A 57,671-nucleotide genomic window follows, 5' to 3' on the forward strand; every position below is an offset into this window, starting at 1 on the left:
TATAAGGCAACCCAGATTTCCATCCAAGAATTCCCTGTGGCCTGAATCTCATCATTAATACCAGAATCGCACCATAAAGCACAAACCTATATTCCATCAAAAATCTTGACACTTCAGGAAAAGCTATAAGGATAATTGATCCTATGAACATTCCTCTAAGAGTTCCCATTCCACCAAGAATAACAATACTTAGTATCATCGTTGAAACATCAAAGTTAAAAGTATTCGGATCTATATATCCAATTAAGGTTGAATACAATGCTCCACCCAAGGCACAGATTGAAGCCGAAATGACAAAAGCCAGTATCTTATATCTTGTTACAGGTATCCCCATCATTGTGCTTGCAAGTTCATCTGCCCTTATTGCCATAAAAGCTCTTCCTGTTTTGGATTTTACAAGTGATAGACAAAATAATGCAGTAATAAGCACGAAAACTATCATAAGATAATACAATCCATGATTAGTAACATTAAAATTAAATCCGAATAAAGATGGTTTAGGTATATTTTTTACTCCAAGTGTTCCTCCTGTGACATCAGCCCAGTTCATAAGAATCATCTTTACTATTTCCCCAAAACCAAGAGTTATTATTGAAAGATATGTTCCTGTAACTCTTAACGTCGGAAGTCCTAAAAGAACTCCTATAATTCCTGCGGCTATCATGCCAATTACTGTTGCTATAAAAAAATTTATATTAAATTTTATTGCAACAATTGATGCAGTATATGCTCCTATCGCCACAAATCCGGCATGTCCAAGCGAAACAAGACCTGTATATCCGGTAAGAATATTTAATCCCATTGCCAGTATCGCATAAGAGCCTATTTTTATTACTACAGTTAACAGATACTGATTATTAAAAATCATAGGAAATACAATCAAAAAGGCAAATAAAGCTATATACAGTTTGTTTCTGTGAAGATGTATTATACTTTCCATCCCATGCAGTTTGTTCTGCCCGGTAAGTTTTTCATTGCTCATTTTTTACACCTTTTTAATCCCTTTCCGTCCAAAAAGCCCATGTGGTCTAACTATAAGTACTATGATAAGGATAATAAAAGCTATAGAGTCTCTATATGTCGAACCTAAAAAAGTGGCTGCCATACTCTCAGAAACTCCTACAACCAGTCCGCCGAGAAGTGCTCCGGGCAGACTCCCTATACCTCCTAATACTGCAGCAGCAAAGGCTTTTAATCCGGCCATAAATCCCATGTTAGGATAAACTATTTGGTAATAACCGCTTACCAAAGCCCCTGCTATAGTTGCTGAAACTCCTGCTAGGAAAAATGTAAATGATATTACAAAATTTACATTCACTCCCATAAGATTTGCTGCCTTTGTATTCTGCTCAGTGGCTCTCATTGCAAGTCCTATTTTAGTTTTATAAACAACAAACATTAAAGTAGCCATAAGCAACAGAGAAACCACACACATCATAATCTGTGTCATTGATATACTTATTTGTCCTATCTGTATAGTTGTCTGCCCAAATAGAGACTTAAAATTCCTTTTTTCAGAACCTAAAAATATTATAAGCAAATTAGTTATTATATTTGAAATTCCTATAGTTGTGATCAAGGAAGCTATTGGCATTGACCTTTTCTTTCTAAGTGGCTCAAGTGCTGCCTTATCTATTAAGATTCCCAATATTCCTGTTAAAACCATTGCCGCCAAAATCCCCGGAAAAATTCCGAAATTCATTCCTATAAAAACCATTGCCATTTCTGCACCAAATGCGTAAATAGCACCGTGAGAAAAATTAACCAATCTGAGTATGCCAAATACCAAAGAATATCCAACCGCTATTAAAGCATACCCCATCCCAAGCGCCAGACCATTAAATACCTGCTGTATTAACATCTGTTTCCTTTCCCATTAATCCATTTTTGTGAATTTACCATCTTTAATGGTTACTTTTACAAACTGTTTATCCACATCTCCATTTGAATCGAACTTTGTATCTCCGGTCACACCTTTATAGTCAATCTGATAGAGTTTTTCCTTTACTTTTTCTGAATCTGTTGTTCCAGCTTCTTTTATAGCTGTAAGTAAAATACCCACAGAGTCATAAGCTTGAGATGTAAGTGCAGATGGAGCACTTCCATACTCTTTTTTAAATGATTCTACATAGTTTTTAACCTCTGGATCATCTGACTCCGAAAAGAAAATCACAGGGAAACAAACTCCCTCAACAGCCTCGCCCCCCAGCTCTATTAACTGTTGGCTGTAAGAATTTGAGAATCCAACTATCCTTATATCAGGATTAATTTGTTTATACTGCTTAGCTACAGGAGCAACTAAATTATACATACCACAACATATAACAACATCTGCCCCAGCCTCATTAAGTTTTGTTATAGCCGGAGTATAATCATCAGAACCTTCCATTACCTCTTCATGTGCTACAACCTTGGCATCAGTCTTCTCCACCATCTCTTTTATCATTTTGGATGTATTAGTTCCCCAGTCTGTCATAATGGAAATAATGCCTACTTTCTTTTTACCCAAATCATTCACTGCAATATCTATACTGGCAGCACCCTCCTTGGATATAACTGTATTGTTCCTGAAGATAAAGTCACCTATCCCTGAGTAATCAGGATGAGATGATGACGGAGATATTTCTATTATTTTATTCTCCTGATAAATAGGAGCTGCCGTCATACATACTCCTGAAGAAAAATGTCCAATTACCCCGACAACCTTTTTATCTGACACAATTTTTTGTGCAATTGTGGTTGCTTCCTCTGAAGTGTTTTTATCATCATACTGCACTATTTCAATCTGCTTACCTAAAACACCACCATTGGCATTCCATTCCTTAGCCTTAAGCAAAGCTGCATTATAAAAACCAATACCATACTCAGAGTTATCACCAGTCATCGGTGCTGCCACTGCTATTTGGATTTTATCCTCACCAGCAGAAATACCTGCATTTCCACTTTTTGCTGTTTCACCCCCCTGTTTTCCACATCCTGATAAACCGACAAAAACAAGTGACATCACAAGCAAACTACTTAGCAAACCTTTTTTCATATAGAAATCCCTCCTTATATTTTATAGTTATATATTATCAAAAGAATAATATTGTGTCTACATATCTTTGGTCATTTTGCTTAAATTCGTAGATATTATATAAGTTTTATTTATTTATTTTTTATATTGATATATAATATAACTATTGTATGTGTCATTCTGACACGTATTTTTTTGTACAAAGTTCACATTAATTCAAATCAAGTAATAAATACGTTAACACGATAAATCTATAATATGAATTTTTTCTTGAAGTAATAAAATACACAATAGCAAATAATGGGAATTTCAGTGAAATTTTCTATTACTCAAAAGAAAAAAGATGCATAAACTATGCATCTTTTCATTTTCAGAATCTTTAATCCGATAAACGCTACCACAAAAAGTGCGATAGCATTCCCCCTCAATGCCACCGCACTTTTCTATTTTTATCTTTCCCCTATCTTACTTCTCTTCCCTCACTACGTCATTGTAATGTTTACTCTCTATTTAGCAGGTTCCATTGTAAATTTGTAATAATTATCCCCACTATAAGTTATCATAAACTTACCATCCTTGTAATCACCGTATAGACTTGCACCTCCGGCCACATCACCCTCAAATGATACCATACCCGAAAAATAGCTCCACTTAGGTTTAGCAATTTCTTCACCTTTATAGGTGATAGTACAAGTATGGTCTGCGTTTAAGGTTGCCTTCATAGAATCAGGTGAAATCTCTCCCGATGCATCCTTGTCAAGCGCATCAACTACTGAAGCACCTACCCAGTCTCCTAAAAGAGCTCTTTCCTCCTCAGGCAAAAAGTTCTCAGGTTTAGCTGCATCTGTTCCTTCTTTGGCAAATTTCACATCCATGGAGGTACCAATCATTTCCTTTAAGATACTTTCAAATGTAATTGTATCTTTATCAAGCTTTCCGACCATGTCGGTTTTTTCAATGGTAAGTGTAATTGTTTTATCATCATTTACCCATTTACCGTCTGCAGAGGTACCATCTATAGTCATTGTTACCTTGCCTCCGCTCTTTAATTCAAGTGTAAAACCTGACATATCAGCACCCGAAAGAGTCATTCCCATAGATGTTCCGGTAACAGCTAAGTATTTTCCTACCAAAGCTTCATCTGCTCTCCCTGAACTTCCACAGGCTGAAAGTGATACCGTTAAGAACAATGCCAACACAAGACTAATTACTCTCTTCATTTTAAAACCATTCCTTTCTGTGAAAGATACCAATGATATTTTTCATCCCAGCATTTCCACTTCCATAGTATTTTTGCATGTCTTGTGACTGTTATATCAAAAAAGTATCTAAATTCATATGGTCTTTTGAAGTATTTTTGGCTTTTTATATAAAAATACTCCAAAAGACCAGACAAGGTGCACAATTTAATCCTATGATAATTGTGCACCTTGCATAAGGCTTAAGATATTAAATTTTAATAAGTTCTTTATTTATTCCTTCTTCTTTCCGGCAAATCTTTTTATCAATACAATCAAAATTATTACTACAACCACTCCAACTAAAACATAACCTATCAGCTGAATAGCACCAAGTACAAGCATACCTAATACAAACCATATTGATCCATAACTTTGCTTTTCAGGTTTTTCTCTCTCACTCAAGGAAAATTTAAGTTCACCCTCAGGTAATCCATCTGATTTAAAACTATATCCTGATTTGTTTTTTTCAAAACCTTTCTGGTTTGTTTCGGTCATATAAAATGGAGTATTTATATCTATATTCAGTTCTCCAAACTTTGCCCAGGTGCTTGCAGGGGAAAGCAGATAGGTATACCCGTATACCCCCGGCTCATAGTTCAGGTCTATTGACGGATACATTGGTGCCTCTACGGTATTCACTATTTTTTCTCCCGGTTTAAGGGTAATCTCATATTCATACCACCGCATAAGATACCATAATATATCACGCGTAGTATAGATATCTGTAATTACAGCAGAATTGTCTTTTCCTCCCATATTAAATAAATATACAATTACATTATACCAGTCAGCTTCCATAATACCGGTTTTTTCATCATATTCATACAAAGCAAGTTCTTTAAACGATAATTCTTCTGTATTTTGCAAAGTCATAGTTCCAATTATCTCTTCATTCTGATCCCCTATAACATTATAAATTTTCCATTCCGGAGGGGCTGCAACCGTTTCTCCTATAACATATAAATCTATAGTTTGCCCATTTGTAGCATCTATACTCAATTGCCCTCTTCCATCTTCTTTTGAATTATAACCATTTCCATCCGGTAGCCAGAATTTTCTTTTTCCATCAAATGCAGGGATTTCAAGCGTTGCTGAAGCATTCTTATACTTTTCCTCATCTACCCCACTTAATGTATAAGTATATTTTGTCACAGGCAAATCAGGCGAATAGAAACTATCCTTTACATACCCATCCTGAATCAGGCTTATATCATTATCAAGGTTAAATTCATCTCCTTGAATAGAAAAAGTATGCCTGAGTACCGCTTTAACTTCTTTACCGTCTATTTTGACACCATATTTGTATACATCATCTGCCCTGAAAATTATATTGTTGCTATCATAATAATTATGGTAGCCGTAAGAAGGATAGGTTCCGAAAGGGAACACAAGCTTTGCTGTCACTGTGTAATCTGCCGGATTGTAAAAGGTATATTCTGCCTTAACCCTTCCATTATAAGCCAGGAAATCAGACTCTTTCTCATAATATCCGTCCGGAAAATCTGTAATATCAAAGGTAAGCTGTTCTTTTTCTACTTCTATCGGACAATCTTTGTCCTTAGAAACCATCCCCATAGCATCTGTTCCATACCAGAATCTCTGTGCTGAATTGGCAAATACAGATAACTTAAAAATATCACACAGCAAAAACATAATTATTAAAAAAACTGTAATTCTTTGTTTTTTCATATTACCCCTCTCATTATAATATGCTTATTATTTTTCTTCTTCTAAAATCGATACTTCATATACTTCTCCCAATTCTATAGGATTTGACATTTCAGACTTATCGCCCTTTATCTCGCCATCAAACCATACCTTTATTTTTTTACCCTTTAATTCACTACTCTTTAAACCTTTAATTCCATTTAACATAACTGAATCTTTAATAATTATCTGTACCGGCTTTATTTCCTCTGTCTTTTTATCTCCGAAAATATAGCCAAATTCCTTAGGTAAGTCTGTAATTTTAACTAATGTTCTTTCACTATCTCCTTCTATTATTTCCGCATCAAAATGTGCCACACCTTCAGGTATTATCCAAGAACTTATTGCTATATCCTGAAAAACCTGCCATTTATTATCTATCTCCACATATAAATATTTAATATCGTCTTTCTGATATTTATATCCTGTACCAAAGTTTGATTCATCATTTTTTTCAGGAGCCTCATCATTGCTTGTAAGAATTTCCCCATCTTCTTTACCGGATTTTAAAGCACTCAGAACATATCCCATATCCATATACAACCTGTCATCTACCTTGACCATTCGAGTCTTTTTCACTTCACTTTTAGTATCTTCAGATGGGGTTGCGGCATTTGTACTGCCGGCATCTCCGACAGTTGCATCTACTGTAGAATTTAAGTTATTATCCTCATTTTCTGTTTTTTCACCGGATACACTGCTTCTAACTAAGTCTTTGCTCCCTGAATTTTGTGATTTTTCTTTATCCTTACTGTTTCCGCAAGCTGTAAATACTATAATTACTGCTACAAGTGACAATACCGTCAAACAAATTTTTCTGATACTCTTCATAGGTTTTACCTCCTTATTATAGCAAATTTTACATTGCTTAGATATAGTTATTTTCATATTTATCTATTCTAATGATAATTATATGTCATTTACTTTACTTTTTAGTTTATTTTTTCTTAACATTTCCGTAAAACTGCATATTTTATCCGCAATAATGCTTCAGACAACAAAAACGGCTGTAAATTTGATTAAACAGTTTTTCTGTTATCTCATTTACAGCCGTTTCTCTATTTTTTAATATATTCCTCCATAGCCACAGCCCGAAAACAGTTTATCCTACTGTACTATTCGGAAGTAGAGGTATGTGACCTACAGTGTGAATAATTGGGCTTAGCCTACTTTTCTTTTTCTTAGATGTATAACTCCAGCGGATAGGTAGGATACTGAATCTCATCAAGCTGATCCATGGTTACCAAGCCGGCAGGTGCTCTGAGTACAGCAGGTATTCTGTTTACAATAGTTGCACAGGTATGCTCTACTGTGGCAGGCTTTACAACATGGAATTCAGTGTCAGGCTCTCCTGTAATCTTCCAGTCACACATATCTCCGTCATCCGGCCCGTAAACCTTACCGATACACCTTGTCTCAATAACCGGTCCCTGGAAGGTTTCGGTAGTAACAACAGCAGCCATTCCTATACAATTACCCTTTACAATAGTTGAATTAAGAGTAGATGAGAACATATCACTATCATGGAAATAAGGTACACACTTTTGTGTCTGGCTCTTAATTGTCCAACCCATTTTCTGTGCAAGCGCTTCATTGGAATTCCAAACATAGGAAGGCTCAATCTCCACAGGATGAGCAATCTTCTCTTCAAACTCTTCCGGCGTCAGACCTACTCCGTGAGCATTTGCAAGTGCAAGACCGTAGTCCTCTACATTGTAGCTTACAGCTCCTTCAATCTTTGTAATCTTATGGCAGCCTCCAGCAATAAGTCCAACCATATTTACCCAGAAACAGTCTTCCATGCCGGAGCCTAAAAATGTACAACCATTCTTTTTTGCGGTTATATCCAGAATGTTGGCATGTACAGCATCGGTAGTCCAGCAATAGGTCGCCTCTTCACAGGTAGTTATTACGTTTATTCCTCTTTCAAGGCATTTCATAAAATGTGGAAAACAATCGCTCACAAGGCTGAAGAGGGTTACAACAGCAATATCCGCATCACAATTATCAAGAACCTCATCTGCCTTATCGCTTATTAAAATTCCTGTTTTAACTCCAAGCCCTACATAATCTCCCACATCAAGGCCTACAATGGCAGGATTTGTATCAATTGCGCCGACAATCTGACAGCCTGTTTCATACAAATATCTTAGGATATACTTGCTCATTTTACCGCATCCGTACTGAACAACTTTAATCTTCTCCATATTTACCCCTTTCTGATGTTTCTGCCCCAAAATTTCATCTTGCCACATAGTATCTGTCTTTTTCAGGGCAGATTTGTTAATTATTTAACAAGTATGCATATGCAAGCTCTTTGCTTGTATTTTAATTGTACACTCTTTAGTAATAATAGAGTCAATATGAAAATCTTAAAATTATTCACGGCATAGGTCACAGACCTCTACTTCCGAATAGTACAGTAGGATAAACTGTTTTTGGTCTGTGACTATGCGGAGATATTACCAAACATCTTGTGTAATATCGTAATTTCCAGCCTCCTGCTAGATTAAGATATTCCACAAGATGTTTCGTGAATAATTTTGGTTAAATACTGTCATTAAAATTTACCGGAACCTGTAAACGTAAAAACATAGAACGCTTTTCACAGTCAAAAACATTAAATTCAGTCAGCACTTCGCATAGATAATTTCCTGCAACCTCATAACCCATCTCTTTGCAATGGCGCAATAGCCTTCTCCCATATTCCTTTTCTTTATCAAAATCGTCAAGATATATACAGGCGTACATCCAGCTCGGTATCAGCTCAGTATCCCGAATAAGCGGAAAGTGAGAATCTACGAATACAAACATTTTATGAGAAACATAATTCTGATTTTTAAAATCTTCTTTTTCCAGTACTGTCCCCACGTTACAATAGTATATCTGAGGAATATTTTCAAAAAACATCTTATCCCTAAACTCTTTTAATATATTTTCGTAGGTATCAATATCATAATCATAGAAATTTATATCCGTTTCCATTGAATAAATCCTTCGTTCCGGTATATATTCAAGAGTCATCGTCCCCTTCCGCGGAGACCTTTGATAACGCTCTATACTTGCTATTGTTCTGTCTATTCCGTCACATTTGATTTTTAACTCCTCAACCTCATTTAATATCTGTTCCCTCTTTCTGATTAAGATTTCTTCAATCTTTAAAAGATCCTCAGAATCCATTACAAGCTTTATTTCTCTAAGCTCCATGCCCAATTCTTTCATATACCTTATCATATCAAGCCTTGCATTCTGCCTTATGTCATAGTAACGGTACCCTGTCTTCGGGTTCGTATAGCATGGTGTAAGAAGTCCCATTGAATCATAGAGTCTTAAAGCATTTATTGTTGTCCTGTTTATTCTTGCCATCTCTCCAATACTGATAAGATTGTTTTTCATAAGCCACCTCCGCTGACAAAAACACTGTTAAAACTCTACTGCAGGAATAGAGTTTTGCCTTGATACAATCTGTTTGATTTTAGTATATCATATTTATTTTTTCCTTAAAATATGATAATCTTTTTTATCAAGGGAAGATTTAAGTAAGAGAGGAAGTTGGGGTAAATGAATTATATCGGTTCAAAATATTCTTTGCTGGATTTTATTGATTATGGGTTAACCAAGGTGAGCGGTTATAAAGACGGGGCAGGCTGCATTTTCGCAGATTTATTTGCGGGAACGGGAGTTGTCGGAAGTGCTTATAAGGCTAAGGGCTGTGAGGTTATAGCAAATGATATCCAGTACTACAGCTATGTACTGAATAAGCATTATATAGAAAACATTCCGCCTCTTAACAATGATTTACTTGAGGAATTAAACTCGGTTGAACCACTCTCAGGCTTTATTTTTAACAACTACTGCGAAGGCTCAGGTTCGGGGCGTAATTATTTTACAGATGAAAACGGGAAAAAATGTGATGCCATCAGAACCTATCTGGAAGAAATACATAGTTTAGGAAAAATAACTGACAACGAATATTTTTATTACCTTGCAAGCCTTATTAATTCGATTGATAAATATGCAAATACCGCCTCTGTGTATGCCGCCTTCTTAAAACATATCAAAAAAACTGCCGCCAGGGATTTTCAGCTTACTTTATTACCTGTTATTTCAGGAAAACCCGGCAAAGTTTATAATGAAGATGTAAATGTTTTGATAAAGAAAATTCAAGGAGATATACTCTACCTTGACCCTCCGTATAACACAAGGCAGTATTCCGCTAATTATCATATACTTGAAACAATAGCAAGGTATGATAGTCCAAAACTCAGAGGTATAACAGGAATGCGTGATTATAAAGATCAAAAAAGTACATTTTGCTCTAAGCGTACAGCCTGTGAAGCTTTTAATGACTTAATTAAAAATGCTGACTTTAAGTATATTTTCTTGAGTTATAACAATGAGGGGATTATACCTGTGGATAGAATCAGTGAGATTATGTCAGGCTACGGAACATACAGTGTCTTCACCAAAGAATATAAGAGGTTTAAGGCTGACAAAGATGAGAATAGGAAAATTGCAGGAGACGGAGTTACCGAATATCTGCATTGTTTGGTGAAGAAGTAAAAGGACTGTCGCTATAAGAAAAATATCTCAACATATACTTGGTATAAATAAATTTTGCCACCATATCTTGAGTATTTAATGCTTAATGCGACAGTCCCATACAGGTTATAGGCATTACTAAGGTTATCACAGTTTTGAATGCATATCTCTATATACCGATGGTGACATTCCCTGCTGTTTCTTAAAACTCGTACTAAAATAATATTGGTTTGTGTAACCACACTTAATACTTATTTCTTTCAAAGAAAGGGCAGTCTTCTCCAGATATCCCTTTGCCGCCTCAATACGGCATCCCATAATAGTATCACTTATGCTTTGTCCGACATTTTTTTTATATAAAGCACTTAAATAGGTCGGACTCATATTTGCGAACTTAGCTATATCATTCAGACTAAGCGTATTATCCTCAAAATTGCTTTTTATATAGTTATCTACCAGTTCACAAGTCTGGTCATGATAAGATTTAAGCGAAACATTCAGTTTATCACATACCAATGTGCACAATTCATTCATCCATAAAAAAAACTGTTCATAAGTATGAAAGGTTTCAAAATGGCTGTATACCGAAATTATCTTCTCTTCTAAATCACTTGTATCTATGTTTATTTCATATAAAAATTTTAATATTTTACCTAATAACGAATAAATTCGTATAAACATGAGATTCTTATTTTCATATCTCATAGATAAATTTTTAAAGAAATTCTCCAACCATTCTTTAATTGCTTCACTGTCTTTTTTGCATAAAAGGCTTATAAGTTCTTCTTCACTTGAATCAGAAAAGGACAATAAACTGAATTCCTTGCCTGTTGCTTCCAATGCATCAAATATATTCTTATGAGGGTAGAAAAAACGATATTTAAGGGCGTGACAGGCATTTTCGTATGAAACATGCAATTTCCATATACTGTCAACCACAGTTCCTATTCCAATACTGATATTTAAAACGGAATTCCCGCAACTATCCATAAAAGATGAAACTACCTTATGGATTACATACTGAAAATGTGCAGGATTTTTGCTGTTTTGTGCTATTATAAAAATCAGACTGTTCAGATCCTGAATACAATGTACACTATCAAAAACCCTACATTTTTTCAGAAATATGTCTGATAAATTTAATATTTCCATCTGATAGGTCAAAACTCCGTCATTCTCCCCCAGCAATGAATCACTCTCTACTTCCAACTTTATTATATTAAAATGTGAATATTCCGTCTTTAGTTCCAGATATGCTATATATTTTTCAAAATTCTCGGAAAGTTTGTCAGGAGAATAGTACAGCAAATCCTGAAAAAACTTTGTAATCATAAGTTGTCTGCTTTCCTTTAAGATGGATAAATTGCGCTGCTCCCTGTCAATCGTTTCAAATGCATTTTTTATTTTTTCACACAAAAAAGTATAATCTATCGGTTTCTCAATATAATCACAGACGCCCAATCTTACTGCCTGCTTGGCATACTCGAACTTGTCATAGGCACTTATTAAAATTATCTTAATATGCGGATTAATTTTCATTGCTTCACGACTCAATGTAATTCCATCGATATTCGGCATCTCTATATCTGTAATAATCAAATCCGCTTCATCAGCTTTCATATACTCCAATACTTCCTGCCCATTCTGCGCAGTAAAAACCACTTCTGCTTCTAAATTATCCCATTCAATATTCATCCTTATTCCTTCTGAGACAATGTAGTTATCGTCTGCTAATATAACTTTTTTCAAACATTTTCCTCCATTTGTGCATATTTAATCGTTATGCAAGTTCCCTTTTTTTCTTCACTTTCAATAAGAACAACACCGTTCCCAAAATCAGCCCCTGAAATTCTCTTATTTACATTACATATACCAAAATGCTTATTATAGTCTACTACATGATTTACCAGTTTATATCTTATCTGTTCCAATTTTTCTTTTGGAATGCCGCATCCATTATCTTCTATAGTAATAATAACCTCATCATCTCCATAGGAAACTGTTATCACTATATGTATAATCTGATTCTCTGCTGAATATCCATGTAGAATAGAGTTTTCCAAAAATGGCTGTAAAGTAAACTTACAGATCAGATAATTTTCTATACCATCCTCAGTATTTATTTCCCAGCTAAGTTTATCTTTACGGCAAAGCTGCTCCATCTCAAGATAAAGTCTTGCAATCTCCAATTCATCCTTAATCTTTATTTTTTCTCCCGATTTTCTTAATGACATCCGATAAAACTGTGTTAAATTACTTATCATATGATTCGCTACATCTATTTTTCCGATTGATTGACAAGTTTTAATTGTCCCCAATATATTATACAAAAAATGAGGATTTATCTGAGATTGTAATAACCGGTATTTTAACTTTTCTTCCGACAAAGTAAGTTCTAATATTGAATGCATATTTTTATTAATAGATGACTGCATATTTAAAAATGTAACTCCCAATTTATCTATCTCGTCAAAATAATTAGGATTCTTAGCCGTTGTTAATGAAATCTGCAAATCAGCACCTTTATTTCCAAGCTTAAAATTTTCCATTGCAGACGATAATTTACTGATTCGCTTTGTTAAATTTCCGGAAATCAGGAAAATTATCATCAGTATAATAGGAATTGATATAAACATTATTAATATAAATGTCTTAAGTATAATATATATACGCTTATATATATAATCCTTAGGAATTTCGGTTACCTGATACCAGCCGTTACTAAGCTTAACCGTATTATAATAAACATTTCCGTTTTCTTGTATATTTTTACTTTGATTCAAAATAAAGCTTAAATCTTCATCTTTTAATTTTAATCCTGTGAGATTCTGATCTGTATGAGCTATAATTGTACCGTACTTGTCAGAAATATATCCCTTTAGCTTCAGACTTTCAAAGGTATCGGTAAGCATTTTTGAAAATTCACTTCCTCTTAACAATACCATATATGCATACTCCGTATCTCCTGTAGCCTGATTATTCAATATTCTGACACAGGCTGCCACATCCTGAGAGATTCTTTTGTTATTCAGCACGTAAGGCAAGGTATAATTTCTTTTATAAATCCATTCAGAATCTATTTTTGTAATATCATCTATACCTGATTTCCCTAACTCTTTTAATGAATGAAAATAAAGCCCCTCCGAAGCCGCTATATTTTTATCATCTATAAAAATATCTATATGATATAGATTAAAAGTCGATTTAAGCAGCGAAATATTATCTCTGACATTGGCCAATACAGAAAAATCCTTTGTATTATTGCGCATTTTCCGTATTAATGAGTACATATCATATCTCATTGAGTCTGCTACATTTTTTACCTGATTTATGCGGTTATTTATTCTTACATTCAACTGGTCATCTGCAAGAATAACAGAATTCAGTATACTGTCTCCTGCAATTTTATGAGCAATCCCATAGAATGCCGAACCCATTATTATAAGAGGTAATGCTATACATATTAAAAAAGAAAATAACAGTTTGTAGTGATATTTGGATAAAATAAGTGCTAACAATTTTTTATTAACAGGCATATCAACCTCCTTGTGAGTATATCATAATTATAATCTGTGGTTTTTTTCAAAGCAATACAAACTAAAATAATATAAACAAATCATAATATATTGTATTTTTGAATAACATTTCTTTTGGTATTTTATAAGTATCATAAAGCAACCGTCCGAACCTTTTTGGATGTAAGATTACTGTTCTGTAATCATAATTTCAGAAATTTTATTTCGGACAGAATGGAGGAAAAATGAAAAAGAAAATCGTAAATTTTATGTTAAGTACGGTGTTGGTATCAAGTCTTCTAATCGGATGTGGGAACAATGCTAATCAATCCGGAACTACTTCCACAAATAAATCATCCGCAAATTCAAAGGCCGGAAACTATGATTTGACATTGTACAGTGTTAATACCACTGATCCTGATTTTGAAAGCTGGCTTCAGAATGTAGAAACCGCTACCGGGTTAAAAATCAATGTTATTGCTGCGCCTACCGATTCTGATACCCGTCAGCAAAAAATAACCACAATACTTTCCACCGGTGATTCAAGTGTAGACATTTTGGAAATAAACGATGAGATGAGTGCATCTTTTAAGAATTCAGGTTGGTTGGAAGGGCTTAACGACACTGTTATGACTGATGATATCCGCGGTGAATTTGCCAAAGGATATCTGGAACAGATGATTACAAATAAAGACGGAAATATCATAGGGGTTCCGGGATATGCAGGGTATCTCGCATTCTGGGTAAATCAAAAAATAATGGATGAAGTCGGAATTAAATCCCTGGATACAAAGGAAGATTTCAAGAAATACATGGCAGCTGCCTCAGGAAACGGAAGATATGGTTATGGCGGTTCTTGGGAAAAAACATATGTATTTAATGAAATTGCACAATTTGTAAACATGTTCGGCGGAGATTATTTTGATTGGACAAAGCCTGAAAATAAAGAAGCAATTCAATTTTTACATGATATGGTTAAAAATAACCAGACCCCAATTGATCAGATTGCAGACAAATATGAACAAATGAATCCTAAGGCAAATGACGGAAAGTATGGCTGTTGGTTTATGTGGGGATTGGGTACTGATTATGCTAAGGCTGATATGTTAGGTGCGGATAAAATTCATATGGCAATGGTTCCTTCAATGACTGCAGACGGAAAAAGAGCTATATTTACGGATTCTTGGAGCTATGTACTTAATACTGCTTCCAAAAATAAAGATGCAGCAATAAAATTCTTAAAATATATGGCTGCTGAAGGTGGAATGGAGGCTTCATATAAGGCTTTCGATCGTTATCCCGCAAGAAAAGATGTTGCAGCAAAAGTCGTACCTGATTCTGATCCTGCCAAGGAAATGTACAGCAGATATGCATCTGAATGCAATGTAAACGGCCGCCCTATGCTTCCTCAGACTATGGAATTTATAACAGATATGGGAACTATATATCAGTCCTGTATGAAAGACGAAATATCTGTTGATGATTTCTGTAAAAAAGCACAGGAGCTTGTAAACAAATATAAATAATCCATAATTAGTGATTAGAAATTATAAAATCCTACGGCGGTGGTGTCACATCTTAATTTGCTCTTATACACACCACCCTGTAGGAGATTTCATATTTTAGTCCGATTATTTATGCCAACTGAAAGGAGAAACATTTTGACTGTCGGTAAGAAATCTATGAAATGGATTCCCGTAATTATGATTCTTCCTATAGTTCTGATAAGGGGATTTACAACAATTTATCCAATCCTGGTCACTATGTTAAACAGCCTGTATAATATCAAAGTATTATCCGGCATCCATGAATTTACCGGATTATCAAATTATGTAAATGTTTTCAAAGACGATAAGATTATTTCTTCAATTAAATTTACGGCAATTTTTGTTATTGTATCCATGGTATTTCATGTTGTATTGGGGGTTATCTTAGCACTAATCCTTAATATGAAACTCAAAGGACGCCGTTTTTTAAGAACAATAGTCCTCATTCCTTGGGCTATGCCTGCTGTTGTTATAGGAATGGCTGCAAAATGGGGATTTAACAATGATTATGGTTTAATAAACGATTTTATACGAAGGTTCTTTTCGGACTTTCAATATAACTGGTTGATCAACAAAGGCTCAGCACGTGCCGCCGTTATAGCAATGGACTTATGGAAAGATTTGCCGTTCTTTGCAATACTTGTTCTTTCCGGACTTCAGTTTATTTCCGGTGATATTTATGAAGCCGCCAAAGTAGACGGGGCTAACAGTTTTCAGAGTTTTAAAAGGATTACCCTTCCGCTTATTATCCGAAATGTACTTACCTTATGTATACCTTTTACATTGTGGCGTTTAACCTCTTTCGATTTAGTATATGCCATGACATCGGGCGGTCCCGGAGAAGATACATCCCTGATTGCATACCGTATAGCAATGGAATCATTTACAAACTTAAACATAGGATATGCCTCCACCTTGGCAATTATGCTTTTTATTGTAATGGTCTTCTTCAGCTGGTTTAATATCCGATTTATGCGCCGGTATACGGAATAACGGAGGATTTATATGACTAATACAACAAAATATGCTATCTACAGAAAATGTACTGTTATTGGCAAATGGCTGTTATTCCTAATAGTTTCATTTGCGATTCTTTTCCCCGTATACTGGATTTTTATATCTTCAATAACACCTGCGGGAGAATTATTTAAAAAACCGATTGATTATTTACCGGATAATCCCACTCTTGACAGTTATAAATTCCTTATTGAAAATGTAGGATTATTAAGTAAAATAGGAAATACAATACTAATTGTCGGAAGCACATTAGTGATTGGCACTGTATTGTGTGCAATGGCGGCTTATGGCTTCTCGAGATTTCGGTCAAAATGGATAAGTGTTGCCTTTGCATTTATTCTGGCTACATTACTCATACCGGAAGTAGTGACTGCAAGGCCTCTTTACGAGTTTATGAAAAAGGTGGGGTTATTTGATACTTACCCGGGATTGATATTACTGTATGTCAGTTCCGTAATTCCTTTTACAGTCTTAATACTGAATAATTTTGTAGGGAAAATACCTATTTCACTTGAAGAAGCGGCTGCTATTGATGGTGCGAATTTTATGCAACGGCTTTTTCATATTGTCCTGCCTTTAATGAAGCCTGCTATAGCAACTGTATGTATTATCAACTTCATAAATTGTTTAAATAATTTTTTTACACCCCTGTATTATTCCAATGGGATTCAGGTTTTATCGGTTGCAATAGTTCAGCTCCCTTTGAGAGATAATATGTATGGAGTTCCTTGGGATCTGGTAAGTGCTATGGGATGGATAATTCTATTACCGATAATTATCTTTGTAGCTGTATTTGAAAAACAGATTATGGACGGCATTATGGCCGGTGGTGTAAAATCATAATACAGATAAGGAGGAAATCTCATGTATGGATTATATGGAAGTTTAAGCACTCTGCCATTATTAAATAACAGAAAGAGCCGGGCAATCAATGCAGAAAATCCTACCGGAGAAAAGGGGAAAGGGGGAATGGCTGCGAGCCATTTAGGCCCTTCAAGAAAAGGCAGCCCTTGTCTTAAGGATATCCCAAGCGGTTCTACCGTGACTTTGGCCGATATAGACGGTCCGGGTATAATCAATCACATTTGGATTACCGTAACTAACAAAACTACGGAAGCAGACTGTTTTGTCCTTAGTGACTTAGTTATCAGAATGTACTGGGATGACGAAAAGGTTCCCTCTGTGGAAAGCCCCCTCGGAGACCTATTCTGCTGTGGTTTTGGAAGAGAATGTATAGTAAATTCCATACCTATCGCCGTAATTCCAAATCGTGGATTAAACAGCTATTTTCAGATGCCTTTTAGGAAAAGGGCAAGAATAACCTTGGAGAATCAGCATCCAAATCCTATTCCGGCATTTTTTTATCAGATTGATTACTGTCTGCTTGATGATATGCCTGAAAACATAGCCTACTTTCATGCCATATGGAAAAGGGAAAAAATCACGACTCTTGGAAAAGACTATACAATATTGGATAATGTTAAAGGTAAAGGGCACTATGTAGGAACATATATGGCATTAACAACTTTGGAGCGCTACTGGTGGGGTGAGGGTGAAATTAAATTTTATATTGACGGAGATATCGAATATCCTACAATCTGCGGAACCGGAACTGAGGATTATTTCGGTGGCTCCTGGAGTTTTGCTAAGCAGGTAAATGGCAAAACCGTTGAACAAAATTATAATACTGCTTTTTTAGGATATCCTTACTATTCCTCACATGACGAGCTCATTCATAATGACTACCACAACGATGACTGTCTGCCTATGAGGGGCTTTTACAGATGGCATATACAAGATCCGATATATTTTGAAGAGGATTTAAGAGTCACTATTCAACAAATTGGTGTAGGACACGGAGGGCTTTTTGAGAGACAGGATGACGTGGCAAGCGTAGCTTACTGGTATCAGACAGAACCTCATTTCCCTTTTGCTCCACTTGCAGATAAAGAGGCCCGTCGTCCCAGATAGGAGTAAATTTGAAAAAAATATTTCTCTGTCTGCTGCTTTTTATAACAATAGGTTTAACCTCTTGCGGCAATCCGGATATTCGTACCGGCAAAGTATCATCAGAGCCTCCCTATAAGGATGAGATAACTGTCATGCATATTGAAGCAGAAAATGATGATTTTAGGAATTATATTGACGAAGCTTCTCATAAATTAAACATTAAGATTAACCTGATTCCCTGCCCTTCAGATGCAAATAACAGACAAGCCGAAGTTGCTACAATTCTCGCATCAGGAAATACAGCTATAGATTTAATTTCCGTTAATGACGAAATGGTAAGTGAATTTAAGTATAAAGGTTATCTTGAACCTTTAAATGATGTCATGACAAAAGAAACTCTGCAAGCATACCCAACAGATTATATACAATCAATAGCCACATGCAAAGGAAATATTTTTTCCGTACCTTATCTGATGGATATTATGATGCTGTGGGTAAACGAAAAATACTTAAAGGTCTCGGGACTTAAAAGCATTAAAAACTTAGATGATTTTTCTGTATTTTTAAGCCAGAAATATGCCTCTAATACCTATGGATACGGTAGTGCGTGGGAAGAAACCTATATCTACAATGACTTATCACAATTTATAAATATGTTCGGCGGAAACTACTATGACTGGAACAATCCCGATACAAAGGCTGCGGTTCGTTTCCTTCATGATATGTTGAAATCAGGCAAAACACCCGGAAGTCAGATGATAGACCGCTATGAGCAGATGGAGCAAAAGTTTATAGACGGAAAGTACGGCTGTGTGTTTATGTACAGCGGAGCAATGAATATTTTTTACAATTCAGGAAAATATAGCAAAAATGAAATACATATAGCCAAACTTCCTATCTTTAAAAAGGCTTCCACTAATATCGCGACTTGGCAGTATGTATTAAATAAGTCTTCAAAAAATAAAGCTGCTGCAAAGCGTTTTCTGAAATACATTTCAGGAAAAGAAGGAAGCATAGCTTACAGCAAGGCAATGAAACAAATCCCGGCCAGAACCGATGTTATTTTAACCGAAGATATTTCTGTTCCCGATCTTGATATTATACGTAAATATGTAAGAGATATCCAGCTTAAAGCAAGACCCTTGTCTTCACAGCCAATGAGGGATATCTCAGAAATGGGAAATTTATTACAAAAATATTTGTCAGATGAAATAACCTTATCGGAATTTTGTAATTCAGCTCAAAGTTTAACAAATCTTAGCCAATCCAATCAGTAAAATTATGTCCGGCTACGGAAAATACAGTGTATTCACAAAAGAACATAAGAGGTTTAAGGCTGACAAAGATGAGAATAGGAAGATTGCAGGAAGCGGAGTTACTGAATACCTGCATTGTTTGGTGAAGAAGTAACGCAATCTAACTACTTATGTAAAAAACTTGCAGCAATGACTCTTCTCTCATTGCTGCAATAATTTCATACTTATTCCTTGATTATTATTCTTACATTCTTTTCTCCTGCAAGTTCCATTTGTTTAATCAATTTCTTTGATAATTCTTTCCTTATATCTAATGTAGTTTTATCGTCTATAAGATTGTTTAACTCATATGGATCTTGACGTAAATCATATAAGAATTCTTCCTCATATTTATAACTTGTTCCCTCATCCCATCCGTTACAATCTGGGGCATACACACTATATAAATAGTCCTTTGTTCTTATGCACCTTCCTACTCTACTCTCACTGATTTGAGCAAAAATCACCTTATTTTCATCAATTTCTTTATCCAGTAGATTACTTAAATTTTCTCCTATCATCTTATCACCTACATCCACTCCGGCCATAGCTATGATTGTCTTAGGTAAAGATGATGTAGATACTATTTCCTCTACAACTTTCCCACCTTTAAAGATGCCCCCTGATATGATTAATGGTACCTTTAATGCCGAATCATGACAAGTTCTCTTGTAATCATCAAAACCTTTCAAATAAGGCTCTCTATTTCTGGTTTTAAAATGTGAACCATGGTCTGATGAATAAATTATTACAGTATTATTATATAATCCTTTTTCTTTTAACTTTTCAATCAATCTACCCATATTATCGTCAAGGCTCTTACAGCATCCCAAATAATCAGGATACATTTGCTTTGCATCGCCACCTAAAATCTCTAAATCTTTCGGCAATTTACAATCCTTAAATCTCTCCTTTGAACCATCCGGACCTTCATAATCTTCCCTATCATTCTGATGATGTGGTTCAATATGCGATACAGTCAAGAAAAATGGTTTTTTGCCATCATATTTATCCAAAAATTCCAATGCAAAATCCGTTATTCTATCGACTCTATAACCACTAAAATCAATCTTATTCATATTTTCATCAAAAACATAACCATCATAACCATGTGATGTAGCTTCAAGAACATCCGATGCCCTCCAAAAACCATTATAGCCACCTCTTCTATCCAAAGGTATAGCACTTGTCTCATAATCAGGATTTGCAGGTATGCTATAACTTACACGATCACTGGCCAAATGCCACTTACCTACATAGGCATTCTCATATCCTGCTTCTTCCATATAGTTTGCAAGAGTTTTTATATTTTGAGGTAAAGATTGTCCATTTCTAAAACAGTTTATCTCTGTGGGATATTTACCAGTCTGAAATATAGCTCTGCAAGGACCGCATACCGGCTGTGCAGTAAATGCCTGTTTAAACAGCACTCCTTCCCTAGAAAGTCTATCTATATTAGGACTTATATTCAATTCCTGGCCATAAACTCCCAATGTATCAGCTCTTTGCTGATCTGAAAAAAAGAAAATTATATTAGGTTTTTCCATTATATTTCTCCCTTATTTTAATCCTGAAGTTACTATCCCATTTATAAAATATTTTTGTGTAACAAGGAAAATTACTAGCATAGGCAATGCCACCATAACCGAAGTAGCCAGCATTTGTCCCCACTCAATTCCTCCTTCAGTTTTAAACATGCTGAGCGCAAGCTGAACAGTTTTCATGTTCTCTGATTTTATCATAACTAATGGCCACATATAATCATTCCATACAGAAACTGCTTTTAAAAGTCCCAGTGTAGCCAGTATAGTTTTTGAATTTGGTACATATATTAAGAAAAAAGTTCTCCATTTACCTGCACCATCTATCGTGGCAGCTTCATCTAATGATTTTGGAAAACTTTCATAGAACTGTTTGCACAAAAATACACCATAAGAACCCGATACTAACGGTATTATAAGTCCTAAATATGTGTCTATCAGTCCCTGCCCACCCTGGCCAAATATGTTGTTTCCACCAACTAAAGGCAACTTAGCCATAATCAAAAATGTAGGAAGCATAGTCACCTGAGGAGGCATCATTAATCCTATCATCAAAAATAAAAACAAGATTTTCCTACCTCTAAATTTAAGCCTTGCAAAAGCATAACCCGCTATAGAATTAAAAAGCAAAGAAAAGATCACAGCCGCAATTGTTATTACTGCTGAATTAAAAAAGAATTTATACCACATTCCTGACGCTAATGCATCTTTATAGTTTTTTAGACTAAATTCTTTTGGAAACAAATGAAACACAGAAGATTTTATTTCATCTAAGGACTTAAACGAGCTTAAAAACATCATCACTATAGGTATTAGCATAATAAGTGACAATGCCGTCATGGCGATTATCCATACTATATTATTCCTTTTTTGCATCAGACTTCCTCCTTAAGAAACATCGGTATCATGACCCGAACCATACTTAAATACCATCAAAGTTATTAATATAGAAAATGCTAACAGTACCATTGCCATTGCACTTGCATATCCCATCTTAAACTCTAAGAATCCTCGTCTGTATATTTGGTGAACTATGGTGGTAGTTGTTTTTAATGGTCCACCACCTGTCATAATGTTTACCTGTTCAAACACAGAAAACGAGCTTACCAGTCCTGTTACTAAGAGGAAAAATAAGGTAGGTCGTAACATAGGCCAAGTTATATTTACAAATTTTCTAAATGATCCTGCACCATCTAGTGCGGCCGCCTCATATAGACTTGTAGGAATTCCTGTTAAACCTGAAAGAAATATTACCATTGAATAACCACAGTTTTTCCATATACTCATTATAACTATACAAAGCATAGACAACTTTGGATCCTGTAACCAGCTCTGTATAGAAAATCCAAATAATTTAAAAAGCATGTTTAGTAATCCAAAAGTCGGATCGTATATCCAAAGCCAAATCATCGATATACATACCATGGACATTATATTGGGTATATAAAATGATATTCTGAAAAATGGTAATAGCTTTGATTTTCTATAAAGTAATATTGCTATAAACAACCCTATTGCTAATTGCGGAAAAAGTGTTAATACTGAATATACTAACGTATTCTTGACTGCTATTAAAAAATCTTTATCCTTAAACAAGGCAATATAATTAGATAATCCTGTTAACTCCGGCTTTGTGTACATATTGAAATTAGTTATACTGTAATACGCAACTATGAATACAGGTAATAACACAAACACACTAAATATTAAATATGCCGGCAATATCATCAAGTATGCACTATTATCATATTTTTGTTTAATCTTCATAAAAACTCCTAAAGGGGTATCTTGCCAAATATTCTCCTTTTAACAATATACCCCTTATTCATATTATAATTTGCTTATGCTTAACTAAACTTATTGATTATTTATTTCCTGTTTTATTGTCTCGGCAGCCTCATCCAATGCTTCTTTAGGGCTTGCAACTCCATACATAACTTTTTCCATTGCATCATTTACTGTATTATAAACAGAGTTTGCATATGCAACTTTAGGTGAGCCGGTTCCGGTATTAATTGAGTCATATATTGCTTTATTGTTCTCAGGCTCTAAATCCACAAATTTTTTCTCTAAAGATTTTCTTAATGGTGGAACTCCAAGTTTTTCATATCTATTCCACATTTCTTCAGCACCGGCAACATAAGCAATAAAATTCCAAACTTCATCTTTATGTTTGGTCTCTCCACTCATAAACATAAATCCCATTCCACAGAATGTTGCCTGTTTTACTTTTGATGTTGGAGCTGCCATTGCCAGTTTTCCTTCCAAACCACCCTTGTTATAGTTATAAAACTCAGATGTATTTCCAAGAGTCATAGCCGCCATACCTGTTGCAAATGGATTCTGTTCCCTATTATTGCTATCCCATTTAATGATTCCTGCATCTGCAATCTTTTTCAAGAAAGCTGCTGCTTCAATAGCTTCCGGCCTATTAAACAGAATAGTATTATCATCTTCATCAATCAGATTCTTAAGTCCATTCTGTTCTGCAAAAACAGATAAATAATGTTGCATATTTGTGCCTGAGGTAGGTACGCCAAATCCTGTTTGGACTACAGTATCACCATCCTTTTTAACCAACTTTTTATGGTACTCAAGTAATTCATCCCAAGTTGTAGGCGGTTTATTAGGGTCTAAGCCTGCTTCCTTAAACATTTCTTTATTGTATATAAGTATTCTTGGGTCAGGAAAAGTTGCAATTCCATAAATTTTTCCATTGATAGTACCTAATTTCAAGGCGTTATCCATAAAATCATCTTTACCTTCCCACTTATTCACATACTCATCTAAAGCTGCATATTGTCCTAAAGGAACTCTTGTACCCATGCTTGCCATAGTAAAATTAATAATATCCGGTGCAGTACCTGATGCAAAACCCGTATTAAGTTTAGTCTCAAAGTCATCACCATATCCTGCTTCCTGATACTCAATTTCTATATTAGTATGCTTTGATATATATTCTTTAATAAGATTTTCCCAATACTCCTTCTTTTCAGGCTCTGTCCCAACTCTTAAAAAAGTCAGTTTTGTTTTTTCATTTTCAGATTTACTGGCTGTACCTACAGTACTTCCTGAATTTGTTGTACTCTTAGCACTGTTGCTTCCTTTATCTGTTCCTGTACCACAGGCAACTAGTGAACAAGCTAGAGAAAGCGAAAGTAATGTGCTCATAATTTTTTTAAATTTCATAAGATTCCCCTTTCTTATCTTAAGCATCTTTTTACTCAAATTATTCTGTTATTAATGAACAATTTTATTTATATTATAAAGTAAACTAAAGATAGATTCTTTTACATATCTACTCATCATTTTGTATATAACTTATTAGTATCTTTATATTTTCATATAATTTTGATTATTTGTATATTTCTATGAAGTTTTTGTATATTTCTTTCTATATTCCAATGGAGAATCACCATATTCCTCTTTAAAAACTCTACTAAAATGCGAAATATCAAAATATCCTGTGTCCAATGCTATTTCTGATATGCTTAAACTTGTTCCCAAAAGCAACTGTTTTGCTTTACATAACCGTACCTCCGTAATATATCTGCTTATTGTAGTACCTGTGTCTTTTTTAAATAACGCTGATATGTAGTTTCTGCTAAAAAATAGCTTGCTTGACAATTCACTTACAATTGCCTGACTCTTATAATTATCATTTATATAGCTTAATATCTTTGTTGTTGTCTCTGAATATCTCCTAATACCTATATTTGACTCAGTCTTTTTAGTGAACTCTGAAATTAACGTTAATATTTGCTCTTCTATGATATATATATTTTCTGAATTTCCGACAAAAATCTTTTCCATTAATTCACTATATTTTGCTTTATCTCCCTCTTCTAAAAGTTCTTCGCCTGCATGGTAATATGCCCTAAGAATCTCATTAAATAAATTCTTCACGTATCCTACCGAAAGATACGAACTGGATTTTACTTTATCAAATAGGAAACTGAGTTTAGAATATGCTACCCTATAATTATTTTCATTTATTAATATTAGTATATTAAGTTTTTCTTCATTAAAGCAGAGTTCTAAACTATCTTCTTCTTTAAAAACATACATATCCCTGTAGTTAATATACGAAGTATCTCTAAAAAATAATCTATTCTCTACGGCTAGCTCCGCTTTTCTGCGCAATTCTGCCAAAGGATTCTTATTTCTCTTTTCAATCAGAGATTCGTCATGGTCAAAAGAGCTTATTCCCATGTATATATTTTTACCTATAAAAGAGTCTAAACTAAACTTCAATTTAGCTGTCTGCTCCATTCTTAATGATACATCAAAAATAATAATATATTCATATGATCCTGATTTTTCATGCCAGGCATTAAACCCATTATGTACTAAGTACTGATTTATGAAATCCTCTATTTCGATTTTTGATATGTCTTTCTCAAAGTGTAATAATACACACATTTTTTTATTAATATCACGACTTAAACCATAAAACTCCAAAAAGTTGTATATATCAGACATTTTTACATTTGGAGAATATAAGATAGAATTTGAGTCTGCAACATCAGTATTCTTAGAATTTATACTCTTCTCAACAGAGCTTAATACCTCTTTAAGCTTTTCTTTGGTTATTTCTGTTTTGAGCAGAAATTCTTTAATCCCTATCTTCATTGCTTCTCTGGCATAATCAAATTCATCATATGCACTTAAAATAATCTTGTAGGCATCAATATTCCGTTCCTGAATCTCATTTAAGAATTCCAGTCCATTCATAATCGGAAGCCTTATATCCGTAAATATAACATCTACTGAATTTTCCCTTAAAAATTCTAGAGCAGATATCGCATCTTCAAAACATTCTGCCCTATAGTCTGAGTCTATTTCCTCAACTTTCTTTTTTATCCACTCTCTTGTTAACCCCTCATCTTCCACTATAAGTATTTTCATATTTATCTACCTTCTTCACTACAATTTGTTATTGGTAAAGTAATGACTGATGATAAACCTCCTTCATCATTCTTATATGCCTTAATCCCATAATTCTGTCCAAAAAATAATTTAATTCTCTTTTCTACATTATTTATACCTATTCCGCCACTTTTTTTCTTATCAAAAGCTTCTTCCGGGGCACTTATTTTTTTCTCTATCTCCTCTATGTTTGCTCCAATACCATCATCCTTTATAGTTATTGTATAACTGTCGCCAAGCTTATTCAAACTAATTATGATGTGTCCTCTATCTGTTTTTTTAGAAAAGCCATGTAAAATGGTGTTTTCAACTATTGGCTGTATAGATATCCTTGGAATTAGGTACTCATCCATTTCGGGTTTCATTTCTATATCCCAAGTAAATTTATCCTGATATCTGTTTTGCATCAATATCAAATAATTTTTTAATGCTTCTAATTCATCTCTCAAAGGTATTAATTTTCTATAATCTGAAAAAGTTATATTTAATAGTCTTGCCAATGCAACCAAGCATTCTTCTGCTCTTTCCGGAGTCCCCATATCTATTAAAAACCTTATACTGGCAAGAGTATTATATAAAAAGTGCGGACTAATCTGAGCCTGTAATGCCCTAAGTTCTAATACTCTTTTTTCTTCATCTTGCTTAGATACAGTGCACATCAGCTCTTCAATTTTATTTACCATTTTATTAAATTGAACACTTAACTCAACGAGCTCATCATCACTATTTTCATCTGCTCTAAAGCTAAAATTTCCAACCGAAACCGTATTCATACCTCTTTTGAGCTTTTGGATAGACTTGTTTATATATTTAGAATTATAATATGACATAAAAATTGATAATACCAAGAAACCCATAGATACTAAAATAATGATAATACCCGGACTTGGAATAACAAACTTGACATTTTTTTCATACATGATAAGCTTCCATGACGTCATATCATTAGTCACAAAAAATAACTTTGAACTATTATCTTTTATCTTGTAATAACCCTTATTTTTAGAATCTAAATTAGTTAAACCGATGTCATCCGGTTTTAAATCCACACTACCCTCTATAGTTTTATTATTCTCATCAAGAAGAACAATACTATATTTATTATTATCAATACTTTTATTAAATAAATTATCAAAATAGGTTCTATTTATTACAATATTCATTAGTGCTATTTCTCTTCCACTATTAAAGTTCCTAATTATTCTCATACAGTTTATTGAATATGCTCCCTTTTTATACAGCTCTTTGTTATAATATTCGGGAATATAATATATTCTACTATTTTCCCGTAGCCTCATATACCATAACTCACTTTTTAAGCTATTTAAATCACAAAAATCTACCTTGATATCATCACTTAAAGTGGAATATTTTTTCCCATTTTCTGCTAATACTTCTACATAATAATTATCATCTCCATAAAGAACAAAATTCTTTACAAGGTTGTTTTTTATAAGATTGTCAGTCTTGAGGCTTTCGTACTCATTATTAAAATTATTCATTGATAATAGTTTATTTAATTCTTTATTTCCATATAGAAAATCGGAATAAACTTGTATATTTCTAAGGTTTGTCGATATCGTTTCATTGATACGTTCCAATAATAAAAGCTTGGCCTCATCAAGTTTTCTTTCACTATCCTCCTGTATTAACATAACAATCCATAAAAATAAAAAGAAACATGGAAGTACCAGAAAAAATATATTAGAATACAATATTTTTTTAGATAATTTCACCTTGCCCTCCTACCTATATAGTTGCTCAAAATCTCTAATCCAATAAGTATTAGATTTTCTAATTCATTTTATTAAGTCACCAGCTTATTACCAAATCACTTCATAAACACATTAAAATACACCACCAACATATATTTGCTTTACTACAACTAATAGTCTAGTATTTAACACATTAATCTTTCATAAAAAGTAAATTTGAAATTTAGTATAATTTTTATTTTTTATACTTCTTCTGCAAGCTGTTGGTATTTCTCTCCCAGAACACCCCGTCTGCATAGCCTTGGATAGTCTTATCAGTTTCTGCCATATGAAGGCGTTTTTCAGCCCATACACAGTACTGCTCATTCTGTTCAATCCCTATATAATGCCTGCCAAGCTTCTTTGCCGTTACAGAGGTAGAACCTGAGCCCAAAAACGGATCAAGTACAACATCCCCTTCATTGGAACTTGCTAAAATTAGCTTTGCTAAGAGCTTCTCAGGTTTCTGCGTAGGGTGGGCTGTATTTTCAGGCATTGACCAGTATGGTATGGAAATATCGTCCCAAAAATTGGACGGATAGGTATTGCGAAATCTACCTTCCTTGGTTTCTTCCCAGTCTTTCGGTTTCCCATCTTCCTTATAAGGCGCTATTACGCTTCTCCTTACCTTGACAGCTTCCACATTGAAAGTATATTTATTAGAATTAGTTGCAAACCAGATGTCTTCCATTCCGTTTTTCCAGTTGGTAAGGGCTCCCCTTCCCTTTTCTCTCTGCCAGGTAATGCGGTTTTGCACATGGAAATACTCCTTAAGTACCATAAATATCTGAGAGCTTGAAAGCCAGTCACAGCAGACATAGATAGTTGCATTTTTTTTAAGTAGCGGTTTAACAAGCTTTATCCAGCTTTCTGTATATTCTTCATATATTTCACCACTGGTTCTCTTAAATTTATTACCATGAAAATCCTTGTCAAGGTTATAGGGCGGATCTACTATAAGCAAATCTACGCTGTTTTCAGGTAATAAGCTCAAGATTTCGAGGGTATTTCCAAGTATTGTCTTATCTAAAATCTCTGAAAGTTCTGCCTTTTTGTCTAAAACCATACATCTTTTCAAATATTCCTTCCCTTCCTCTACCGATATATCAATCGTCTTATTTCTATCCGCTTTCATCTTCTATCCCCTCTTTATAATTCTTCTTCATATACGATCAGCCTGTCAAAAAACAATAACCCACAATTAATTTGGAGTAAATCATCTTGCAGGTAAGCCTGCATCTGATTTTTATACCTGTACCCTACTATACATTATGAATATCCTATATTCAATAACAGCTATGTATTTTATTTTTTCTTAATAAAGAAGAAAGCTTATCTTCCTTGTATTTTCTTCAAAAATATGCCACTATAGTACTAATAACTTAATCCAAATTATTCACGAAATATCTTGTGAAATATCGTAATCAAGCCACAGACTGGAAGTTACGATATTTTGCCGATGTTTGGTAACATCACCCAATAGTCACAGACCGAAAACAGTTTATCCTGTTGTACTATGCGGAATAAGATGTCTGTGAACTATGGCGTGAATAATCATGGTTTAAAACTAAGGAGTTACTATGGGAAAAATATTTATAGCTGATGATGAAAAAAATATAAGGGATCTGCTTGGCAAATTCCTTGCGGATGCAGGACATGAGGTAAAACTTTTTGAAAACGGAAATGCCCTGCTTGATAAACTTGAAGAAGATACACCCGATATAGTCGTTTTAGATGTAATGATGCCCGGTATTGACGGCTTTACCGCCTGCAGCAAAATCAGGAAATCCCACCCTGATATCACTATTCTTTTGCTTACCGCAAGAGATACTGATGCAGACTTTATGACAGGCTTTACTGCCGGCTGTGATGACTATCTAACCAAACCGTTTTCACCTCTAAAACTTACTTTGAAGGTAAATGCCATTCTTAATAAACTTGGTAAAACTGAAGGCGAAAAGAGTACAGAATCAAAGACTTTCGGAGACATTTCACTCGATGATGCTTCATTTTCCTGCAAAGTCCATGAGGATGAAGTTAAGCTCACCAAGACTGAATTTCAGGTGCTTTCTCTCTTGCTTGCTACCCCTGAAAAAGCTGTTTCAAGAGATAAACTGCTTTTGGATATCTGGGGTTACAGCGAGGTTGAAACGAGGGTTACGGACGATACTATGAAGAGGCTGAGGAAAAAGTTAAAAGATGCAGGAAGCACAGTCCACATTGAAACCATCTGGGGCTTTGGCTTTAAGCTAACTTTGTCGGAGGCGGTATGAAAAAGAAAAAACTCCTGCACAGAATCTTTGTAATACCCTCACTGATTGTACTGCTTTCCCTGCTTGCAGTCTTTCTGCTGTTTCAGGTTATTTCAGACCAGTATATCAATTCACTTACCAGTGATGCTCTAAAAAATGAAATGGACAATATGGGAAATGTTACCTTTGAGACAGAGGATAATGTTGTAAATATAGATGATGAGCTTTCAGACACTTCCTTCATAGTACCGGTTATGCACCTTGTAGTTGATACTGAAGGCAAACTCGTCTTCCCTTCTTCACCCTGGTATTATGAATATGAAGTTAAAATTGCCAAGACAATATCTGAAATAATAGCAGAGAATCCCGATTCCTATAAGGATTCTCCTCATAAGCTGAATGTAAATGATAATTTCTATCTTGTTCAGGCAAAGAATTATATCGGGATTATGGAAGACGGCGCTTTCATCCCTGATGAGTCAGATAAAAACAGCAAAAATTACTATGTGCTCTTTTATATCAATATTACTCCTATACAGAATTTTATAGATAAGGTAAATCTTGTACTTATGGTAGCCCTTGTGCTATCAGGTATTGGCTCGGTTTTCTTCCTCTTTCTTACTACCAGGCGGGTAAATAAGGACTTTGAAAAGCTGAAAGCCTATCTGCTTTCCATAGGCAAGCATAAGAAGGAAAAGACCGCAAGCCCTGTTTCAGATTATTCTGAAATAGAAGCTGTTATAACTGCTGTGGATGAAATGTCTGATATGCTTTTAGAAAGCGAAAATGTTCAGAAAAGATTTTTTCAAAATGCCTCACACGAACTCAGGACCCCGCTTATGTCCATTCAGGGCTACGCAGAGGGGATCAAATACCATGTAATCCCTGAAAATGAGGCTACAGATGTTATCCTTAAAGAAAGTGAAAAAATGGCTTCACTTATAAATGAAATTCTGTTTCTTTCAAAGATGGAAACTACAGAGCCTGAATTTGTAAATGTAAATGTAGCCGAACTGATGGCGGAAGTCAGCGATAATTTCAGGCTTATGGCTAAGGAAAATAATATAAATATTATATGTGAAACCAAGGCAGAACCTGTAATTTCCGCCGATGTTAAATTACTTGACAGGCTGCTTGGAAACCTTGTGTCAAACGGGATAAGATATGCAAAGTCAGAAATCAAGCTTTCTTGTGAAATTTCCGGCAATGATGTGATTATTAAGGTTTCCGACAATGGAAGCGGCATAGCAAAAGAGGATTTACCACATATTTTCGAGAGATTTTACAAGGGAAAGGGCGGTAAATTCGGTATAGGACTTTCTATGGCAAGCGACATCGCAAAACTGCACAAAGGCAGACTGGAAGCGGCTTCCGATGAAAACGGAACTATATTTACATTTACTTTGCCACAAATTTCCCACACTTTTTCCTAAAACTCCTTACACTTTTAAGGAGATTTTACCTAGATTTAGGCGTTATACTATACACAGATAAAGAGAGAAGATATCAGTTATAAAAACTAATAACAAAACTTAATTATGGAAGGAAGGTATTTATTATGAAAAAATTAGCAATTTTATTAGTAGCGGGAAGTTTAGTAGTTTCAGGAGCCACAGCAGGTTTAAGTACAGTTAAAGCAGCAGATACCAAAAAACCTGCAGAAACTAAAATTATTGATAAGAGTATGGATTTAAAAGAAACTGACAAAGATTTCTTTGCTTATCCGGGGGATATTGATTTCAAGGAAACAGACAAGAAATTCTTCGCTTATCCGGGTAAAAGTGAAAGCCTCAAAGCTCTTTCTGAATTCCTAAAAAAAGACACCAAGCTTACAAAGGCAGAGAAAAAATCGCTTACAAAGGCTTATGAGAATATCTTAAAAGCACGTGAGGATATAGATGCCACATATAATAAAATGAACAGCATTGCTAAAAAAGTTACAAATAACTGGGCTATAGAAGGTAAGCTGGACAAACTTGTAAATAAGCATCAGTCACTTTGGGACAAGGTTTATGAGAAGGCAACCGATAAGGAGCTTGCAATAGATGACAATATAGAGTTTATCAAATCTTCAAAGGCTCTTACCGACGAGGAAAAAGAAACACTTATTAAGGCGGAGAAAGAGCTTGATGAACTGAATAAAGAGTATGAAAAGTTGTATGATAAGGTTGAAAAAGCAACCAAAAAACTTAATTCCAAGCTAGATTCCCTCTATAAAAAAATCGAAAAACTTACGGACGAAGCACAGCCTTTAGCTGATAAGCTCGGAAAAAAATTTAAGGAAAAATTTGGATTCACAGAGATGATTCCTTATTAAATTCAAACCTCAATTATTATTTACATAAAAATTCATAAATAACCTCAATCCATCCAAGCAGGAAAACCCTCCTGCTTGGGTGGATTGTTATCATTTGGTGTTTTAATACACTACAACATCAATCTATATGAATATTAATTGGAAGTCCTACTCTCATGAAATATCGTGCAAACGCTTGTGAAAGATGCTCTCTATACGGTGGACACAACCTTAATCTTTTTCCATTATTGTGGGCTGTTGCTCTTGCCACAGTAACCGGAACACTAAATATATCCTTAAAATTAACTATATAGTAATCTTGCGAGAATTCATTAGATTTATAGTTATTTATAATATGATAGGCATTTTGCTGTCCCTTTATTATACCATCAATATTTTTTCTTATTTCTTTTTCAGTTTTTCCCAGCCCTATATGTATTTCCTCGAATTCACTCTTAGACGTAATTGCACATAGAATAATATTTTCAACCTTTTTATTGGCAATATCACAAGCCTGTGTTAGTACAATTCCATCTATTTTTTTTATTTCAGCTTTTACATTTTGACCTTGACTAATATCAAACTCTTTAAGAAGCGGAACAGGACAGCCTTTAATTATATCACCCTGAGTAATATCATCGCTATTTTCTTTTAATTCAAACCACGGATAGTCCATCAAATCTCCTCATATTCTTCCTCAAATTCAAAGTGTGATACATGCTTAGTAACCTTTTCAATATTAAGTGTTACATTAAGTTTTTCATGTTTCACCTCATAGTCAGCTTTTTCTTCATTAGCTGAAACAATGTCTCCTATTGCTTGTTTGGACAATATTGATGAATTACATAGATTATTTTCATTACTAAGATAATTATACACACTATGATAATCTTTATTAATATTAAAATTTGCAAAAGAATTACTTACAACACTTGAAGACATGGTCAATAACCCAAATACCGCAACTATACTAATGCTTGATTTCTTATTTATTCCAATTTGTCTTTGTGACATAAAATCACTCCCATCTATTAATGTTATCACATAATAATTCAAAAATATTATCTATATCATTGGAACAGTCATTTATAGAGTTTTTCTTATTTTTATATATATATTGATATCTGTTATTAATGTCTAATACTAATGCAACACCTTCAGATATAACCTCAGCATTATCAGCTTCGAAAAGACTTGGTACAATTCCAAGTCTTCCCTGAAATTCCTTATATGTTCCAATTTGATGATTAATAAAAAATTTATCATTTTTTACATATGCCATACTTTGTGATGCCTCATATAAGTCATCCTGCAAAATATTTCCACCCAAAAATTTTCTTATATATTCAGTAGGCTTTTGTTCTAAAATATCAAGATGAGTATTATATGTTATTCCACAAAAAAGATATTCATTGATATTTATTTTTCTTAACAATTCAATTATTATATTAATTCTCTTCTTGATATATTCTCGTGTCATTTTAAAATCATTTAAAAATTCATTATCAAAATTCACCATAAGATCAACTGCAATCTGCGAAAAACTAACCTGACTATGTCCATTCTTTGAATATAAAATAATCCTTGGAGCTTCCGGGGCAAATTCATCTGGTAAAGGCATAGTTTGTGGAGTTCCATAATGCTCTTGCAGAAAATCTTCAATATCATTCACTGATCTTCTTATTTTAATCTGCGGTTCATATTTAAGTGAAAACTGAGCTTGAACAAATTTCATCCTATCACCTCCCAAATGTATATCTATCATTAATTATATGTCAAATTTATCTGTTTGGCAATATGCTTTATTCTATCCCACCTTGAGGTAAATTCCCCATTACGCCTATACTTCTTTTATCTTTATGAGAATTCCCGAGTTATTCTATATTTAACTTAAATATTCCCCAATCATACTCTCCTGATAAACTGCCCGCCTTTCTTTTCTAATAAGTTCCGCAATCCTTAAAAGAGTAATATCTGAAACTCCGTCTAACTTCTTAATTCTTTGTTCTGTCAGTTTTTTCTCCGAAATATATTTCAGGTAAATTTCAGGTTCATACTTCCAAAAAGTCAATCTTTCTCCATATCTTTTCTTAAGCTTTTCAGCTATAAGGAGTCCTTCCGGGTCAAAATCCCCTGCATATGAGAATGTTATATTTTTATCAAATAAATCTAAAAGCATAAAAACTGCCCTTCTTATCTGTCCATAACTGCATATAAAGGCTCTGTCCGGAAAATGACTTATAAGTATCGAAAATACAGCAGGATTTTCAATTATATAAACCCTTTTAATATCCTTAGTTGCAAATGTTTCTTCCAAATTGCCCAAGGTAAACAGGCTTAGTTTAAGCGGTTCTTTCTGAGTGAAAAAACCTTCCATTCCCTGGTGCAAGCTTCCATCCGGATATCTTCCTCTTATTCCGTAAGCTATCACATCATTGGACAGGCTGTCTTTTATAATTCCTGCCTTAAATAAAATATCGCTTTTATTCTCGGACTCAGATAATCCGTCTTCATATTCATACTTATAATAATCTTTTAAAAATGCTATGAGCAGGCTCTGTGCTATAGTATCATCATCAAAGAAATGCGGATTGGCTGTAGTTTTTGCTGCAAATACTGCCAGCAGTTCTTTCTTTTCACCTTTTGTAAAATCAGGCATTAACGGAATTGCCTTTACAAGTTTTATTATCGTATTTTTAAGTTCTTCTTTATCAGTATTATAATTTCTTATAATAAGCCCTGCTCCCTCTGCTTTTCCATAAAATACTCCCTGCAGCCAGTCCTTTATATAAGTTTTATCTGTGTATTTTTTGAGTTCTGCAAGGTATTCCGCCTTTCTAATCTCATCATCTTCGTTCTTTTCTTTTTTAGTACGAAGTTCTTCCCCAAAATAATAGGCAAGTATATTCTCTGTTGTGAGATTACTGAATTTACTTTTTAAAAGAGCCTTTTCAAATAATTTTACAGAAACCCTTACTTCTTTGTCCTCTGTAAAATCCTTCATCAAAAAATCTGACAAATCAAGTTTCTCTCCCCTGTCAAGTCCGGTAAGTACAGCTGTTCCGGAAATTTTCCCCAGACTTTCATACTTCTTCTTAAATACCTTAAAAAGTTTTTCATATACAGATTTCTTCTTAAAATACTCTAGCGCTTCATTTATCTCAGACAAAGATTAACCCCTTTCACGTGCATTATCTGCCAGTTCTCTTCTTATTCCATTCCACCTGTACCTGATTACCGTCACATATTTTGCATTTTCAGGGCGTACAAGTTGATAAATTGCAAGAGCCGGAACAGTGTCATAATCTCCCCAGAGGCTCTGAGAATTAATCACAAAGTTGAACTTAAACTCCGACATCAGTCTGAACATATCCCTAATATTGGTTTCGTCAACTCCTGCAAAAGCTTCATCCAGTGCTACCAACAATGGCGCATCCGCCCTAGCTCCCTTATACTTGGCAACAACTGCTGAGAATAAAGGTACATACATAGCCATGGCCTTTTCTCCTCCACTAAAGGTAAAAAATACTCTGTCTGTAAGCTCTTTCTTATTTTCACCTGCTCTTTGGTACATCAGGTTAAACTCATACCATTTTCTATAGTCAAGAATATCCCTTATTACTGCATAAAAGCTTTTCATTCCTCCTGACTCCTCTGCGGTTTTCTTTGCAGCATTTATCTTAGAGCGAAAATGTCCTGACAGATTTGCAGAGTCTTCAGGTCTAAGTATCTCCTCATCTCTCATAAGGATATCTACTAAAACTTTTGTACCAATCTCCTCTTCCTTTTCAGCCTTCTTAGGCTTCCAGGCAAGACTTAAAGTTAAACCACTGGAAGTTTCCATAGATTCCATAAGCCGTTTAATCTTTTCCACCCATTTTTCAGCACGACGGATTTTTGCCCTTATCTTTCTTCCTACAGTACCTATAAGGATATCTTCATAGATTTGTCTGTCACTTTCTTTAAGAATATTTTCAAGTTCTAAAACTTCACTATCAAGTGCGCTTACAAGTCCTCCAAACTTAACTGTGCTTCCCTTGTATTTTGCAGAAATCTCCTGTCTTTTCACATTTTTACTGCTGCCATAGTCCACTTCTTCCTCAGTAAAAATAGGATTCATATTTATATTATACCTTGCAAGCCCTCCTCTGTATTTTTGGAAATTCTCCTGCAATTTACCCAATATATCTTCCCGCTTTGTTTCACCTATTCCCTGTTTTAGACCGGTCCTAAGCCTTTCTGCCGTACTTAGTACATCCTCATCAAGTTTTATAACTTCTACCAAACCAAGCCTTAACTCGTCGGCAAAGGCTCTCTTCATATCTTCCCTATGTTTCAGGCTTAATTCAAGCAGTGGTTTAAATCCCTCAAGCTTTTCTCTAAGATCAGTTTCTTCCTGTTTTCTGCTGCCAAGTTCTATTGAGACTTTCTGTCTTTCCTTAGGTATTTCATTAAGCCTTCTTACTATATAATCAATCCTGTCTTTTATCTTGTCGTAGTCGGTAAGTTTTAACTGCTCCTTTATGGACTCAAGCTTTGCTTTTGCTTCTCTTAGTTTTGCTCTCTCCAGTGATAGCTCATAACGGATATTCTCAAGATATTCCTCTACTTCCTCAAGGTTGGTTTCCTTAGAACATATCAATTCCAGCCTACTAAGGTATTCCCTGTGCGAAGCCCTCAGTTCCATAAGTAAAGCTCTGTAATTATCAAGTGCTTCGTTAAGTTGTATAAATAAATCAAGCCTTGCCTTTACATAGCATTTTCCGCAGGCTTCATTTGCGGCAAGCCTTATCTCATCCAAGGCCTTTTTCTCCCTGTCAAGCTCTGTCTTTAACTTCGCTATATCCTCTAAAATCCCCTTTAGACTGCTTCTTACTTTATTTAATTCAATAAGGGCTGTATTCATACTGTCAGGCTTTGGAAAGCTCTCCCATTCATTAACAAGTTCTTCTTTCCTTGCCTGTACCGCCATCATCTTTTCTTTTCTAAGCCTTACTTCTTCTTGCAAGCCTTTTATATCATTTTCAAGTTCATTTATTTTTGCAAGCCTGTAGTTTTCCCTCGAAAGACTACCTATAAAACCTGCCTTATATTCTCCTGTGGTTTTTCCTTCTATTATGCCCAGTCCAAAGCTTCCGTTTTCACCTATCCAAGTTCCGCCCTTTTCAGATTTTTTTAGAGAAATGCCTGAAAGAGCAGCCGTTATTTTAAAATTCGAAAAAATATTGTTGTATTCTTCTTCGATTTCAAATTTATTTAATATATTATCATTTACTGCCTGTACATCATCAAATATATACCTGTCGCTAAGCCCTTTATCAAAGGCAAGTATCCTCTCCCTGTCCTTGCCCGAAACTATAATTGCATCAAGTATTCCCATTTCAAGCAGAGTTTCTTCAAGACTGTTTCTTTCATCTTCTGAAATATTGGCAGCAAAATCCACCGTCTTATAAAAATTCAGGTATTCAATACCTTCTGCCTTTAGTTTATCCCTGTTTTTTATAACACTTTCGCTTCTTTCAGGCTCAGGATCTTTTTTATTTTGCCATTCTGCAAGTTCTTCCTCTTTTTCTTTTATCTCTTTTCTAAGAGATTTAATCTCATTTTCAATTCTTATGTTATCTTCAAAAATTTCTCCGGAAACCTTTTCATAAGCAGGCTTTGCAATATTTTTTATGTCAAAATAGTTTTTATTCTCGTCATAGTTTTCTATTTCTCTTTCTATATTTTGCAAAATCTCTGTTTCAGGATGTAATTCAACATTTTTCTTTTCCCAAACATATATTTCTTCCGTCAATCTTTCTTTTTCATCAAAGAAAAGAGTATCACACTGCTTCTCAGTCTTTTCTAAATCATCCTGTTTACTTTTATATTCATCAAAAGTTTTAAGAATGCGGTCATATTTTTCATTCTGATTTTTTTCTTCCTCTAAAAGCCTTTTTCCTTCCTTTGCTCTTGATACATAGGCTTCAAAAGTCTTAATATGAGCTTCAAAAGAATAGTTCTCATTTTTATTTTTTACAAACTCATCTCTCATAAAAGCAAACTCATCAAAAGGTACGGCTTCAAGTTCTGCTTCCATATCATTAAGAGTAGCTTCACAGGATTTCCATAATGAATCTGCTTCTTCTTTATCTTCTCTGATTTCTTTTTGTAAACTTCTTTCTCTTTCTTTTTTCTCCTCTTCTTTCTCTTCTTTATCTTTTATTGTCTTTTCAAAAAGCTTAATTTCATTCTCAAGCCTTCCCTCATTTTCCTTTAGTTTTACTATCTCATCACTGTCTAATGAATTTTTTTCTTCTTTTAATATATTCTCTTCACTATCCAGTTCCTTTATCTTCGTGCTTTTTAACTCAATTTTTTCCTTAACATCTTCAAGTCTTTTAAAACTATCTGTTTCTTCTTTTTTAAGCCTCTTATAATCACCATCTGCCTCTACGAGGAAACCCGCCTTGTTAAAAAGCAAGACTTCATTGTAAAGCTTATAAACTTTTTCTATCTGTCTGGCTGAAGCAAGACTTTCCTTAAGATTTTCAAGGTTTAACTTGGTCTCGTCCATTTTCTCTATTGCATCTGACATCGGCTTTAAATCATCATCTGAAAGTGCCTGCAAAGAAGAGCTTAAAATCTCACTTATAAGTGTAGGTTTGAGGTCTTTTGAAAGCTTAGGTGCTCTAAGTCTTATCAGTATATCTATGAGTTCCTTGTATTCATCTTCATTTTCAAACCCAAAAAGTGTTTTATTTACTGCTGCTGAATAATCACTCTGGCTCTCTATTACCCTTCCACCCTCTGCTATTTTATTCTTAAGTTCAGTTTTTGAGAGAGTAATCCTGCCATCCATTTCCTTGTATAAAAATATGTCTTTTCCTATCCTTCTGCTGTCTGTAATTTGAAAATACCAGACTTCCAAAGGTTTATTTCTCCTTGCCCTGATGCCTATACCAAAGGAAGCATATTCCTCATTTTCCTCTCTTTTAAGTTCCATATAAAGATAGCCTGTGCGTTCTTCTCTGTCATCATCTTCTTCAAGCAGATAGTTCTCCATTTTTCTGGCTCTTGTACCGAAGGCATCCAGCCTCTCAGGACGCATGTTGCCATCTAAAAGCAGAGGAATAAGGCTCTGCATTGTTACAGATTTGCCTGAACCGTTTGCACCCCTTAAAAGCATTCTGCCATCATCAAAGACAAATTCCTCGTCATCATAATACCAAAAATCTACCAGCCCCACTCTGTTTATCTTCCAGTTGCTGTTCATCTGTCACTCCTTAATATTACGCATTTTATCCTACTATAATCAGTCCTCGTTACAAATAATACCAAAACTGATATTGCTTATTTAGCTTAAATACAGCTTTGTGAAATAGTTTACATTATTCTTGTACACTTTCAAAATCCTTTGGATATCTTCCTGCCACCTTGCCTACAATCGGATTTATTTTCACATCATTTCCAAGATATTCTATAAACCCAAGTTCCATCATATACTCAGTTACCACACTGCAAATCTCCTTCGTTGTCATATCCCTGTAAGTCTTTGCAAAGCCGTTTCCGTACAATCTCTTAGTTTCCTCAATCAGCTCATTAAAATTCTCTAAAGATAAAATTATACTTTCATCTACTGCAGGAGTCAGTTTATTTTCATCTATCCTGCTAAGTATCAGATCATTTACAAGGAGTACTATATCCGATAAGGTACTTTCTTCCGGAAATGCCCTCCCAAGTCTTGAACCTTCATTTATCACCAAATAAGCACTGGACTTATGTATATGAAGATTACAGTCAAATAAACTTTCAAAGTCATTCGCTATTATTCCCCTGAAATTTCTTATATAGTTAAAATCCTCTTCAGTATTTTCATTTCTGTATAATCCTGCCGATAGCAAAAGCTTCCTATATACCCTCTGTCTGCGGACTATTCCCCTATCTTCATTCGTATCTATAAAATCTCCGTCGTAAAAATCAGCCATTCCTTTAAAGTTTGATATATCTCTGGTGAAATTCTTTACAAAATTTCTTGAAACTCCGGTATTTTCATAGAGAACTTCACTTATACCGTCTTTTTGAAAATCTTCCTCGCTTCCATCATTAATCTCTAAAATCCCTTCTGAAACCAGATATTTCATAACCTTTACAAGATATTTTCTACTTCTGTATACTGTCCAATCTATACTTTCCACCTCTACTGCAGTCTGGATGTATTCGGTAAGTTCTGAAAGCACAAATTGCTCTCCCATATCTTTTTCTTCCAAAAACATAAGTACAGTCATAAAAATTACATATTCCATCTTATCGCTAAATTCTTTTATTCCCATCCAGTTTTCAGCCACAGCGGGAATTTTCTCAAGCTTTATAAGATAAGAATTGACAACCACCTGAAAGCCTAATTTTTCTATTAAAAATGACTTAAACTTGGGAAGTTCATCTCTTACAGAATAATACAGCTCCCTGTCTCTTGACTTTAATATCCACCTTTTACTAAGCAATACTTCCAATGCTTTCATTTATTTCATCCTCAAATATAATCTCATAAGACGGCATATACAACACTCCATCTTCACTTTTAAGTTCACAAATCTCTTCTGTCGTAGGAGAGATAAGTCTGAATCTTTTCCCTTCTTCAGTCTTTCCCCTGCCTTCTTTATTCTCCAAAGCCCTTGATATCCAGGTTAAAAACACATCTCTTACAAATGGTGTTATCTCAGGCAAATCCTTAAATACCAGCCTGCCGTCTTTAATATATCCTCTTAAAAGCTCTCTTTCAGCAGCAAGTTTTTCTATTGTAGCAAGTCGCAGTTCTTCTTTTGCTTTAAAATTATCCTTAATTCCGCTTCTTTTTGCTTTCTCTCTGTAAGTCCTTACCCTTGGAGTAACTGTTTTTATGCAGGTCTTTTCCTCATATACTCCGCTATTTATACTTTCTGTCTGCCTTTCCCCTATTCCTCTTAAATGAAATGTAGTTGCCGTACCAAAAACAAGCCCTGCAAAACGATGTGCTTCACATATATCTTCACAATTATAAAAAACTTCAGCCAGCTTTTTATATTCTTCTTTTCTATTCGCACTGCTGCCGCCACTCTCACTTATTCTTGCGGCATAACCTGTAATTTTACGGATTATTTCATTAGTGGTATCAAAGACTTTCACTACCTCAGACTCTTTATTGCCATCACTTACAAACCAGTCTTTAAGACTTTCAAACCTGCCATTTATATTATCTAAAATTCTCTCCTCATCTACAACAGTTTCTAATCTCGGAATAGAAAGTTCATACCGGAATATCCTGTTTATAAGGGATTGCAGCATTGTTTCATCAAAGCCCTTAATAATAGTCTCAATTATACCTACATTTGTTTGCAGCCCTTTAACAAAATTTCTCAAATATTCAATCAACCTGTCCTTAAATATAAGGAATTCCTTAGTACGCATAAGATTTTCAGCTTTTACACTATTAAGCTCTCTCATATAATCCTGATAATTCTGGTTAAGCCTTTTAAAATCATTATTTAAATCATTCCAGTATGAATACAACTTTTCATCATTTTCAGCTAACATAGAAGGTAGCCCTGCAAGGCTCATTCTTAGTCTTTCAAGCAGGCTTGGTTCTAAGGAAGAGCTCTCTATAAAAAGATTTTCTATCCTAATTACCATACGTTCTACTTCTACTGCGGTTTCTGAGAGCTGGTAACGAAATTTTTTATTGGCAAATTCTTCTAAGGTAGCTGCCCTTCTCGTATCCTGCATAGCAAGAAGATTGCCCCATTCAGTAAGCGTATTTAAGTCTTGCTTACACTGCTCAATAGTATACCCGGCAAAATATGTATCCTCTTTTAATTCCTCAAATACCTCTTCCTGATACAGCCAGTATTTTAATTTTTCGTATTTTAAATAAAAAAGCCTGATAATAGGGCGATATCTGTCAGCATTATCTACATTCAGATACTTTGCCTCTACCACAGGCTTTTTAATAATTTCACTGACCTTCATAAGCACTTTCCTCTTCTTTTATTCCTCGGATTCTATATTTAATCAACTTTAGTTAAGCATATCCTTATTATATGTCAAAGTTCCGCTATTTGGCAACATTCTTTTACTGTCACGTATTTTCTATATCTCTGCTTTGCCTCAATTTTCCCACACTTTTTCCTTATACTCCTTACATTTTTAAGGAGATTTTACCTAAATTTCGGCGTTATACTATACACAGATAAAGCGATAAGACATCGGTTATCAAAACTATAAAACAAATAAACCAAACAACGAAAGGAAGGTATTTATTATGAAGAGATTAGCAATTTTAGCAGTAGCAGGAAGTTTAGTAGTAGCAGGAGCTACAGCAGGATTAAGCACCGTTAAGGCAGCAGAGACAAAGAAGAGTGTAGAAACCGTCAAGAAGGGCAGCAATAAAAATATTGATTTTAGAGAAACAGATAAAGATTACTTCGCTTACCCTGATGATATGGATTTCAGAGAATTGGATAAAAATTTCTTTGCTTATCCGGGAGCAGACGAAGATTTCCCTTCTCTTTCAGAATTCCTAAAAAATGATAAAAAGCTTACAAAGGCTGAGAAAAAATCCCTGACGGAAGATTATGATAAGCTTGAGAAAACACGCAGGGATATTGATGAAACGGCAGAAGAGATAGAAAGGATTACAAATAAGATTACGGATAAATGGGCAATCGCAGATAAGATTGATGAAGTTGCAAATAAGCACCAGGATATCTGGGACAAGGTTTATGAGAATGCAACCGATGAAGATCTTGCAATCGAGGATAATATTGAGTTTATCAAGTCCTCAAAGGCTATTACCGACGAGGAAAAGACAACTCTCATAAAGGCAGAAGAAGAACTTAGGGCACTTAACGAAGAGCACAGTAAGCAGTATAACAAAGTTGAAGAAGCTACCAAAGAGCTTACTGCAAAGCTTGATTCTCTTTACAAGGATGTGGAAAATCTTATGGATAAGATGCAGCCTTTAGCTAATAAGCTTGGTGAAGAATTTAAGGAAAATTTCGGATTTGCAGAGATTATGCCTTACTAAACCCCAATTATTTATACATAAAAATTCATTAGGTAACCTCAAGCCCTCAAAGCAGGAAAATTCCCCTGCTTTGAGGGCTATTTTATTTTGTTATAAAAATCAAAAACTACACTTTAATCACAAACTATTATGTTATAATCTGACTTGGAGGTAAAATTATGAATAAAATACTGGTAGTTGAAGATGACTTAGATATACAGGAACTTTTACAAAATTTTTTACAAGAAAGCGGTTATGACATAACTGTTGCAAACGATGGGCTTGAAGCTATAAATCTTTTTTCTGATGACGATTTTGATCTTATTTTACTTGATATATTGCTTCCTAAAATAGATGGTTTCAGTGTTTGCGAATTTATACGAAAAAAATCTCAAATTCCTATTATTATACTGACCGCCTTAAATGGAGAGAAGGAACAGATAAAAGGACTGGATTTACAAGTTGATGATTATATTACAAAACCTTTTTCTATGCCGGTTTTGGTTAGAAAAATAGCTGCTGTACTCCGTCGTGCAAGTAAAACATCAGATCAGGAACATAAAACCATATCTTATGATAACCTGATTTTAGATTTTGATGATTATTCCGCATCTGTTAACGGCATTTCTTATGAACTGACACAAAGAGAATTTGAAGTGCTTAGAGAATTGCTGTTAAACCGGGGGCGTATTCTTACCAGACAAAATCTTTTAAATAAAATTTGGAAATATGATTTTTACGGTGATGAACGGGTAATTGACACACATATCAAAAATCTTCGTAAAAAGCTTAATATTACTTTTATTCAGACAATCAGAGGGGTGGGGTATAAAATTGATAAAGAAAGTTAAAAGTAGCCTGTTTGCAAAAGTTTTTAGCATTACAATGTTTTCCCTGTTATTTACTGGCTTTTTAGTTTTTGCTATTCTTGCCTTACTTATGCCAAAAACATATTCACAGCAATTAAATAATGACCTCGATATAAAAGTTAAAGCTTTTGTTATAGAACTGAAACAATCTTCTTTTGCAGATAGCGGAAAATTATTCGACCGGTTTATTTATGAAAATAATATTTTTTCTATTGAACTTTATTCAGACAAAGGAGAATTATTAAGCCTACCGACTATTCAGCAGGAAGAGTTTAGTCAAAGTGTCGAAGGATTTGACAGTGCCCAACCGACTTTATCAGCTGCTTATCATTTTTCCTTCCTTGACAAAACAGAAAAATACTCACTTGTTGTATATGGAAAAGCCGAACAGATTCATCAGTTACAACAAAGTTTTCTGCAAATTTTCCCCATTATTTTAATCATAATAATTATAATTGCTTTTTTAATTTCTTGGCTTTTCACACACATTGTCACTTATCCTATACTTAAAGTCTGTAAAATAGCCACTAAAATGTCAGATATGCAGCTTGACTGGCAATTTGAAGAACAAAACACCGATGAATTGGGAACACTGAAAAAATCACTTAATATCCTTGCAAAAAATTTACAAAAAACCTTAACCGATTTACAGGAAGCAAATGCAAAACTTGCAACGGATATAGCACATGAAAAGGCATTAGAACAGGCACAGCTTGACTTTTTTTCTGCCGTGTCACATGAACTCAAAACCCCGATTACTATTATCAAGGGGCAAACAGAAGGCATGCTTTTAAATATCGGAGATTATAAAAATCGGGATAAATTTTTATTCCGTTCACTCGAAATAATAAATACTATGGAAAATATGGTACAGGAAATTTTAACCATTGCATATATAAAATCATCCAAAATAAGTATCAACAAAGAAAATATAGTATTTTCAGATATAATTATAGAGGAATGTAAGCTTTTTGAAGATATTATCATAAACAAAGATATTAACTATATTCAAAATATTTCTCAAAATTTACAAATACAAGGTGATAAAAAATTGATTCAAAAAGTTATCAACAACTTAATATCCAATGCAATCTCTTATTCACCAAAAAATTGTACCATTACCCTGACCGCTTTATCAGAAAATGAAAATGTACTTTTTAGCATAGAAAATACAGGAGTTCATATTCCTGAAAATGAAATTTCCAAATTGTTTGATGCTTTTTATCGCATAGAACAATCACGCAACAGGCAAACAGGAGGTAGCGGTTTAGGTTTATATATCGTAAAGACAATTTTAGATGAACATAATGCTTTATATGGTATCAAAAACACTGAGAAAGGTGTTTTATTCTATATAAAATTTATTCTCTCTACATATTAAAAACATATTCATCACAATGCTGATACAAAAATATCTGATAAGATTAAACTATCAAAAGAAAGGAGGGTCAAACCCTATGAAGAAAAAATTTGCCGTAACTTTAGCTGTTGTAATTGCACTTGGCATAACAACAATGTATACCTATCCGCATATTGCAGCCGGAGCTTTCACCTCTGCACCTCCGCAAAGCGAAACCTCTTCTCATGCTTTAGAGGGTGTAGATATTATCAGTGAAAATGATACAAATGAAACTGAAACAAAATACTCTGTCTACAAAACCTATGGGATGACTTATGATAAAGAAAAAGACCGTTTTTTCTATGAGGGTAAAATGGTACGCTTTTTCAAGGACGACATAGGCGGAGGCAATCTTAATTCATTTTTCTATAGTGAAGGTGTTATAGATGTTTTGCCTATCAGAAATGCAGAAGGCATTTTAACCGGATTAAAGAAAGCTTCCGATGAAGATTTCGCCGCAAGAACAAAGAAAGAAAAAGAATTAAAAAGAGGGATTGAAGATTCACAAAAAAGTATTTCCGATCAATATGACAGCTTTGAAGGAGGTGAGCCTGATTACAAAAATGACAGTATAAGAGATGTTTATGCTCCTTATGGCGTAACCTATGATGCTTTTTCGGGAGCCTGGTTATTTAAGGGAAAAATAATCCATTTTCTGCAAGATGAAGGACAGGCTACCTACTGTGACAACAGTGAAGCTGCTATAGCAAATGGTATAAATATTGAGGTTATTCGCAGTAAAGACGGTAAAATCAAAACTCTGAAAGTAAAAGACTAATCATTAGTCAATTAACCAAATTCTCATATCTTTGTAACTGCCATTAAACCCCCAAAGTCGGAAATTACCCCTGCTTTGGGGGCTTATTATTGTTTCGGGGTTATTTATCACTGTCTTTCTTTGCCCCACTTTTCCCACATTTTTTCCCGAAACTCCTTACATTTTTAAGGGGATTTTACCTAAATTTCAGCGTTATACTATACACAGATAAAGCGATAAGACATCGGTTATCAAAACTATACAACAAATAAACCAAACAACGAAAGGAAGGTATTTATTATGAAGAGATTAGCAATTTTAGCAGTAGCAGGAAGTTTAGCAGTAGCAGGAGCTACAGCAGGATTAAGCACAGTTAAAGCGGCAGACACAAAGAAGAGTGTAGAAACCGGTAAGAAGGGCGGCAATAAAAATATAGATTTTAGAGAAATAGATAAAGATTACTTCGCTTATCCGGGTGATACTGATTTCAGGGAAACCGACAAGAACTTCTTTGCTTACCCTGATGACATGGATTTCAGAGAATTGGACAAAAATTTCTTTGCTTATCCGGGAGATAGCGAAGATTCCCCTTCTCTTTCAGAATTCCTGAAAAAGGATACTAAGCTTACAAAGGCAGAAAAAAAATCCCTGACAGAGGATTATAATAAGCTTGAGAAAACACGTAGGGATATTGAAGAAACCGCAGAAGAGATAGAAAGGATTACAAACAAGATTACGGATAAATGGGCTATAGCAGATAAGATTGATGAAGTTGCAAATAAACATCAGGCTATCTGGGATAAGGTTTATGAGAATGCAACCGATGAAGACCTTGCAATTGAGGATAATATAGAGTTCATCAAGTCCTCAAAGGCTCTTACCGACGAGGAAAAGACAACTCTCATAAAGGCAGAAGAAGAACTTAAAACACTCAATGAAGAGCATGACAAGCAGTATAACAAGGTTGAAGAAGCAACCAAAGAGCTTACTGCAAAGCTTGACTCCCTTTACAAGGATGTGGAAAATCTTATAGATAAGATGCAGCCTTTAGCTAATAAGCTTGGTGAAGAATTTAAGGAAAATTTCGGATTTGTAGAGATTATGCCTTACTAAACCCCTATTACTTACACATAAAAATTCATTAGGTAACCTCAAGCCGCCAAAGCAGGAATTCTCCCCCTGCTTTGGCGGTTTTAATTATAATAGTTTTCAGTTTATCTCCCGGATACGTATATTTAACCTTAGGCTATCGCATCTGCACAAAGCCGCTTATTACAGCAACAATGCCTAATACAAAACAAATAAGACCGGCATAAGAGGCACCTTTCTTCTCTTTTAGTCCCCTGTTTTTGAACAACAGAAAAATTCCTAAAAGTATAAGTACAATCCCGGATCCGATGCTGAATACATGCAGCCCCGGTGATATGCTTTCAAGCAATTTATCTACTGTTCCCTCTATCTTCTTTTCCATTATTCAACCTCCATAACATTTACTTTTTTAATTAAAAATATTGAAAATACTGTTCCGACAAATATCATCACTGTCGTTAACACATACATCGTAACCCTGTTTAAGCTTGCATTTATCACTATATTGCACATTAACGAAGCAATAAGTACTGCAGAAACTATGGTAGTCGGTATCGATTTTTTTATAAACCCGATTCCTACAGCCGCCACTCCGATACTTGCGGCTATGAGAGACATGATAAGAGTGTTTTCAACCACCTTCAGCATAATGGAAAGTGTAAAATCTTTTCCCACGAGATGAATGAAATTTTCGGTTATACCGAATGTCAGGAAAACAATAAGGTTGCAGGCAATCATAGAAATGACGGAAAAGCCTGATACAACGCCCAGCTTTGATAAAATAATTTTTTTACGACTCACCGGGTATGAAAAAAGTAAAATAGGCCGTTTCCCCGAATAATCTTCAATAATAAACTTTGAATACATAACCGATGACATCACACAAAATACCGCCATACTGAAAACTCCGAACAAAGGAATGAGATTATTGTATCCCGAAAAAATCGCCATATCTTTATCGTTAGGCTCTATTAGGGGTGCATAGGCAAAAAGAAACAGGAAGCCTAACATTATGATTGTTATAATAGTCCCGGCTATTATATAAGTATTAAGTTTGTTTTTTTTCAATTCTAATCTAATAAGTGTTTTCATTATCTTCTTTTCTCCCTGTCATTATATCCATAAAATAATCCTCAAGTCCTGAAGGATATTCTGCTTTTACTTTCGCCATCGGAACCTCTCTTATAATCGTTCCATTGACGATTACTCCAACGATATCCGCAATATGTTCAACTTCAGTTAAAATATGGCTGGAAATGAGCAAAGTCATTCCTTCCGTCTTCGCCAGGTTTACAAACAAATCCCGCATTTCCCTGATTCCCATAGGATCAAGCCCATTAATCGGTTCATCCAAAATCAGCAGCTGAGGCTTGTGGATAATTGCTCTTGCAATGGCTAAACGCTGGCGCATACCCAGAGAGAACTTTGATACAGGCTGAATACCCGTATCATCCAGGCCTACTTTCGATAAGATATCTGTTATATCACCACTCTCCTTACCCATATATTCCAGATGTATTTGTAGATTTTCCGCTGCTGACAAATGTTCATAAAATATCGGCGTTTCAATCAAAGTGCCAATTTCAGATAAAATACTGCTTCTTTCCAAAGTAACGTCCTTTCCTAAGACGTGAGCCTTGCCCATAGTTGGTGTAATCAATCCCGATAAAAGCTTGAATATGGTTGTTTTCCCCGCTCCGTTTGCCCCTAAGAAGCCGTAAATCGTGCCTTTTTCCACACTCATATTGCAGTTTTTGATTACTTCTTTACCCGAGAAAGTTTTTGTAAGATTCTTTGTTTCAACTATTAAAGTATTATTCACCGACTTTGTCCTCCCTGCCATATAATTTGCGTAATAATTCCAGAGATTTTTCAATAAATCCATCACTTAATACATCTATTCCTATTGACTTCATAAGGTATTGCAAAAATTTCAATCGTGATGACAGCTTATCACCGGTACAGTCAAAAACAGCGGGATCACACCATACATTTAACAGCAGCAGAAAAACCTCTGCACATTCATCCGGGGAATTCGTAACCAGTGAACCATCCGCAATTCCCCTCTTGATAATCTCCGAAACAAAGGCAGAATCTTTGTTTACACAGCTTTGCATATATGACAAAACAAATTCCGCACTTTTCATTCTAACGCTCATCACATCATCCAGATAATGTGCTTTTTGGTTTTCAAAATTTCTTTCCAAAATAAGCTGTAATTGTTCTTTACCGCTCAATGAGGATGTTTCTGACAGAAAACTCTCCATCGCATCCTTTACTGACTGCGCCTGCCTTTCCGTAACAGACTTGATAATTTCATCTTTTGACTGAAAATGATGATAAATAGCACCCTTTGATATTCCGGCAGTTTTAGCTATATCCATCATACTGGTCTTATCAAATCCCTTTTCCAAAAACAACTTTGCCGATACGGATAAGATAGTTTCAATAGTTGCCTGTGAATTGTATTCTTTTGACATAAAAATAATACTCCTTTAACAAAACCGACCGTTCGGTTTTTTTATTTTGATAATACACCTTTTACGATTTCTTGTCAAGCAATTTAAAAATAAACTATCATATTCCGGTTTTGCCCCAATTTTCACACACTATTTCCCTACACTCCTTACGTTTTTAAGGAGATTTTACCTAAATTTCGGCGCTATACTATACACAGATAAAGCGATAAGACATCGGTTATCAAAACTATAAAACAAATAAAACAAACAACGAAAGGAAGGTATTTATTATGAAGAGATTAGCAATTTTAGCAGTAGTAGGAAGTTTAGCAGTAGCAGGAGCTACAGCAGGATTAAACACCGTTAAAGCGGCAGACACAAAGAAAGGTGTAGAGACCGACAAGAAGAGCTGCAATAAAAATATTGATTTCAAAGAAACCGACAAAAACTTCTTTGGCTATCCAAATGATACTGATTTCAAGGAAACTGATAAGAACTTCTTCGGGTATCCAAATGATACTGATTTCAAAGAAACTGACAAGAACTTCTTCGGCTATCCAAATGACACTGATTTCAAGGAAACTGACAAGAACTTCTTCGGCTATCCTAATGACACTGATTTCAGAGAAACCGACAAGAACTTCTTTGGGTATCCAAATGATACTGATTTCAAAGAAACAGACAAAAACTTCTTTGCATATCCGGGAGATGATGAAGATTCCCCTTCTCTTTCAGAATTCCTAAAAAATGATAAAAAGCTTACAAAGGAAGAGAAAAAGTCTTTAACAGAGGATTATGATAAGCTTGAGAAAACACGCAGAGATATTGAAGAAACCACAGAAGAGATAGAAAGGATTACAAACAAGATTACGGATAAATGGGCAATCGCAGATAAAATTGATGAAGTTGCAAATAAGCACCCGACTATCTGGGACAAGGTTTATGAGAATGCAACTGATGAAGACCTTGCAATTGAGGATAATATAGAGTTTATCAAATCATCAAAGGCTCTTACCGATGAGGAAAAGGAAACTCTTATAAAGGCAGAGGAAGAGCTTAACACACTTAAAGAAGAGCATAACAGGCAGTATAACAAGGTTGAAGAAGCTACCAAAGAGCTTACTTCTAAGCTTGACTCACTTTACAAGGATGTGGAAAATCTTATGGATAAGATGCAGCCTTTAGCTAATAAGCTTGGTGAAGAATTTAAAGAGAATTTCGGATTTGTAGAGATTATGCCTTACTAAGCCAAAATTATCCTCACCTATAAACCATATACCTCTTTATAGTGGTTATCCACGAAATATCAGTAACTGTCACAGTCTAAGAATTGCGGTAGTTTACAGGATATTTCGTGGATAATTTTATTTGACTTATTACTTATTTAGCGATACAAGTGTCAAAAGTATAAAAACTCGATTGGGGCTTGCTTGCAAAAAAATTTATTATCTTTTGACACGCAAAAAAATATGAATAAGCAGCTATTTTTACAAAAATTAGCGGATTATGAATATTTTTGCAAGAATTACGATTGACGAAACCGGAGAAATCCTGTATCAATATTTCGTTCACTATTATTTCTGTGTATTTTATTCCGATGGTATTTTAAGTCTATATATAAAAATTATATTAATTTTTCAGTTAATTGTTGATTTTGAGAATAATTATTGGTACACTTATAAAAATGACAAGTATATTGCCATTTTTATAACAATATTTTAAATCTTTATTGATTTAACCAATGAGAAAAGGGGGACTAAATTATGAGTAGGAACAAAATGTGGTTAAAAGTTTTCAAAAGGTTGAGTATCCTTTTGGTATTTGCAATGGTAATCGGACTATTCCACACACAGGCTGCCTTCGCCCGGATAACTGCCAAAAAAAAGTATGAGGTAATAAGAGCTTTTAAAGATCTTTCGGTTGTAAAAAAAGGTAATAAGATGGGGATCATAGATAAGGACGGTAAACTGATCGTTCCTTTCCTGTATGATTCTCTTTGGCGAACAGTCGGCACTGATAGGTTCCGTGCAACAATAAATAAAAAAGCAGGTGTTATCGACAAGAATAATAACCTCCTTGTCCCGATTACCTACTTCGATTTACTTCCATTTGGCACAAAAGTGTATATAGCTGTCAAACAAGATGAGTCAGGAAATAGAACTTATGGAATCATCGACTACAATAACAATACTACATTGGAATTTGAGTATAGTATATACTATGATGACAACTATGAAGATGCGGATGATACCAGCGATGATAGATACAAACCTGAATACGGAACTAAGGAATATGAGTACGCTGAGGTAAGAAGTTCTAACGGAAAACGTGGTTATGCCGACAATAACGGGAAATTGTTTATTCCTTGTAAGTACGATGACTTAAACAATACCGGTAACGGCTATATCACAGCAAAAGATGGCAATAAATGGGGCATTTTAGATAGTAGGAATCAGGAAGTTATTCCTTTCATCTATGATGGACTGGGATTTTTCGATGAAAATGGTCTTGCCGTTGCAAAGCAGAATGAAAAATATGGCATGATAAATAAAAGCAATGAAACCGTAATACCTTTCAGCTATGATAATTTATACACCTTTGACGGAAACGGTCATGCACTTGCAAAGCAATCCGGCAAATTTGGATTTATAAATAAAAACAATGAAATTGTAATTCCTTTTGAGTATGAGTATCTAAATCATTTTTACGAAAATGATTACGCTGAGGCAAAGAAGTCCGGTAAATATGGATTTATAGATAAAAATAACAATATACTGGTTCCTTTTGAGTATGATGCTTTAACGTTTTTTAACGACAGCGGTTTAAGCATAGCAAAGAAATCGGGAAAAGCAGGAATTTTAGATAAGACCGGTAAAGTAATTATTCCTTTTGAGTACGATGAAGTATACAGTTTTGACAAAGATGGTCTTGCTATCGCAAAAAAGTCAGGAAAATATGGCATGATAAATAAAAACAATAAAACTGTAATTTCTTTCAAGTATGACGATATTGATTTTAATGGTTTCAATTACGGCCTTATAGCTTTAGAAAAATCCAAAAAATGGGGATATGTAAACAGGAAAAACAGGGTTGCGGTTCCTTTTGTATACAGTTATGGTTATCGTTTTCAAAAGAGCGGTTTTGCAGTTGTGCGGAAGTCAAAAAAATACGGTGTTATAAACAAACTCAATAAAATAATAATACCGTTTCAGAATGATGGCATTCATGAGAGTGGCTTTAGTGAAGGTCTTTTAGGTGTAAAACGGTATGGTAAATGGGGATTTGTAAATACGAAAAACAGGGTTGTAATTCCATTTAAGTATGATACAGTCTATCCTTTTGAAAAAGGAAAAGCTGTTGTCGAAAAAAGAGGTGTCAAGTATTATATTGATAAGAAAGGAAAGCTTTATGAATACACAGAGGAGTAGTTAAAAATTATAACTTTTATCATAGATTAAAATCAGAAGATGAATTTTTAATAAACTACTCATTAAACCCAAATTAAATTTATTTAAACTAATAGGGCTGCCGTACCAAGAAAATGATATACAAAATACTATCAGTTAACAATAAGTTTACCATATTTTGTAGTATTTTCCGTTAATGCGACAGCCTTATTTTATATTGTCTTATTTTATATTGTCTTATTCTATATAGAAGATTACTTCCTATCCCATCTCCACCATTTCATCCACAATATTCATAGTAGAATCCCTGTGTGAAACAAGAAGTATGGTTCTGCCCTTACTCTTTTCCTTCAGTGCCTTCAAAATGATTCCTTCATTTAATGAATCCAGATTGCTGGTTGGCTCGTCAAGTAAGATAAACGGTGCATTGTAAAGAAAGGCCCTTGCTATGCCAAGTCTCTGCTTTTCTCCGCTTGAAAGCGTATCGCCGAGCTCTCCCACCTTAGTGTCGTAACCATTCGGAAGACTTGTAATAAATTCATCTATTGAAGCAGCTTTTGCCGCTTCCTTTATTTCACCAAGTTTAGCCTCAGGCTTGCCAAGTGCTATATTTTCAGCTATTGTGCCTGTAAAAAGGTGGGTTTCCTGTGTCACATAGCCCTCTAATTTTCTTAAGTCCTCTGTGACAATCTTCTTAATATCCTTGTTTGAAATAAGAATCTTACCACTGTCAGTCTCCCAAAATCTCATAAGGAGCTTAAGGAAGGTGGACTTACCTGAGCCGCTTGCCCCATGTATGCCTAAAATTTTGCCCTTCTTTATATCAAGAGTAAAATCTTCAAGTATCTTCTTATCTCCGTAAGAAAAGTCCACAGCCTTAGCCTTAACCCCTGTAAACTTAGACAGAGAAATACTGCCATTTCCTGCTTCTACCTCTGCCACCTCAGGCTCTTCCTCAAGCAGGGCAAGTACCCTTTCTCCGCTTGCAAGAGTCTGATTTAAATTATTTGAAAGGGCTGAAAGTGCCACTACAGGTCCAAAGGAACTCATCATTGCTACAGTACAGATTACAACAGCTTCAAACTCAATAAGACTATTACTGTAAAGAATAAGAGTAAGCAGCAACATTCCATACGAGAATAGCTGAATGGCTCCGACCGTAAATCCTCTCTGCCTGCCCTCTGCCTCTGCAAGTTCTTTCTGAATTTTAGACAAATTGACCGACTTATCATAAATAGCCTTTTTCTTTTTCTCCCCTGCTCCATACTGTATAGTCTCATCTATACCACGAAGCTCACCGAGAACAAAGCTCGAAAGCTCGCCCACGGCATTTCTGAATTTCATTCCGAGGGTACCGCCTCTTTTACCGTTTATAAGCGGTATAACTACACCGATTACAATATACGCAATAAGTGCAAGTACTCCTGCTGCCACCGAGTAGCTTCCTATGAAAATAATCATTATAAGTGAAACTGTAATAGCTATGGCTATAGGTGAAATCGTATGTGCATAAAATACTTCCAAAAGCTCAATATCAGTCGTTATTATTGAAATAAGATTACCCTTGTCCCTGCCTTCAAGCTTGGCAGGACAGAGTTTTCTAAGGGCCGCAAACACCTTATGTCTGATAACTGCAAGCAGCTTAAACGCTATAAAATGATTGCAATACTGCTCTATATAGTGGAAAATTCCCCTAAATACGGCCACCAGTATCATAGCTGTCATAATACCTGTTATTTTCCCGGAAACTCCCGCATTGTCAGTAAGATATTTTACCGTATCCGACAAGAAGCCTCCTGTAGCCATTCCCAAGGTCTTAGCTCCAAGAATAGTCAGTGAAATCGCACAGAGATAGCCTGTTACTCCAAGTAAAACAGCTATAGCCATAATGTGTAATAACGGTTTTATCAGAACTATAAGCTTGCCCATAATGGCTATACCGCTTCTGCGTCCTTCTTTAGCTTCCTCATATTCTGTTTCTTCTCCGGCTTCCACACCTTCAGCCACTACAGCCTTTCTTATATTAGGCTTTAACTCCTTTTTCTTAGCATAGGCTTCAAGGGCGGTCTGCGAGTTAAATAACTTTGCGTATTCTCCCTGCTTGGCCAAAAGCTCGTTATGCGTACCGCTTTCAGTTATTTCACCCTTATTCATCATATAAATATTGTCAGACTCTGTTACATTGTAAAGTCTGTGGGAAATCATAATTACTGTACGCTTACCCGCAAGACTTTTTATTACTTCCATTATCATTTCTTCGCTTTCGGCATCTATATTGGAAGTAACCTCATCAAATATCATTACCTCTGATTTAGAAAGCAAGGCTCTTGCAAGGGCAAGTCTCTGCGCCTGACCTCCTGAGAGATTGCCTGCTTTCTCGGCAATCACTGTATCAAGTCCGTCTCTTTCCCTAAAAAGTTCATCCAGACGTACCTTCCTAAGCACCTCCCACAGCATTTCAGGAGCCGCATGCATGTTTGCCATCTTCAGGTTTTCTTCTACAGTTCCCTTAAAAAGGTAGCCGTTTGATTTAACCAAGGTCACCTTTTTAAGAAGTGAGGCTTCATTTATATCTCTTAGTTCCTTAGTTCCAAGCTTTATACTGCCGCTATAGCCTTTATTCCTGCCTGAAATTATTCCGACAACAGTACTTTTACCGCAGCCTGATTCACCTACTATGGAAGTAAAGCTTCCCTGAGGAAAAAGCATATTTACATTTTTTAATATCTCCCGCTCAGCATCATAATTAAAATTCACATTTTCAAGGCTGATTACAGGTATGCCTCCCTCAACATCTTCCTCTCCCTTTTCGCCCTCTTCCATGTCAAGAAGTTCAAATATCTTGTCCGAAGCAGACATTCCGTTCATGGCTATGTGGAAATATGAACCTAAAAGCCTAAGCGGAAGGAAGAATTCAGATGCAAGTAAAATTACTGTAAGCATTCCTGCAAGAGTTATTTCTCCCTTCAGAAAATAACTTATTCCCACCAGCATACCGACTGCCGCACCGCCGTAAGCAAGTATGTCCATAACAGTTGTTGAAATAAGCTGCATGGTAAGCACCCTCATTGTAATTTTTCTAAAATGAGAAGCTTCTACATCCATTTCTTCAGCTTTTCTCTCATCCGCCCTGTATATTTTCGAAGTTGTAAGTCCCTGTAAATTCTCTAAAAAAGTATCTCCGAGGTCTGAATAAACTCCCCAGTATTTCTTAAAAAGCCTCCCGGCTATTTTCATAACCGCTACTATGGAAACCGGAATGAGTGGAACTAAAAGAAGAAGTATAAGGCTTACAACAAAGTTCACCTTTATGGCAAGCACAATAAAAAGTATAATCGGAGCCGACATACTGTAGGCAAACTGTGGAAGATATCTGCCAAAATAGGTCTCAAGCTGTTCAACTCCTTCTGAGCTGAGCTGAACCACCTGTGAGGTTGAAACCTTTTCCCTGTATCCTGCACCAAGCCGTAGAAGCTTGTCGTAAATCTTCTCCCTTATTACCCTTTTTACGTCCACACTTGCAAGATAAGCTTCTTTTGCTTCCAGTTCCTCACAGGTCACCCTGATTATATAAACTATTACAAAGGTTATAATTGCAATGAGGAGTGCATCCCTGTCAAGCTTTCCTCCCACAGCGTTCTCAAGGACGTTTGCGAGTGTAAATACAAGAACAATCTGAGCTGTTAAAGACAATATCTGCAATAAAATATGATAAATAATATGCTTACCTGCCTGCGACAAAAGTCCTATCAATCTCTTTTTAATCATTTTCCCCACCCTCAATTTCTAAAACTTCAGTAGGCTGTCTCTCTTCTTCCAAAGTTTTGATGCCAAATATAAAGTAAAGTACATGACACACCCAGACTATTGCAAGAACAATCCTGCCAACCGGAACATGCTTCATCATAATGAAACCAAATGCCATTACCAAAGTTACACAGGCTACTATCCTGATTTTGGTTTTAACCGTCATTCCCTTTTTATTTACAAAACTCTCAAGGTTTTTCTTGTAAAGCTCTGTTGAAATAAACCACTTATGAAGCCTGTCAGAGCTTTTGGCAAAGGC

Annotated in this window: 47 protein-coding genes and 1 pseudogene (2 of these 48 running past the window's edge); 17 read left to right on the forward strand and 31 right to left on the reverse strand. The window is 34.9% G+C overall.

The window, feature by feature from the left end; genetic code table 11:
* From GCWU000282_RS09880 to GCWU000282_RS09915, 8 genes are all read right to left on the reverse strand, one after another.
* On the reverse strand, positions 1-982 hold the 5' portion of the coding sequence (locus GCWU000282_RS09880; RefSeq protein ID WP_023354968.1) for a branched-chain amino acid ABC transporter permease. The gene continues 77 nt to the left of window position 1, outside the view; only the first 982 of its 1,059 coding nucleotides appear in the window; its start codon is at positions 980-982; its stop codon lies off the left edge, out of view.
* 3 nt (positions 983-985) lie between these two features.
* On the reverse strand, positions 986-1,861 hold the full coding sequence (locus tag GCWU000282_RS09885) for a branched-chain amino acid ABC transporter permease (RefSeq protein WP_023354969.1): 876 nt from the start codon (positions 1,859-1,861) through the stop codon (positions 986-988).
* A gap of 15 nt (positions 1,862-1,876) precedes the next feature.
* Positions 1,877-3,037 carry an ABC transporter substrate-binding protein gene (locus GCWU000282_RS09890; protein ID WP_023354970.1) on the reverse strand — a complete coding sequence of 387 codons (1,161 nt, stop codon included), beginning with the start codon at positions 3,035-3,037 and terminating at the stop codon, positions 1,877-1,879.
* Between the two features lie 485 nt (positions 3,038-3,522).
* The gene (locus GCWU000282_RS09895) at positions 3,523-4,236 is read right to left on the reverse strand and encodes an LptM family lipoprotein (RefSeq protein ID WP_023354971.1); all 714 of its coding nucleotides are present in this window, start codon (positions 4,234-4,236) and stop codon (positions 3,523-3,525) included.
* A 252-nt stretch (positions 4,237-4,488) separates the two neighbouring features.
* On the reverse strand, positions 4,489-5,946 hold the full coding sequence (locus GCWU000282_RS09900; RefSeq protein WP_023354973.1) for a hypothetical protein: 1,458 nt from the start codon (positions 5,944-5,946) through the stop codon (positions 4,489-4,491).
* 27 nt (positions 5,947-5,973) lie between these two features.
* Entirely contained in the window at positions 5,974-6,795 is an 822-nt protein-coding gene (locus tag GCWU000282_RS09905) for a hypothetical protein (protein ID WP_051384170.1), read from the reverse strand.
* A gap of 350 nt (positions 6,796-7,145) precedes the next feature.
* Entirely contained in the window at positions 7,146-8,171 is a 1,026-nt protein-coding gene (locus GCWU000282_RS09910) for an NAD(P)H-dependent amine dehydrogenase family protein (RefSeq protein WP_035040461.1), read from the reverse strand.
* 340 nt (positions 8,172-8,511) lie between these two features.
* On the reverse strand, positions 8,512-9,360 hold the full coding sequence (locus tag GCWU000282_RS09915) for a MerR family transcriptional regulator (RefSeq protein ID WP_023354977.1): 849 nt from the start codon (positions 9,358-9,360) through the stop codon (positions 8,512-8,514).
* A 165-nt stretch (positions 9,361-9,525) separates the two neighbouring features.
* On the opposite strand from GCWU000282_RS09915, the gene GCWU000282_RS09920 reads away from it, so the two are divergent.
* Positions 9,526-10,527: a DNA adenine methylase gene (locus tag GCWU000282_RS09920; protein ID WP_023354978.1), complete on the forward strand. Its 1,002-nt coding sequence runs from the start codon at positions 9,526-9,528 to the stop codon at positions 10,525-10,527.
* A 126-nt stretch (positions 10,528-10,653) separates the two neighbouring features.
* On the opposite strand, the gene GCWU000282_RS09925 is transcribed toward GCWU000282_RS09920, so the two are convergent.
* A complete protein-coding gene (locus GCWU000282_RS09925; RefSeq protein WP_023354979.1) occupies positions 10,654-12,255 on the reverse strand; it encodes a response regulator transcription factor in 1,602 nt (533 codons plus the stop codon).
* Entirely contained in the window at positions 12,252-14,042 is a 1,791-nt protein-coding gene (locus tag GCWU000282_RS09930; protein WP_023354980.1) for a sensor histidine kinase, read from the reverse strand. The genes GCWU000282_RS09925 and GCWU000282_RS09930 overlap by 4 nt, the downstream gene beginning before the upstream one ends.
* A 224-nt stretch (positions 14,043-14,266) precedes the next feature.
* Here GCWU000282_RS09930 and GCWU000282_RS09935 point away from each other — a divergent pair, with 224 nt between their 5' ends.
* The 6 genes from GCWU000282_RS09935 to GCWU000282_RS17280 all read left to right on the forward strand — a co-directional run bounded on the left by GCWU000282_RS09935 (position 14,267) and on the right by GCWU000282_RS17280 (position 19,945).
* The gene (locus GCWU000282_RS09935; protein ID WP_023354981.1) at positions 14,267-15,547 is read left to right on the forward strand and encodes an ABC transporter substrate-binding protein; all 1,281 of its coding nucleotides are present in this window, start codon (positions 14,267-14,269) and stop codon (positions 15,545-15,547) included.
* A 156-nt stretch (positions 15,548-15,703) separates the two neighbouring features.
* Positions 15,704-16,561 (forward strand): carbohydrate ABC transporter permease, encoded by an 858-nt coding sequence (locus GCWU000282_RS09940; protein WP_035040462.1) that lies wholly within the window; start codon positions 15,704-15,706, stop codon positions 16,559-16,561.
* Between the two features lie 12 nt (positions 16,562-16,573).
* Positions 16,574-17,428: a carbohydrate ABC transporter permease gene (locus GCWU000282_RS09945; RefSeq protein ID WP_023354983.1), complete on the forward strand. Its 855-nt coding sequence runs from the start codon at positions 16,574-16,576 to the stop codon at positions 17,426-17,428.
* A 21-nt stretch (positions 17,429-17,449) separates the two neighbouring features.
* Positions 17,450-18,556: a glycoside hydrolase family 172 protein gene (locus GCWU000282_RS09950; RefSeq protein ID WP_023354984.1), complete on the forward strand. Its 1,107-nt coding sequence runs from the start codon at positions 17,450-17,452 to the stop codon at positions 18,554-18,556.
* 8 nt (positions 18,557-18,564) lie between these two features.
* Entirely contained in the window at positions 18,565-19,812 is a 1,248-nt protein-coding gene (locus GCWU000282_RS09955) for an ABC transporter substrate-binding protein (protein WP_023354985.1), read from the forward strand.
* Positions 19,813-19,816: 4 nt separating this feature from the next.
* Positions 19,817-19,945, forward strand: coding sequence for a hypothetical protein (locus tag GCWU000282_RS17280; RefSeq protein ID WP_023354986.1), 129 nt, complete (start codon positions 19,817-19,819; stop codon positions 19,943-19,945).
* Positions 19,946-20,015: 70 nt separating this feature from the next.
* On the opposite strand, the gene GCWU000282_RS09960 is transcribed toward GCWU000282_RS17280, so the two are convergent.
* From GCWU000282_RS09960 to GCWU000282_RS09990, 7 genes are all read right to left on the reverse strand, one after another.
* Positions 20,016-21,377, reverse strand: coding sequence for a sulfatase-like hydrolase/transferase (locus tag GCWU000282_RS09960; protein ID WP_023354987.1), 1,362 nt, complete (start codon positions 21,375-21,377; stop codon positions 20,016-20,018).
* A gap of 12 nt (positions 21,378-21,389) precedes the next feature.
* The gene (locus GCWU000282_RS09965; protein ID WP_023354988.1) at positions 21,390-22,247 is read right to left on the reverse strand and encodes a carbohydrate ABC transporter permease; all 858 of its coding nucleotides are present in this window, start codon (positions 22,245-22,247) and stop codon (positions 21,390-21,392) included.
* A 12-nt stretch (positions 22,248-22,259) separates the two neighbouring features.
* A complete protein-coding gene (locus GCWU000282_RS09970) occupies positions 22,260-23,138 on the reverse strand; it encodes a carbohydrate ABC transporter permease (protein ID WP_023354989.1) in 879 nt (292 codons plus the stop codon).
* A gap of 90 nt (positions 23,139-23,228) precedes the next feature.
* Positions 23,229-24,560, reverse strand: a complete 1,332-nt coding sequence (locus tag GCWU000282_RS09975) for an ABC transporter substrate-binding protein (RefSeq protein WP_051384171.1) — start codon at positions 24,558-24,560, stop codon at positions 23,229-23,231.
* Positions 24,561-24,740: 180 nt separating this feature from the next.
* Positions 24,741-26,279, reverse strand: coding sequence for a response regulator transcription factor (locus tag GCWU000282_RS09980; RefSeq protein ID WP_023354991.1), 1,539 nt, complete (start codon positions 26,277-26,279; stop codon positions 24,741-24,743).
* Positions 26,280-26,281: 2 nt separating this feature from the next.
* Positions 26,282-28,036 carry a sensor histidine kinase gene (locus tag GCWU000282_RS09985; protein ID WP_035040220.1) on the reverse strand — a complete coding sequence of 585 codons (1,755 nt, stop codon included), beginning with the start codon at positions 28,034-28,036 and terminating at the stop codon, positions 26,282-26,284.
* Positions 28,037-28,250: 214 nt separating this feature from the next.
* Positions 28,251-29,189 carry a DNA-methyltransferase gene (locus GCWU000282_RS09990; RefSeq protein ID WP_023354993.1) on the reverse strand — a complete coding sequence of 313 codons (939 nt, stop codon included), beginning with the start codon at positions 29,187-29,189 and terminating at the stop codon, positions 28,251-28,253.
* Between the two features lie 445 nt (positions 29,190-29,634).
* On the opposite strand from GCWU000282_RS09990, the gene GCWU000282_RS09995 reads away from it, so the two are divergent.
* The 3 genes from GCWU000282_RS09995 (at position 29,635) to GCWU000282_RS10005 (ending at position 32,623) form a co-directional block, all read left to right on the forward strand.
* Positions 29,635-30,327, forward strand: a complete 693-nt coding sequence (locus GCWU000282_RS09995; RefSeq protein ID WP_023354994.1) for a response regulator transcription factor — start codon at positions 29,635-29,637, stop codon at positions 30,325-30,327.
* Positions 30,324-31,739 (forward strand): sensor histidine kinase, encoded by a 1,416-nt coding sequence (locus GCWU000282_RS10000; RefSeq protein ID WP_023354995.1) that lies wholly within the window; start codon positions 30,324-30,326, stop codon positions 31,737-31,739. Before GCWU000282_RS09995 ends, GCWU000282_RS10000 begins: the two co-directional genes overlap by 4 nt.
* Positions 31,740-31,864: 125 nt before the next feature.
* Positions 31,865-32,623: a coiled-coil domain-containing protein gene (locus GCWU000282_RS10005; protein ID WP_023354996.1), complete on the forward strand. Its 759-nt coding sequence runs from the start codon at positions 31,865-31,867 to the stop codon at positions 32,621-32,623.
* Between the two features lie 118 nt (positions 32,624-32,741).
* Here the strand turns inward: GCWU000282_RS10005 and GCWU000282_RS10010 are convergent, their stop codons facing one another.
* From GCWU000282_RS10010 to GCWU000282_RS10040, 7 genes are all read right to left on the reverse strand, one after another.
* Positions 32,742-33,278, reverse strand: a complete 537-nt coding sequence (locus tag GCWU000282_RS10010; RefSeq protein ID WP_023354997.1) for a hypothetical protein — start codon at positions 33,276-33,278, stop codon at positions 32,742-32,744.
* A complete protein-coding gene (locus GCWU000282_RS10015) occupies positions 33,278-33,616 on the reverse strand; it encodes a hypothetical protein (RefSeq protein ID WP_035040224.1) in 339 nt (112 codons plus the stop codon). The genes GCWU000282_RS10010 and GCWU000282_RS10015 overlap by 1 nt, the downstream gene beginning before the upstream one ends.
* A gap of 4 nt (positions 33,617-33,620) precedes the next feature.
* A complete protein-coding gene (locus GCWU000282_RS10020; protein ID WP_035040226.1) occupies positions 33,621-34,337 on the reverse strand; it encodes a hypothetical protein in 717 nt (238 codons plus the stop codon).
* 150 nt (positions 34,338-34,487) lie between these two features.
* Positions 34,488-35,771, reverse strand: coding sequence for a TIGR02679 domain-containing protein (locus GCWU000282_RS10025; RefSeq protein WP_023355000.1), 1,284 nt, complete (start codon positions 35,769-35,771; stop codon positions 34,488-34,490).
* Between the two features lie 3 nt (positions 35,772-35,774).
* The gene (locus GCWU000282_RS10030; RefSeq protein ID WP_023355001.1) at positions 35,775-39,860 is read right to left on the reverse strand and encodes a TIGR02680 family protein; all 4,086 of its coding nucleotides are present in this window, start codon (positions 39,858-39,860) and stop codon (positions 35,775-35,777) included.
* 115 nt (positions 39,861-39,975) lie between these two features.
* Positions 39,976-41,106, reverse strand: coding sequence for a TIGR02678 family protein (locus GCWU000282_RS10035; RefSeq protein WP_023355002.1), 1,131 nt, complete (start codon positions 41,104-41,106; stop codon positions 39,976-39,978).
* The gene (locus tag GCWU000282_RS10040) at positions 41,081-42,589 is read right to left on the reverse strand and encodes a TIGR02677 family protein (RefSeq protein WP_023355003.1); all 1,509 of its coding nucleotides are present in this window, start codon (positions 42,587-42,589) and stop codon (positions 41,081-41,083) included. Before GCWU000282_RS10040 ends, GCWU000282_RS10035 begins: the two co-directional genes overlap by 26 nt.
* 292 nt (positions 42,590-42,881) lie before the next feature.
* Between GCWU000282_RS10040 and GCWU000282_RS10045 the strand changes: the two genes are divergently transcribed.
* The 5 genes from GCWU000282_RS10045 to GCWU000282_RS10065 all read left to right on the forward strand — a co-directional run bounded on the left by GCWU000282_RS10045 (position 42,882) and on the right by GCWU000282_RS10065 (position 47,763).
* Positions 42,882-43,646, forward strand: coding sequence for a hypothetical protein (locus tag GCWU000282_RS10045; protein WP_023355004.1), 765 nt, complete (start codon positions 42,882-42,884; stop codon positions 43,644-43,646).
* Positions 43,647-43,804: 158 nt separating this feature from the next.
* The gene (locus GCWU000282_RS10050) at positions 43,805-44,476 is read left to right on the forward strand and encodes a response regulator transcription factor (RefSeq protein ID WP_023355005.1); all 672 of its coding nucleotides are present in this window, start codon (positions 43,805-43,807) and stop codon (positions 44,474-44,476) included.
* A complete protein-coding gene (locus GCWU000282_RS10055) occupies positions 44,460-45,875 on the forward strand; it encodes a HAMP domain-containing sensor histidine kinase (protein ID WP_023355006.1) in 1,416 nt (471 codons plus the stop codon). Before GCWU000282_RS10050 ends, GCWU000282_RS10055 begins: the two co-directional genes overlap by 17 nt.
* Positions 45,876-45,951: 76 nt before the next feature.
* The gene (locus GCWU000282_RS10060) at positions 45,952-46,671 is read left to right on the forward strand and encodes a hypothetical protein (RefSeq protein ID WP_035040231.1); all 720 of its coding nucleotides are present in this window, start codon (positions 45,952-45,954) and stop codon (positions 46,669-46,671) included.
* 279 nt (positions 46,672-46,950) lie between these two features.
* Entirely contained in the window at positions 46,951-47,763 is an 813-nt protein-coding gene (locus GCWU000282_RS10065; protein ID WP_023355009.1) for a hypothetical protein, read from the forward strand.
* Positions 47,764-47,896: 133 nt separating this feature from the next.
* Here the strand turns inward: GCWU000282_RS10065 and GCWU000282_RS10070 are convergent, their stop codons facing one another.
* The 4 genes from GCWU000282_RS10070 to GCWU000282_RS10085 are packed head-to-tail and all read right to left on the reverse strand — an operon-like array spanning position 47,897 to position 50,219.
* Positions 47,897-48,121 carry a hypothetical protein gene (locus GCWU000282_RS10070; protein WP_023355010.1) on the reverse strand — a complete coding sequence of 75 codons (225 nt, stop codon included), beginning with the start codon at positions 48,119-48,121 and terminating at the stop codon, positions 47,897-47,899.
* Positions 48,121-48,831, reverse strand: a complete 711-nt coding sequence (locus GCWU000282_RS10075; protein WP_023355011.1) for an ABC transporter permease — start codon at positions 48,829-48,831, stop codon at positions 48,121-48,123. The genes GCWU000282_RS10070 and GCWU000282_RS10075 overlap by 1 nt, the downstream gene beginning before the upstream one ends.
* Positions 48,815-49,561 (reverse strand): ABC transporter ATP-binding protein, encoded by a 747-nt coding sequence (locus GCWU000282_RS10080; protein WP_023355012.1) that lies wholly within the window; start codon positions 49,559-49,561, stop codon positions 48,815-48,817. The genes GCWU000282_RS10075 and GCWU000282_RS10080 overlap by 17 nt, the downstream gene beginning before the upstream one ends.
* Positions 49,554-50,219, reverse strand: a complete 666-nt coding sequence (locus GCWU000282_RS10085; protein WP_023355013.1) for a TetR/AcrR family transcriptional regulator — start codon at positions 50,217-50,219, stop codon at positions 49,554-49,556. Before GCWU000282_RS10085 ends, GCWU000282_RS10080 begins: the two co-directional genes overlap by 8 nt.
* Before the next feature lie 269 nt (positions 50,220-50,488).
* On the opposite strand from GCWU000282_RS10085, the gene GCWU000282_RS10090 reads away from it, so the two are divergent.
* Together GCWU000282_RS10090 and GCWU000282_RS10095 are read left to right on the forward strand one after the other, a co-directional pair.
* Entirely contained in the window at positions 50,489-51,445 is a 957-nt protein-coding gene (locus GCWU000282_RS10090) for an MCP four helix bundle domain-containing protein (RefSeq protein WP_023355014.1), read from the forward strand.
* Positions 51,446-51,961: 516 nt separating this feature from the next.
* Complete coding sequence (locus GCWU000282_RS10095) at positions 51,962-53,626, forward strand: WG repeat-containing protein (protein ID WP_023355016.1); 1,665 nt, start codon at positions 51,962-51,964, stop codon at positions 53,624-53,626.
* A gap of 240 nt (positions 53,627-53,866) precedes the next feature.
* Here GCWU000282_RS10095 and GCWU000282_RS17530 read toward each other — a convergent pair whose 3' ends face one another.
* The 3 genes and pseudogenes from GCWU000282_RS17530 to GCWU000282_RS10105 form a co-directional block, all read right to left on the reverse strand.
* Positions 53,867-55,534: an amino acid ABC transporter ATP-binding/permease protein gene (locus GCWU000282_RS17530; RefSeq protein ID WP_207637287.1), complete on the reverse strand. Its 1,668-nt coding sequence runs from the start codon at positions 55,532-55,534 to the stop codon at positions 53,867-53,869.
* A 114-nt stretch (positions 55,535-55,648) separates the two neighbouring features.
* Positions 55,649-57,373: pseudogene (locus GCWU000282_RS17535) on the reverse strand (ABC transporter ATP-binding protein/permease); the annotation flags it as partial.
* Positions 57,366-57,671: the 3' portion of a YbaN family protein gene (locus tag GCWU000282_RS10105; protein ID WP_035040236.1), read on the reverse strand. Its footprint extends 126 nt past the window's final position; only the last 306 of its 432 coding nucleotides appear in the window; its start codon lies off the right edge, out of view; it ends in the stop codon at positions 57,366-57,368. The pseudogene GCWU000282_RS17535 and the gene GCWU000282_RS10105, both read right to left, overlap by 8 nt.

Source organism: Catonella morbi ATCC 51271, from assembly GCF_000160035.2.
Taxonomy (GTDB): Bacteria; Bacillota; Clostridia; order Lachnospirales; family Lachnospiraceae; genus Catonella; species Catonella morbi.

Coding starts and splice junctions, on each gene's coding strand:
- GCWU000282_RS09935 (WP_023354981.1), top strand. CDS start 14,267: ATGAAAAAGAAAATCGTAAATTTTATGTTAAGTACGGTGTTGGTATCA.
- GCWU000282_RS09995 (WP_023354994.1), top strand. CDS start 29,635: ATGGGAAAAATATTTATAGCTGATGATGAAAAAAATATAAGGGATCTG.
- GCWU000282_RS10035 (WP_023355002.1), bottom strand. CDS start 41,106: ATGAAAGCATTGGAAGTATTGCTTAGTAAAAGGTGGATATTAAAGTCA.
- GCWU000282_RS10005 (WP_023354996.1), top strand. CDS start 31,865: ATGAAAAAATTAGCAATTTTATTAGTAGCGGGAAGTTTAGTAGTTTCA.
- GCWU000282_RS10010 (WP_023354997.1), bottom strand. CDS start 33,278: ATGGACTATCCGTGGTTTGAATTAAAAGAAAATAGCGATGATATTACT.
- GCWU000282_RS09885 (WP_023354969.1), bottom strand. CDS start 1,861: ATGTTAATACAGCAGGTATTTAATGGTCTGGCGCTTGGGATGGGGTAT.
- GCWU000282_RS10090 (WP_023355014.1), top strand. CDS start 50,489: ATGAAGAGATTAGCAATTTTAGCAGTAGTAGGAAGTTTAGCAGTAGCA.
- GCWU000282_RS10060 (WP_035040231.1), top strand. CDS start 45,952: ATGAAGAAAAAATTTGCCGTAACTTTAGCTGTTGTAATTGCACTTGGC.
- GCWU000282_RS09950 (WP_023354984.1), top strand. CDS start 17,450: ATGTATGGATTATATGGAAGTTTAAGCACTCTGCCATTATTAAATAAC.
- GCWU000282_RS10045 (WP_023355004.1), top strand. CDS start 42,882: ATGAAGAGATTAGCAATTTTAGCAGTAGCAGGAAGTTTAGTAGTAGCA.
- GCWU000282_RS10015 (WP_035040224.1), bottom strand. CDS start 33,616: ATGTCACAAAGACAAATTGGAATAAATAAGAAATCAAGCATTAGTATA.
- GCWU000282_RS10070 (WP_023355010.1), bottom strand. CDS start 48,121: ATGGAAAAGAAGATAGAGGGAACAGTAGATAAATTGCTTGAAAGCATA.
- GCWU000282_RS09990 (WP_023354993.1), bottom strand. CDS start 29,189: ATGAAAGCGGATAGAAATAAGACGATTGATATATCGGTAGAGGAAGGG.
- GCWU000282_RS10085 (WP_023355013.1), bottom strand. CDS start 50,219: ATGTCAAAAGAATACAATTCACAGGCAACTATTGAAACTATCTTATCC.
- GCWU000282_RS17280 (WP_023354986.1), top strand. CDS start 19,817: ATGTCCGGCTACGGAAAATACAGTGTATTCACAAAAGAACATAAGAGG.
- GCWU000282_RS17530 (WP_207637287.1), bottom strand. CDS start 55,534: ATGGGCAAGCTTATAGTTCTGATAAAACCGTTATTACACATTATGGCT.
- GCWU000282_RS09905 (WP_051384170.1), bottom strand. CDS start 6,795: ATGAAGAGTATCAGAAAAATTTGTTTGACGGTATTGTCACTTGTAGCA.
- GCWU000282_RS09900 (WP_023354973.1), bottom strand. CDS start 5,946: ATGAAAAAACAAAGAATTACAGTTTTTTTAATAATTATGTTTTTGCTG.
- GCWU000282_RS09980 (WP_023354991.1), bottom strand. CDS start 26,279: ATGAAAATACTTATAGTGGAAGATGAGGGGTTAACAAGAGAGTGGATA.
- GCWU000282_RS10000 (WP_023354995.1), top strand. CDS start 30,324: ATGAAAAAGAAAAAACTCCTGCACAGAATCTTTGTAATACCCTCACTG.
- GCWU000282_RS09915 (WP_023354977.1), bottom strand. CDS start 9,360: ATGAAAAACAATCTTATCAGTATTGGAGAGATGGCAAGAATAAACAGG.
- GCWU000282_RS10020 (WP_035040226.1), bottom strand. CDS start 34,337: ATGAAATTTGTTCAAGCTCAGTTTTCACTTAAATATGAACCGCAGATT.
- GCWU000282_RS09960 (WP_023354987.1), bottom strand. CDS start 21,377: ATGGAAAAACCTAATATAATTTTCTTTTTTTCAGATCAGCAAAGAGCT.
- GCWU000282_RS09945 (WP_023354983.1), top strand. CDS start 16,574: ATGACTAATACAACAAAATATGCTATCTACAGAAAATGTACTGTTATT.
- GCWU000282_RS09895 (WP_023354971.1), bottom strand. CDS start 4,236: ATGAAGAGAGTAATTAGTCTTGTGTTGGCATTGTTCTTAACGGTATCA.
- GCWU000282_RS09910 (WP_035040461.1), bottom strand. CDS start 8,171: ATGGAGAAGATTAAAGTTGTTCAGTACGGATGCGGTAAAATGAGCAAG.
- GCWU000282_RS10075 (WP_023355011.1), bottom strand. CDS start 48,831: ATGAAAACACTTATTAGATTAGAATTGAAAAAAAACAAACTTAATACT.
- GCWU000282_RS09890 (WP_023354970.1), bottom strand. CDS start 3,037: ATGAAAAAAGGTTTGCTAAGTAGTTTGCTTGTGATGTCACTTGTTTTT.
- GCWU000282_RS09965 (WP_023354988.1), bottom strand. CDS start 22,247: ATGCAAAAAAGGAATAATATAGTATGGATAATCGCCATGACGGCATTG.
- GCWU000282_RS09940 (WP_035040462.1), top strand. CDS start 15,704: ATGAAATGGATTCCCGTAATTATGATTCTTCCTATAGTTCTGATAAGG.
- GCWU000282_RS10065 (WP_023355009.1), top strand. CDS start 46,951: ATGAAGAGATTAGCAATTTTAGCAGTAGCAGGAAGTTTAGCAGTAGCA.
- GCWU000282_RS09975 (WP_051384171.1), bottom strand. CDS start 24,560: ATGAAATTTAAAAAAATTATGAGCACATTACTTTCGCTTTCTCTAGCT.
- GCWU000282_RS10095 (WP_023355016.1), top strand. CDS start 51,962: ATGAGTAGGAACAAAATGTGGTTAAAAGTTTTCAAAAGGTTGAGTATC.
- GCWU000282_RS10040 (WP_023355003.1), bottom strand. CDS start 42,589: ATGAAGGTCAGTGAAATTATTAAAAAGCCTGTGGTAGAGGCAAAGTAT.
- GCWU000282_RS09930 (WP_023354980.1), bottom strand. CDS start 14,042: ATGCCTGTTAATAAAAAATTGTTAGCACTTATTTTATCCAAATATCAC.
- GCWU000282_RS10050 (WP_023355005.1), top strand. CDS start 43,805: ATGAATAAAATACTGGTAGTTGAAGATGACTTAGATATACAGGAACTT.
- GCWU000282_RS09920 (WP_023354978.1), top strand. CDS start 9,526: ATGAATTATATCGGTTCAAAATATTCTTTGCTGGATTTTATTGATTAT.
- GCWU000282_RS09970 (WP_023354989.1), bottom strand. CDS start 23,138: ATGAAGATTAAACAAAAATATGATAATAGTGCATACTTGATGATATTG.
- GCWU000282_RS10030 (WP_023355001.1), bottom strand. CDS start 39,860: ATGAACAGCAACTGGAAGATAAACAGAGTGGGGCTGGTAGATTTTTGG.